Below are 56,315 nucleotides of genomic sequence, written 5' to 3' on the forward strand. Positions count from 1 at the left end.
ACGCGCAGCGGTCGGAGATCCAGCTGATGACGGACATGCTCGAGGAGCGGGGCGCCGCACCCCGGCCGTGAGGGGACGGCACCCACCGCGCCCACCGCGCCGACCGTGCCCACCGCGCGTACGGCGACCGGTTCCGGAACGGAACGGACCTCGCGGCCGGTCCTCGAATCACCGTTCGCAGAAGTTACTTGAGGCCTTCTTGGGCTTCGCATTCCCCTGACATGAACGGTTCAGGACCAGAGTGGCCGAGGCGAGTGATCCACTCGTGTCGAACCACCTACAGGGGGTCCTATGAGATCCAACCGTGCCGCGCTGCGCGCCGGGGTGAGCATGGCAGCGACACTGCCCATGATCGCCGGCGCGCTGGCGCTCGGCATACCCGCGGCGCACGCCGCGGACGGTCCGGCCCGCGACACGCTGGCCGGGACCAGGCCGGCGTGGGCCACGGCCGCGGCGGACAAGGGCGCGACCGCGCACGGCGCACGGGTCGACGCCCGGGTCTACCTCCGGGGACGGAACGCGGGCGGCCTCGCCGCGTACGCGAAGGCGGTCTCCGACCCGGCGTCTCCCGCGTATGGCGCGTACCTCTCCGCGCAGCAGGCGCGGGCCCGCTTCGGCGCGACCGCGGCGCAGGTGGCGGCGGTCAAGGCGTGGCTGACGGCGGCCGGTCTGAAGATCACCGGCACGAGCGAGCACTACGTCTCCGTCAGCGGTGACGTGGCCGCCGCGGAACGGGCGTTCGGCACCCGGCTGCACAACTACGCCAAGGGCGGCAGGACGTACCGCGCCCCGGCGAGGACGGCCTCCGCGCCCGCGGGCCTGGACGGCGCCGTCCTGACCGTGACCGGCCTGGACAACGCGCCCCACAAGGCCGCCTCCAAGGACCGACTCCCGCCGCCGGACGCGGTGTTCAAGAATGCCGGACCGTTCTCCTCGTACTACGGCTCGACGCTCGCGAGCACCCTCCCGTCCGCGTACGGCAAGAAGGTCCCGTACGCCGTGCAGGGGTACACCGGCAAGCAGTTGCGCGCGGCCTACGGCGCCGGGACGCGCACGGGCAAGGGGGTGCGCATCGCCATCACCGACGCGTACGCCTCGCCGACGATCGCCTACGACGCGGCCACGTACGCGAAGGCGCACGGCGACAAGGCATGGAGGACGGGCCAGCTGACCCAGGTCCTCCCCGCGGACTACACCAGGACCGAGGAGTGCGGGGCGGCCGGCTGGTACGGCGAGGAGACCCTCGACGTCGAGGCCGTGCACGCGGTCGCGCCGGCCGCGAACGTCACGTACGTGGGCGCCGCGTCCTGCTACGACGACGATCTGCTCGACTCGCTCAGCAAGATCGTCGACAACCATCTGGCCGACATCGTCTCCAACTCCTGGGGCGACATCGAGGCCAACCAGACGCCGGATCTCGCGGCCGCCTACGACCAGGTCTTCCAGTTCGGCGCGGTCGAGGGAATCGGCTTCTACTTCTCCTCCGGCGACAACGGCGACGAGGTCGCGAACACCGGGACCAAGCAGGTCGACACCCCGGCCAACTCGGCCTGGGTGACGGCGGTCGGCGGCACCTCGCTGGCGGTCGGCAAGAACGACACGTACCTGTTCGAGACCGGCTGGGGCACGGAGAAGGCCTCGCTGTCCGACGACGGCAGGAGCTGGACCGGCTTCCCCGGCGCGTTCACCTCCGGTGCGGGCGGCGGCACCAGCCGGACGGTCGCCGAGCCGTACTACCAGAAGGGCGTCGTCCCGAACGCCCTGGCCACGGCCAACAGCGCGGCCGGCAACCGGGTCGTCCCGGACATCGCGGCGATCGCCGACCCGAACACGGGCTTCCGCGTCGGCCAGACCCAGACCTTCCCGGACGGGTCCCAGCAGTACAGCGAGTACCGCATCGGCGGCACCTCGCTGGCCGCGCCGGTCATCGCGGCCGTCCAGGCGCTGGCGCAGGAGGCCCGTGGCGGCCGGGCGATCGGTTTCGCCAACCCGTCCCTCTACGCGAAGTCCGGCTCGCGGGTCTACCACGACGTCACGGACAGCCCGACGGGCTCCGGTCTCGCGGTCGCGCGCGTCGACTTCGCCGACGGCCACGACGCCTCCGAGGGCCTGCTGACCTCCGTCCGCAGCCTCGGCAAGGACAGCTCGCTGTCCGCGGTGAGGGGGTACGACGACGTCACCGGCGTGGGAACGCCGGCAGCCGGCTACGTCGACTCGTACCGCAAGCGCTGAATCCTGCCGTCCGACGAGGTGGCGTGAGGTGGACGACACCCCACGCCACCCATCGCGTCGCTCTGACGATTACAATGGCCGCGTGCCTCCGTTGAACTTCTGGTCGCTCTATCAGCACGGCTTCGCACGCGTCGCCGCCTGCACGGGCCACACCGTCATCGCCGATCCGCCCGCCAACGCCGAAGCGGTCCTGCGCCAGGCACGCCGGTGCGCCGAGGAGGGGGTGGCCGTCGCCGTCTTCCCGGAGTTGGGGCTGTGCGGCTACTCCATCGAGGACCTGCTGCTCCAGGACGCGCTCCTCGACCAGGTCGAGGAAGCGCTCCGGCAGGTGGTGGCCGGCTCGGCGGACCTGCTGCCGGTCCTGGTCGTCGGTGCCCCGCTGCGCCACCGGAACCGGATCTACAACTGCGCGGTGGTCGTGCACCGCGGCCGGGTCCTCGGGGTCGTGCCCAAGTCGTACCCGCCGAACTACCGGGAGTTCTACGAGCGCCGGCAGATCGGCGACGGCGCCGACGAGCGCGGCGGGTCGATCCGCGTCGGCGGTGCGTCCGTACCGTTCGGGGTGGACCTGCTGTTCACGGCGGAGGACGTGCCCTCTCTCGTGCTGCACGCCGAGATCTGCGAGGACATGTGGGTGCCGGTGCCGCCCAGCGCGGAGGCGGCCCTCGCCGGCGCGACCGTCCTCGTCAACCTCTCGGGCAGCCCGATCACGGTCGGGCGGGCCGAGGACCGCAAGCTGCTGTGCCGTTCGGCCTCCTCCCGCTGCATCGCCGCGTACGTCTACGCGGCGGCCGGGCTGGGCGAGTCCACCACCGACCTGTCCTGGGACGGCCAGGCCATGGTCTACGAGAACGGCGCGCTGCTCGCGGAGACCGAGCGTTTCCCGCTGGGCGACGAGTACGCGGTGGCCGACGTGGACCTCGACCTGCTCCGGCAGGAACGGATGCGGACGGGCACGTTCGACGACAACCGCCGTACGCACCACGCACGGACCGCCGACTTCCGGACGGTCGGCTTCCAACTCGACCCGCCGCACACCGATCTGGGACTGCGCCGTCGCCTGGAGCGCTTCCCGTTCGTGCCGGCCGACGCCGACCGTCTCGCCCAGGACTGCTTCGAGGCGTACAACATCCAGGTCGAGGGCCTCCAGCAGCGACTGGCGGCGATCGGCGGCCCCAAGGTGGTCATCGGGGTGTCCGGCGGCCTGGACTCCACGCACGCGCTGATCGTCGCCGCCCGGGCGATGGACCGCGCGGGCCGGCCGCGCAGCGACATCCTGGCGTGGACCCTGCCCGGCTTCGCCACCAGCGACCACACCAAGGACAACGCCCACAAGCTGATGAACTCGCTCGGTGTCACCGCGGCGGAACTGGACATCACACCGACCGCGCGGCTGATGCTGAAGGAGATGGGCCACCCGTTCGCCTCCGGCGAGCCGGAGTACGACGTCACCTTCGAGAACGTCCAGGCCGGACTGCGCACCGACTACCTGTTCCGGCTCGCCAACCAGCGCGGCGGCATCGTGCTCGGCACCGGTGACCTGTCGGAGCTGGCGCTCGGCTGGTCCACGTACGGCGTGGGCGACCAGATGAGTCACTACAACGTGAACTCGGGTGTACCCAAGACGCTGATCCAGCATCTGATCCGCTGGGTCATCAGCAGCGGGCAGTTCGGCGAGGAGACCGGTACGACGCTCGCGGCGATCCTCGACACCGAGATCAGCCCGGAGCTGGTGCCGGGCGAGGAGATGCAGTCGACCGAGTCGAAGATCGGCCCGTACGCGCTGCACGACTTCACGCTCTTCCATGTGCTGCGGTACGGGTTCCGGCCGTCGAAGATCGCGTTCCTGGCCTGGCACGCCTGGCACGACGCGAAGGGCGGCGCCTGGCCGCCGGGATTCCCCGAGGCCAAGCGGGTGGCGTACGAGCTGCCCGAGATCCGGCAGTGGCTGGAGGTCTTCTGCCGTCGCTTCTTCGCGTTCGCGCAGTTCAAGCGGTCGGCCATGCCGAACGGGCCGAAGGTCTCGGCGGGCGGGTCGCTCTCGCCGCGTGGGGACTGGCGTGCGCCGTCCGACAGTTCGGCGCGGGCGTGGTTGCGGGATTTGGCGCGTTTCGACGGCTGAGCGGGGGGGTTTTGGCCGCCCGCCCACCCGCCCGCCCGACTCGGTGGGCCGGGCGGTGGCCGCCACGGGGCTCCGCCCCGGACCCCGGTGGCCGGGGCTTCGCCCCGAGCCGCGGGGGCGGTGGGTGGGTGCGGGTCCGATGGGGCTGGTCGCGCAGTTCCCCGCGCCCCCAGAGGGCCGGGGCGGTGGACGGTTCAGTGGTGGGTCAGGGTTTGCGGCTGGTGGGGGATGTGGGTCGCGATGATGCGTTCGTGGGCGGTGGCGGCGCGGTGGCGGTCCACCGTGTAGGTGACGCCGGCCACCGCGAGGCCCAGGACCGCCAGGACCGCGCCCGCCGTCGCCGGTGATGTCACGCCGAAGCCCGCGGCCAGGGCCAGGCCGCCGATCCAGGCGCCGCCGGCGTTGGCGAGGTTGAAGGCGGCCTGGTTGGCGGAGGAGGCCAGGGAGGGGGCCGAGGACGCCTTCTCCATGACCATCAGGTTGAGCGGGGTGCCCGCGACGAAGGCCGCGACGCCGAGGAGGACGACGGCCAGGGCCCCGCTCCACTGGGCGCGCATCATCAGCGGGAAGAGGGCCAGGACGACCGCGAGGGACGTCAGGCCGCCGAACAGCGTGCGCCGCATCGCGTGGTCCGCCAGGCGTCCACCGAGCAGGTTGCCGATGGTCGCGCCGACACCGAACAGGGCGAGCAGCAGGGTCACGCTGGAGCCGGCGTACCCGGCGGCGTCGGTCAGCATCGGCGTGACGTAGCTGTACGCGGAGAACAGCGCGCCGAAGCCCGCGACCGTCGTGCCGAGCGCCAGCCAGACCGGGAGGGAGCGCAGCGCGGCCAGTTCGCCGCGCAGGCCGCCGGTGGGGGTGGCGCGGGTGTGGTCGGCCGGGATCAGCAGGGCCAGGGAGGCGATCGCCACCAGTCCGATCGCGCTCACCCCGAGGAAGGCGACGCGCCAGCCCAGGTGCTGGCCGACGAGGGTCGCGGCCGGCACGCCGGCGATGTTGGCGACGGTCAGGCCGAGGAACATCAGCGACACCGAGCGCGCCTTGCGCTCCGGCGGGACCATGGTCGTGGCGACCACCGCGCCGACGCCGAAGAAGGCGCCGTGCGGGAGGCCGCTGAGGAAGCGGGCGGCCAGGAGGGATTCGTTTCCCGGGGCGAACGCGGACAGCGCGTTGCCCACCACGAACAGGACCATGAGCGACATCAGGACCGTGCGGCGCGGCATGCGGGCCGTCAGCGCGGCCAGCAGCGGCGCGCCGATGACGACGCCGAGGGCGTACGCGGAGACCAGGTGTCCGGCCGTGGGGATCGAGATGTGGAGGTCGGCCGCCACGTCGGGCAGCAGGCCCATCATGACGAACTCGGTGGTGCCGATGCCGAAGGCGCCCACGGCGAGGGCGAGCAGGGCCAGGGGCATGAGAGGGCACAGCCTTTCGGGTCGAGGTTCCCACAGCATATGTTCACTGACGGAACAAACTCGCCCCGGTCCGCTATTCCAGGGGATGAAGACCCGGTTGAGAGGCCTTTTCAGGAATCGGTTGTGGCGACTTTCACACGCGCCGCGACCGGCAGATGGTCGCTGCTCGTCTGCGGGAGGGTCCACGAGGTGACCGGCTCCACGCCCTTCACCATGATCTGGTCGATCCGCGCCATCGGGGACGACGCCGGCCAGCTGAAACCGAAGCCGCTGCCCGCCGCGCCCTGCGTGGAACGCATCTGGGAGGTCACGGCGTTGAGCGAGCGGTCGTTCATGGTGCCGTTGAGGTCGCCGAGCAGCACCACCCGGGTCAGCTTCTCGTCGGCGATGGCCTCGCCCAGCGCGTCCGCGCTCTTGTCCCGCTGCCGGGCGGTGAACCCGGCCTGGAGCTTGACCCGCACGGAGGGCAGGTGGGCGACGTAGAAGGCGACGTCGCCGTCGGGCGTCGCCGCGGTGGCCCGCATCGCGCGCGTCCAGCCCAGCTTGATGTCGACGGGCTTCACCCCGCTCAGCGGGTACTTGCTCCACAGCCCGACGGTGCCCTGCACCGAGTGGTGGGCGTACGTCGCCGCCAGCGCCTTCTCGTACACCGGCACGGCCGACGCGGTCAGCTCCTCCAGCGCCACCACGTCCGCGCCGGACGCGGCGACGTCGTCGGCGGTGCCGGACGGGTCGGGGTTGTCGGCGTTGACGTTGTGGGTGGCGACCGTGAGGTCACCGCCGCTGCCGGTCTTGTCGGTGAGCAGCCCGCCGAAGAGGTTCAGCCAGACCACCGCCGGCAGGACGACCGCGATCAGCGCCGTCGCCGACCTGCGCACCAGCGCGAGCAGCAGGAGCAGCGGGATGAACAGCCCGATCCACGGCAGGAACGTCTCCGTCAGACTGCCGAGGTTGCCGAACCGGTTGGGGATGCGCGAGTGCACCAGCATCACGAGGGAGAAGAGCAGCGCCAGCGCGGCCAGGACCAGTCCGCGGCGCCAGACGCGCGGGTCGCCCCGCCAGCCCTGCGACAGCCGGCCGGCCAGGCGTCCCATCAGGCGCCGAAGCCGGGCTCCCCGACGCTCGGGTCCCGAGCCGCCGTTGTCGTCCGTCTCCGTCATGTACGCCTGCTGCGCCATACCGTCGCCTCACTGCCTGCCGTGCACACCGTACGTCTCCCCCGGGTACGACCCTAGGGGATGATCGGCTTGGTTCTCGCCGTCCTGTGACGGCCGTACGGAGACCAGGACGACCCGCGCGACGCCGGGGGTTCCGACCCCGGCCCGAGACAGGTGGTCTGTAACGAAACACGCACATTCGCACCGTACGAACCGCCCGGACGCCCCCGCGGGCGACCCGTCGGGAACCACCGTACGACGGCCCGGCCGGCCACTTGGCGCCAACCTGCCGTGCCCTGGACTAACTGACGGGCCGTAGGCCGTCGAGCAGGGTGTCGACGATGCGTTCCGCGAGGTCCTCGTCGGTGAGGTCGGCGTCGGGGCGCAGGACGGTGCGGACCAGCATGGGGCCGACGAAGATGTCGTTCACCAGCTCCAGGTCGAGACCGGGGCGGAGTTCGCCGTTCTCCTCGCCGCGGCGCAGGACCTCCAGGCCCATCCTGCGCCGGGGCGCTATCACCGAGCTGTGGTACGCCGCCCAGATCTTGGGGCTGCTCTTCATCTGGGCGTGCACGTTGTGCAGGATCGCCGAGGAGCGGTTGGCGAGGCCGCGCCGGCGCAGGGTGTCCAGCAGGACGACGAGGTCGTCGCGCATGGAGGTGCCGGGGAGTTCGGGGTCGTCGGGCTCGGCGGCGCGCAGGACGTCGACGAAGAGGGCCTCCTTGCCGCTCCAGCGCCGGTAGATGGTGGCCTTGCCGACGCCGGCGGTGCGGGCGATGCGCTCTATGGAGATCTCGGCGAGCGGGACGCCCTCCTCCAGCAGCTTCATCGTCCCCTCGATGATGGCCCGCTCCACGGCCTCGCTTCGGGGCCGCCCCCTGACGGGCTGCTCCGGAGCGGTTCCACGGTCGACGAGGCTCACGTCCATCGGTCCTTTCGTTGGCGGCGCGGCGTTGCCCGGTGGGGAGATTGTCGCCCGCGCCTACGACTCCACGCTCGCCAGCTCCTCCTCCCCCGCCTCCTTCCGGACGGCCTTCGGCTTGCCCGGCAGGAACAGGGCGACCACGACGGCGCCCGCCAGCGCCACCACGGCTCCGCCCGCGGCGGTGACGTGCATGGCGTGCAGGAACGCGTCGTTGGCGGGCGTGACGAGCGTCTTGCCCTGGTCGCCGAGTTTCGCCGCGACGCCCAGGGTCGCCTCGATGGACTCCCCTGCGGTGTCCCGCAGGCCCGCGGGCAGGGCGCCGAGCTTGTCCTCGATGCCGTTGCGGTACGCCGCCGACAGCACGGAGCCGAGGACGGCGATGCCGAGCGCGCCGCCGACCTGTCGGAAGGTGTTGCTGAGCGCGGAGGCGGAACCGGCCTTCTCGCGGGGCAGCGCCTGCATGATGACGACGCTGGTCGGGGTCATGACGTGGGCCATGCCGGCGCCCATGGCGAAGAAGACGACCTCCAGGATCCAGATCGGGGTGTCCGCGTCGAACGCGGCGAACGCCAGCAGGCTCGCGGCGAGGACGAGCATCGCGATCGTGGTCGTGGCCCGGATGCCGATCCGGTCGACGACCAGCCGGGCGCGCGGCGCGAAGATCATCTGGGCGGCGGCCAGCGGGAGCATCAGCAGACCCGTCTGGAGCGGCGAGTAGCCGCGCACGCTCTGGGTGTAGAAGACCGAGAAGAAGGTCACGCCCATCAGCGCGAAGAAGACCAGGGTGATGACGGCCATGGCGGCCGAGAACACCTTGTTCTTGAAGTAGGTGATGTCGATGGACGGATGGTCGCTGCGCTTCTCGAAGACGACGAACGCGGTGAGGACGACGAGTCCGGCGACGATGCTCGACAGCACGGCCGGATCGGTGAAGTCGGCCAGTTCGCCGCCCTTGATGATGCCGTAGACCAGCAGGACCAGGCCGACGACGGACAGGACGACACCGACGGGGTCGGTCCGGCCGGGGCTGGGGTCGCGGGAGTCGGGCACCAGCCAGATCATCAGCGCGAGCGCGAGCAGCACGATCGGGACGTTGACCAGGAAGACCGAGCCCCACCAGAAGTGGTCGAGGAGGAGACCGCCGGTGATCGGGCCGATCGCGATGGCGATGCCCACGCCGCCCGCCCAGACGCCGATCGCCTTGGGCTGCTCCTCGCGCTCGAAGACGTTCATCAGGACGGCGAGGGTGGCCGGCATCACGAACGCGGCGCCGACGGCCATCAGCGCGCGGAAGGCGATCAGCTGGGCCGGGGACCCGGACTCGGCGGCGAGCGCGGAGCCGATGCCGAAGACGACCAGGCCGCCGAGGAGCACCTTCTTGCGGCCGACGCGGTCGCCGAGCAGACCCGCGGAGAACAGCAGGCCGGCGAAGACGAGGGTGTAGGAGTTTATGGCCCACTCCAGCTCGCTCTGCGTGGCGCCGAGGCCGGTGGGGGCCGGGGTGGAGATCGTCTTGATGGCGACGTTCAGGATCGAGTTGTCCAGCACCACGATCAGCAGGCTCAGCATCAGCACGCCGAGGATGGCCCAGCGGCGCCGGTGCACCGCCTCGGGGATCCGGGGGACGGCAGGAGTAGTCATGGCCCGAGGGTAAGGCAATTCCAATACGGAACCGTCTCGTATCGGAATACTTTACGGAGACCTTACCCACAGGGGGCGGTCTGGTCCCGCGTGGCACGAGGTGCCACCATGGGAGGTGGTCCGGGGACGCCGTGAGGGCGCCTCGAGATGACGTAAGGAGCCGTTGCAATGACGCAGCTTTCGGCTGCCCAGACTGCATCGCAGATGCCCACCGACGGCAGCAAGGCGCTGTACGGGGGCAAGGGCACACGCCGTATCACCGTCCGCGACATCGCCCTCGCCAAGGAGCGCGGCGAGAAGTGGCCCATGCTCACCGCCTACGACGCGATGACCGCGTCCGTGTTCGACGAGTCCGGGATCCCCGTGATGCTCGTCGGCGACTCGGCGGGCAACTGCCACCTGGGGTACGAGAGCACCGTGCCCGTCACCCTCGACGAGATGACCGTGCTGTCGGCGGCCGTCGTACGGGGCACGAAGCGTGCCCTGATCGTCGGCGACCTGCCGTTCGGCTCGTACCAGGAGGGCCCGGTGCAGGCGCTGCGCTCGGCCACGCGCCTGGTGAAGGAGGCCGGGGTCGGCGCCGTGAAGCTGGAGGGCGGGGAGCGCTCGCACCGCCAGATCGAGCTGCTCGTCGAGTCCGGGATCCCGGTCATGGCCCACATCGGTCTGACCCCGCAGTCCGTCAACGCGATGGGCTACCGCGTGCAGGGGCGGGGCGAGGAGGCGGCCGCGCAGCTGCTGCGGGACGCCAAGGCCGTGCAGGACGCGGGCGCGTTCGCTGTGGTGCTGGAGCTGGTTCCGGCGGAGCTGGCGGCCGAGGTCACGCGGGTGCTGCACATCCCGACGGTCGGCATCGGGGCCGGGCCCGAGACGGACGCGCAGGTGCTGGTCTGGACGGACATGATGGGCCTGACCGGCGGGCGGGTGCCGAAGTTCGTCAAGCAGTACGCCGATCTGCGCGAGGTCATGGGCGGCGCGGCGAGGGCGTTCGCCGAGGACGTCGTCGGCGGAACGTTCCCGCGCGAGGAGCACTCCGTCCACTAGAGCCATCTCCGCGCACCAGCGGCAGCCCGCCGATCTTCCCCCAGTCGGCGGGCTGCCGCACATATCGGTGCCTGTCGGTGGCTGTCGGTGGCTGTCGGCGGGATGTCGGCGGTTTGTCGGTACGGGTCGGCATCGTTGACGGCATGACGCGAATCGACACGAAACCCAGTGGCGCCACGAGCGCCGTGACCGTTCGGGGGCTGGTCAAGCACTACGGCGAGACCAGGGCACTGGACGGTGTCGACCTCGACGTACGGGAGGGCACCGTGATGGGGGTGCTCGGCCCGAACGGGGCCGGCAAGACCACCCTGGTGCGGATCCTGTCCACCCTCCTCGCCCCCGACGCCGGCCGGGCGACCGTCGTCGGCTACGACGTCGTACGGCAGCCCCGGCAGCTGCGCAGGGTGATCGGGCTGACCGGGCAGTACGCCTCCGTGGACGAGAAGCTCCCCGGGTGGGAGAACCTGTACCTCATCGGGCGCCTCCTCGACCTGTCCCGCAAGGACGCGCGGGGACGGGCGGACGAGCTGCTGGAACGCTTCTCCCTCACCGAGGCCGGCAAGCGCCCGGCGGGCACGTACTCCGGCGGTATGCGGCGCCGGCTCGACCTCGCCGCGTCCATGATCGGCCGGCCCGCCGTGCTGTTCCTGGACGAGCCGACCACCGGCCTCGACCCGCGCACCCGCAACGAGGTGTGGGACGAGGTGAAGGCGATGGTCGGGGACGGGGTGACCGTCCTGCTGACCACCCAGTACATGGAGGAGGCCGAGCAGCTGGCCTCCGAGCTGACCGTCGTCGACCGCGGCAAGGTCATCGCGAACGGCGGCATCGAGGAGCTGAAGGCCAAGGTCGGCGGCCGGACGCTGCGGATCCGCCCCGCCGACCCGATCCATCTGCGCCCGCTGGCCCGCGCGCTCGACGGCCTCGGCATCACGGGCCTCGCCGCCACCGTCGTGGACACCGAGCGCGGCTCGGTCCTGGTGCCGGTGCTGAGCGACGAGCAGCTGACCGCCGTCGTCGCCGCGGTCACCGCGCGCGGCATCACGCTCTCCTCCCTCACCACCGAACTGCCCAGCCTGGACGAGGTGTTCCTGTCCCTCACCGGCCACCGTGCCAGTGCCCCGCAGGACACCGTCCCCACCGACACCCGCGAGGAGGTCGCCGTATGAGCGCCCGCCCGTCACCCACCACCACCCTGAACGAGGCGCTTCGCGCCACCCCTTCGGACACGATCACCCCCGCGACGGCCCCCGCGGTCACCGCCGCCGTCGGCGACGCCGACTCGCGCATCCCGCTGCGCAGCCATCTGCGTCACACCGGCGCGCTGATCCGCCGCAACCTGCTGTGGATCCGGCAGGACCCGGAGTCGATGTTCGACGCCATCCTCTTCCCGGTGATCTTCACCCTGCTCTTCGTGTACGTCTTCGGCGGCTCCATCGGGCAGTCGCTGGGCGGCGGCCAGGAGGCGTACGTGCAGTACGTCGTCCCCGGGCTGCTGGCCATGATGGGGATGAACATGGCCCAGGGCGTGGGCACCGGCTTCAACACGGACTTCAACTCCGGGGTCATGGACCGGTTCCGGTCGCTGCCGATCGGGCGCGGCTCGGTGCTGTTCGCCAAGATCGTGGTGGAACTCATGCGCATGCTGGTCGCCTGCGTGGTCCTCATGATCGTGGCCGTGCTGGTGGGCTTCGACATCACCCACTGGCCGGGGCTGTTCGCCGCCGTGGGCCTGGCCACCGTGTTCGGCTCGGCGCTGATGTGGGTGTTCCTCACCCTCGGCGTGACGATGAAGAGCGCGCAGTCGGTGCAGGCGATGGGCTTCCTGGTGCTGATGCCGCTCCAGTTCGGCTCGTCGATCTTCGCGCCGACCGCCTCGATGCCGGGCTGGCTCCAGAACTTCACCGAGTACAACCCGCTGTCCTCGCTCGCGGACGCGGCGCGCGGACTGATGGTGGGCGGCCCGGTCGCGCACGGACTGTGGGTGACCCTGGCCTGGTCGGTGGGGCTCACCGCGCTGATGGCGCCGGTCGCCATCCACAAGTTCCGCACCAAGGCCTGACCGGCACCGCGGGTCACACCAGGGCGGCGGCCTCCTCGTAGGAGAGGCCGCCGCCCTCGGCGTACGCGGCCTCGAACGCCTCGTCGCCCAGGGCGGCCCGGGCCTCGGTGAGGGCCAGGGTCCGGCACTCGCGCTCCAGCCGGATGGGGGCATGGCTGCCGGGCAGCAGGGCCTCGGCCGAGCCCAGGCAGCGGGCGGCGGCCCGGGCCCGCCGGCCGCCGTCGGCACCGGCCAGGGCGAGGGCGGCGATGCAGAGGTAGAAGGAACGCATGTGCGGGGCGATGTTCATGGAGAGCCGGTCGCCGCCCCGCTCCAGGGCCTTGCGGACCGTGACCAGGGCCTCTTCGTAGCGGCCGTCGATCGCGTCCAGCCAGGCCTCCGCACCGAGGATGAACGCGTCGAAGATCACGAAGTGGGCGATGCCGAACTCCTCGCGCAGCAGCCGCAGCTGCTCGCGGGCCTCACCGCGGCGGTCGGTGACGCCGAGCCAGCCGGCGAGGAACATCCTGGCGGCGGGCATCGCCTCGTTGGTGCTGCCGTCCCGGCTCTCGATCACCTCGCGCAGCAGGCGCTCGCCCCGCTCGCCCTCCCCCGCCTCCAGCAGTGCGCTGCCCAGCCGGGCGCCGAGCACCGCCTTCTGGTGGCGGGCGCCGAGGGCTTCGGCGTGCGCCATGGCCTCCTCGTAGTCGGCGGCGGCGGCCAGATGGTCGCCCAGCCGTTCGCGGGACTCGGCGCGGGCCGAGAGGGCCTCGGCCGCGCCCCAGGCGTCGCCCAGGCGGCGGAAGATCTCCAGGGACTCGTCGGCGTCCGCGCTCGCGTCGCCCGCCCAGTCGGACCGGTTGGCGAGCAGGTTGGCGCGCATCTCCAGGCAGGAGGCCAGCTCCCAGTCGAAGCCGGGGGTGGCACGGCAGGTCGCGACGTTGGCGTCGATGATGGTGCGGATGCGGTCCATCTCACCGGTCAGCATCACGGCGTAGAACCAGAGCATCCCGGGGGTGCGGCAGGTCTGCGGGAGGCCGGGGGTGTAGGTCTGGGCCACGGCCCGCAGCTTGGCCTGTGCCTGGGGGGTCTGCCAGGCGCCCAGCTCGGTGTCCATGCAGGCCAGATGGGCGAGATGGATGCCGCGCCGGGCCTCCGCGAGCACCTCGCCGGTCAGCGGCGGCGGGGAGCCGATGGCGGACTTCCACACGGGGGCGGCCGGGCGGAGGGGTTCGGCGAACGGGTCGGGGCCGAGGTCCATGACCGCGCGGCACCAGGTGCGGGCCTCGATCCTCAGGTCGCGCATCTGCCAGTACGCGACGAGGGAGAGGGCGAGGCTCAGCCCCTCCTGCTCGTCGCGGGCGGCCACGACCCGGCGCAGCGCGGTGCGCAGGTTCTCGTACTCCAGCTGGAAGCGTTCGATGGCGGCGCGCTGGCGCGAGCCGCGCAGCAACGGCTCGGTGGTGCGGGCGAGTTCGCGGTAGTACGTCAGGTGCGCGCGTTCGGCGTCGGGGCGGTGGCCGGACTCGTCGAGCCGTTCGGCGGCGTACTCGGCGACGGTCTCCAGGAGCCGGTAGCGCATCGCGCCGTCGGGGGCCGGGGCGGCGACGACCAGGGACTTGTCGACGAGGGAGGCGAGGCGGTCGAGCACGTCGAGGGAACCGAGCGGGCCGAGGGCGCTCCCGGCGCCGGGGGCGTCGGCCGGGCCGCCGGCATCCGGGCCGCCGGCGTCCGGGCCGCAGACCGCCTCGACGGCGGCGAGGTCGCAGCCGCGGGCGAAGACCGACAGCCGGGCCAGGACGTCGCGTTCGTCCTCGTCGAGGAGGTCCCAGGACCAGTCGACGACCGCGCGCAGGGTCTGCTGGCGGGGCAGGACGGTGCGGCTGCCGGAGGTGAGGAGGCGGAAGCGGTCGTCGAGCCGGTCGGCGATCTGCCGGGGGGTCAGCATCCGCAGCCGGGCGGCGGCCAGTTCGATGGCGAGGGGCAGGCCGTCGAGCCGCCGGCAGATCTCGGCGCACGCGTCCGGGTCGTCCTGCGTCCGAAAGCCCGGCCGGGCGGCCTCGCCCCGGTCGGCGAGCAGCCGCAGCGCGACGGGTTCCGGCAGCGGCTCCACGGGCCGCAGCAGCTCGCCGGGCACGCCGAGGGGTTCCCGGCTGGTGGCGAGGACGGTGAGGCCGGGGCACCGTTGCAGCAGCTCGGCGGCGAGCCGGGCGGCGGCGCCGACGACGTGCTCGCAGTTGTCGAGGACGATCAGCATCCGGCGGCGGGCGCAGTGCTCGACGAGCCGGTCCACGGGGTCGTCGTGCCGCTCGGCCGCGGCCCGCATCTCCTCGGCCCCGGCCCCGTACAGCACGGTCTCGCGCGCTCCCACGGCGGTCAGGACGGCCTGCGGCACGGCCTCGGGGTCGGCCACGGGAGCCAGCTCGACGAGCCACACCCCGTCCTTCAGGGAACCCCGTACGGACTCCCCGACCTCCTGCGACAGCCGGGTCTTCCCGGCCCCGCCGGGCCCGAACAGGGTGACCAGCCGCGCCCCCGCCAGATCCTGGCGGATCACCTCGATGTCGCTCTCCCGCCCGACGAACGAGGTGAGCCGGGCACGGAGGTTGCCGGGGGGCGGTTCGGCCGGGGAGCCGGGGCCCGACGGGCGGGCGACGCCGTCCGGGGGCGGGACGGGGCGGGCGGCGGCGGGCGGCAGGGAACGGCCGGACGACGTGCCCGGCGCCGCCCCGGGCCCGGCGGAACCGGCCGCGGGGCGACCGCCCGGCGCGAGGCCGGGGCCGGCCGCGGTCACCGCCCCGGTGGCCGGCGCGGCGGGGTTGAGCAGCTCGGTGTGCAGGGCCCTGAGCTGGGGTCCCGGGTCGGAGCCGAGGCGGTCGGCGAGGAGGCGGCGGACGTCGTCGTAGGCGGCGAGGGCCTCGGCGGGGCGGCCGGTGTCGCGCAGGGCGCGCAGGCGGAGGGTCTGGAGGGGTTCGTCCAGGGGGTGGAGGTCGCAGAGGGCGGTGAGTTCGGGGAGCGACTGCCCGGCGTGGCCGAGGGCGAGCGCCGCGGTGTGCCGGGCCCGTATCGCGTCGAGCCGGCGGGCCTCGCGGCGGGCCGCCTCCGCGGTGCGGTCGGGCAGGTCGGCGAGGGCCGGTCCCTGCCAGAGGGCGAGGGCGTCGTCGAGGAGGGGGGCCGCCTTGGCGGGGTCGCCGTCGGCGAGGGCGCGCAGCCCGTCGGCGGTGAGCCGTTCGAAGCGGTGCAGGTCGACCGCGTCGGTCGCGGCGGCGAGCCGGTAGCCGCCGGCCGCGGAGGCGATCGCGTCCGCGCCGAGGGCCCGTCGCAGCCGCCCGATCAGTGCCTGGAGCGCGCCCGTCGCGTCGGCGGGCGGGTCACCGGCCCACACCTCGTCCACCAGCGTGCCGGCGGGCACGCTCCGTCCGGCCCGCAGGGCCAGCACGGTCAGCAGGGCGCGCAGCCGTGCCCCGCCGACGGAGACGGGGGTGCCGTCCGGGCGGAGCGCCTGGGTGGTGCCGAGGATGCGGTAGCGCACGGGGTCCATTCTGTCCGGTGGCGTCGGGGCGGTCACGGGGATCGGCCCCGGTGGAGTCGTGTCCTGACGAGGGGATCATCAGCCTTCCATGGAACCCCCGGCCCACCGCGAGACGTTTTCCTCGTACGCCCGGTACGGTCGGGCCGTTCCGAGCGAGCGCACGAGTCCCCGGGGGAGCCCCATGACCACCGTCACCACCCGCCACAGCGAGCGGCGGATCAGTCCCGTCTTCCTCGGGATCCTGGCCGTCACGGCGGTCACCGGCTGGGCGACCTGGACCGGCTTCGCCGAGCGGCCCGGTGTCGCCGTGTTCCTGTTCGTGACGGCGGGCTGGATCGTGTCGCTGTGCCTGCACGAGTACGCGCACGCGCGCACCGCCCTGCACAGCGGGGACATCTCGGTCGGCGCGAAGGGGTACCTCACGCTGAATCCGCTGAAGTACACGCACGCGCTGCTGAGCATCGTCCTCCCCGTGGTCTTCGTGATCATGGGCGGGATCGGTCTGCCGGGCGGCGCGGTCTTCATCGAGCGCGGGCGGATCCGGGGCCGGTGGCGGCACAGTCTGGTCTCGGCGGCCGGCCCGCTGACCAACGTGCTGTTCGCGGCGGTGTGCACGGCCCCGTTCTGGCTGGACGCGCTGGACGGCGTGCCGCAGGACTTCCGGTACGCGCTCGCCTTCCTCGCCCTGTTGCAGGTGACGGCCGCGCTGCTGAACTTCCTGCCGGTGCCGGGGCTGGACGGCTACGGCGTGATCGAGCCCTGGCTGTCGTACAACGTGCGGCGCCAGGTGGAGCCGTTCGCGCCGTTCGGGCTGCTGTTCGTGTTCGCGCTGCTGATGGTGCCGGGGGTGAACCGGGAGTTCTTCCAGGCGATCTACTCGATCCTGGACGCGCTGGGCGTGGACGCGCTGCACCGCTACTGCGGCGAGAACCTCTACCGCTTCTGGGAGGGCACGAGCGAGTACTGCGCGGTCAGCCCGTGACGGACTTCCGGGCCTTGTCCCGCTTGATGTAGTACCAGGTCATGTTGGAGGTCAGGCCCGCGAGCAGCACCCACACGACCCCCAGGAAGCTGCCCCGCGCGAAGGAGATCACGGCTGCGGCCACCGCGAGGAGACAGACGACGAGGGTGAACACGGCGAGTCGCCGGGACCGGGCGGGCGGGGGCACGGGGGGCATGGGGGTGTTTCTCCTGTCGGTCCTGTCCGGGGGACACCGGCTTGTGCCGTCCAGTGTCCCCCATGCGCTCAGACGTCCGTGACGCGCAGCCCGGCGTGGGCCTTGTAGCGGCGGTTGACCGAGATCAGGTTGGCGACCAGGGACTCCACCTGGTGGGCGTTGCGCAGCCGCCCGGCGAAGACGCCCCGCATCCCGGCGATCCGGCCGGCCAGCGCCTGCACGATCTCGACGTCGGCGCGCTCCTCGCCCAGCACCATCACGTCGGTGTCGATCTCCTCGATCCGCGGGTCCTGGAGCAGGACCGCCGACAGGTGGTGGAAGGCGGCGGTGACCCGGGAGTCCGGCAGCAGGGCGGCGGCCTGCTGGGCGGCGCTGCCCTCCTCCGGCTTGAGGGCGTAGGCGCCCTGCTTGTCGAAGCCGAGCGGGTTGACGCAGTCGACGACGAGCTTGCCGGCCAGTTCCTCGCGCAGGGACTCCAGGGTCTTGCCGTGCCCGTCCCACGGGACGGCGACGATCACGATGTCGCTGCGGCGGGCGGTCTCGGCGTTGTCGGCGCCCTCGACGCCGTACCCGAGTTCCTCGGCGGCGGCCTGCGCGCGGTCGGCGGCGCGCGAGCCGATGATCACCTTCTGGCCGGCCTTGGCGAGGCGGTAGGCCAGACCCTTGCCCTGCGGGCCGGTGCCGCCGAGCACGCCGACGACCAGTCCGGAGACGTCGGGAAGGTCCCACGGGTCCTTGGCGGGGGCCTTCGCGGGGGCGTTCTGTGCACTGTCGGTAGAGGTCATGGGCCGACTTTACGTGGGGGTCCGGGAGGTCCTTTCGCCGTGCCGGGTGAAGGAACGGCGAACCGCCCGCCCCGGCCGGCCGGCTGGGGCAGGATGCGGGCCCATGGACGCCGTACGGGTCGCGCTGCTGCGCGAGGTGCTCGCCGGGACGGAGTGGCTGGGTGCCACCCGGAGGTTCGCCGCGGTGCTGCGCGGGTCGGTGGTGTCGCACGGGGGCGGGCTGCTGCTGGTGGGGACGGCGGAGTACGAGCCCTGGCATCTCGCGGCGCATCTGGTGGACGAGGCCGCCTGGTCGGGTACGCCGGAGCTGGCGCCGACGCTCGTACGGCATCACGCGCGCCCCTCGGACCCGGCGCACCTCGCGGTGGGCCTCGGCCGGATCGAGGCGGCCCGGCGGGGCGAGACGCTGCTGGTGGCGTCGCCGCAGGAGGACGCGGCGCGGGGCGCCGCTCTGCTGGAGCGGGTGGCGGACGCGCGCCGGGCGGGGGTGACGGTGCTGGCGCTCGGGCCCGGCGAGGGAGACCTCACGGCCCTGTCGCACGAGTCACTGACGGTGCCGGACGGCTCGGAGCTGGACCTGGACACCGTGCAGCACCTGGTGAGCGCGGCCGCCGGCGAGAACGCCCGCCCCGGCAGGACGCGCCGGAGTCTGCGCGACCGGCTGTCGAGGCTGGCGGAGTCGCTGACGGCGCCGCCCCCTCCCCCGTGGTGACGCCCCTTCCGGGTGGCTTCCGGGCGGAGTCCGGGTGGTGCGGCGTCCGGCGGGTGATCAGTCCTCGTCCGGGGTTCCGCCCGCCGGGGCGTCGTGCCACTTGGGGTCGTTCTCCCACTGGAGGTTGCGCTCGCGGGCGCTCTCCATGGCGTGTTCGGCCTCCTGGCGGGAGGCGTACGGGCCGAAGCGGTCCTTGCCGGGGCAGTCCGGCCCCTCCTCGACCTTCTTGTGCTCCAGGCAGTAGTACCACTCGCCCGGTTTTCCCGTGACGCGCCTCTTGAACAACGGCATGACCGGCTCCTCTCGCCACCCACATGTTCCCCCACGGCCGCTGGTTAGACTCGCTGCATGTCTGGCCAGTCGCTGCTCGTTCCAGGGGAGCTGTCCCCCACCCGTTCCGTTCCCGGAAACATCCGCCGGCCCGAGTACGTCGGCAGGCCCGCGCCGACGCCGTACTCCGGACCGGAGGTGCAGACGCCCGAGACCGTCGAGGCGATGCGCCGTGCCGGGCGGATCGCGGCGCAGGCGATGGCGGAGGCCGCGAAGCTGATCGCGCCGGGCGTCACCACCGACGAGCTGGACCGGGTCGCGCACGCGTACATGTGCGACCACGGCGCCTACCCCTCGACGCTCGGCTACCGCGGCTTCCCCAAGTCGCTGTGCACGAGCGTCAACGAAGTGATCTGCCACGGCATCCCGGACTCGACGGTGCTGCGCGACGGCGACATCGTCAACCTGGACGTGACCGCGTACATCGGCGGGGTGCACGGCGACAACAACGCGACCTACCTGGTGGGTGACGTCGACGACGAGAGCCGGCTGCTGGTCGAGCGGACCCGGGAGTCCCTGGAGCGCGCGATCAAGGCGGTCAGGCCCGGCCGGCAGGTCAACATCATCGGGCGGGTCATCGAGTCGTACGCGAAGCGGTTCGGGTACGGGGTGGTGCGGGACTTCACCGGGCACGGCATCAGCACGTCGTTCCACTCGGGGCTGATCATCCCGCACTACGACAGCCCGCACGCGACGACCGTCATGCGGCCCGGGATGACCTTCACGATCGAGCCGATGCTGACGCTCGGCACGCACGAGTACGACATGTGGGACGACGGCTGGACCGTGGTGACCAAGGACCGCCGCCGCACGGCCCAGTTCGAGCACACGCTGGTGGTGACGGAGACGGGCGCGGAGATCCTCACCCTGCCCTGACCTCGCGTCCGCCCGCCGCACGGCCCGCTCTCCCCGGAGGGCGGGCCTTTCGCATGACCGCCCGGCCTCCAGGTGAGCGCGGCGGGCTTTCCGGGTACGTTTTTACCGACAGGGAGTCGGCAAAAGCGTTGACTTAGGTAAGCCTAACCATAGAAAATCTGCCCCATGGACTCGTTCTCGACACTCATCCGTACGGCGTCCCACGAGCAGCACGTGGAGGCGGAGACCTCGACGTTCATGAGCGACCTGCTCGGCGGCAAACTCGGTGTCGACGCCTACGCGCGCTACACCGAGCAGCTGTGGTTCGTGTACGAGGCGCTGGAGGCCGACGCCGGACGGCTGGCGTCGGACCCGGTGGCGGGCCCCTTCGTCCGGCCCGAGCTGCACCGGCTGACCGCGCTGGAGCGGGACCTGGCACATCTGCGGGGCCCCGGCTGGCGGTCCGGGCTGACGGCCCTGCCGGCCACCCGGGCGTACGCCGACCGGGTGCGGGAGTGCGCGACGCGGTGGCCGGCCGGCTACATCGCCCACCACTACACGCGCTACCTCGGCGACCTCTCCGGCGGGCAGATCATCCGCGACCGGGCGGAGCGCACCTGGGGCTTCGAGAAGAAGGGCGACGGCGTCCGCTTCTACGTCTTCGAGGAGATCACCAACCCGGCCGCGTTCAAGCGGGGCTACCGCGAACTGCTGGACGGGGTGCGCGCGGACGATCTGGAGAAGCAGCGGATCGTGACCGAGTGCAAGCGCGCCTTCGCGCTGAACACGGCCGTCTTCCGGGCGCTGGGCGAGGAGTTCCCGCTCTCGGCCTGAGCACGGCCCCTCCCGGCGCGCGACCGGCCCCCTCCCCACGGCCGGAGGGGGCCCGGAACCGCGCGAGAGCCCGCGCACGGCCGGACGGTCAGCGCTCCAGCAACACCCGTCCGCCGATCTCCACCCATCCGTAGGGCTGCGGCGCGGTGAGGATCTGGGAGCCGGCGCCCTGGGTGATGTTCAGGGCGCGGCCCAGCTGTTCGGTGAGCAGCAGCGCCGCCGCGCCGGTCGCCTCGTCCTCCTCGATGCCGTCGTCGCGGCCGGGGAAGCCACGGGCGCGGATCCGGCCGGCCGGCTCGTCCTCCCAGGCCCAGGCGTAGATCCACTCCCCGGGCGGCGGCACGGGCAGCGCGTCGACCTCGGCGGCGGTGGGGTACTGCCGCAGGGTGCGCGGCGGGGCCCACTCCGCCCGCGCCTCGATCCAGCTGAACTCCCCGTCCAGACGGGCGCCGACGAGTCCCGCCGGGGTGACCAGCTCGGGCACGTCGAGCAGCCAGGCCGTGCCCACGCAGGGGTGGCCGGCGAAGGGCAGGCGCAGGGTGGGCGTGTAGATGTCGATGACGCCGCGCTCGGGGTCGTCGACGAACACCGTCTCGCTGAAGCCGAGCTTGGCCGCGAGGTCCTGGCGGTCCTTCCGGTCGGGCAGGACCGAGCCGTCGCGGACCACGCCCAGTTCGTTGCCGTAGCCGCCGTTCGGCGCGCAGAAGACGCGGAGCACGTCGTAATCAGTCACCCGGAAATTGAAGCATCGCCCGAGCCCGACCTTGATATAGGTAAGGCTAACCTAAGATTGCCCAATGACCGTCCTGGACAAGCAAGTCGAAGCCGCGGCTCCGGCAGCCGCGCCCCGCGGCGGACGCGGCACCGCCTGGCTGATCGGCGCCGGGCTGGTGGCGGCGCTGCTCGTGCTGGTGCCGGTGGCCGGGGCGCTGGGCGCGTACCCGATCCCGGTCGGCGACGTGTGGGCCTCGCTCCAGCACCGGGCCGGGCTCGGCGGGGCCGGGCTGGACCGGGTCGCCGAGTCGGTGCTGTGGAACGTGCGCTTCCCGCGGATCGTGCTCGCCCTGCTCGTGGGCGCCTCGCTGGGGTGCGCCGGAGCGCTGATGCAGGGGGTGTTCGGCAACCCGCTCGCCGAGCCCGGCGTCATCGGGATCTCCGCGGGCGCGGCGGTGGGCGCGGTGGCCTCGATCGCGTTCGGCATCACCTTCCTCGGCACCTGGACCGTGCCGGCGTTCGCGTTCCTCGCCGGGCTCGCCACGGTGCTGCTCGTCTACGCGCTGTCGCGTTCCGGCGGGCGCTCGGAGGTGGTCACGCTGATCCTCACCGGGATCGCCGTGAACGCCTTCGCGGGGGCGCTGATCGGGCTGTTCCTGTTCTTCGCGGACGCGGCGGCGATCCAGCAGATCACCTTCTGGCAGCTCGGGTCGCTCTCCCAGGCGACCTGGCCGAAGGTGCTCGCGGTGCTGCCGTGCGCGGTCGTCGGGCTGGGACTGGCGCCGCTGTACTCACGCCGCCTTGACCTGCTGGCGCTCGGCGAGCGGCCGGCCCGTCATCTGGGGGTGGAGGTGGAACGGCTGCGGATCGTGCTGATCCTGGTCATCGCGCTGCTGACCGCGGCGGCGGTGAGCGTGTCCGGGATCATCAGCTTCGTGGGGCTGGTCGTCCCGCACCTGCTGCGGATGGCGGCGGGGCCGGGGCACCGCTTCCTGGTTCCGGGAAGCGCGCTGCTCGGGGCGCTGGTGCTGCTGGCGGCGGATCTGGCCGCCCGCACGGTAGCCGTTCCGGCGGAGCTGCCGCTGGGTGTCCTGACCGCGCTTCTGGGCAGCCCCTTCTTCTTCTGGCTGCTGCGCAGGACGCGGCGCCGCCAGGGCGGTTGGGCGTGAGCCCGCCGAGCGCCGCCCCCACCCGCGCCCCCCTCTCCCCCACCCCTCCTCAAGGAGCCCGCGCATGAGACTCCTCCGGTCCCGTCCGACGCCCCCCGGGCCCGCCTCCCCGGGCGATGTGCTCGCCGCCGCCGACGGACTCCACGTACGGCTCGGGAGCCGGGACGTGCTGTGCGGGGTGGACGTCGACGTCCGGGCCGGGGAGGTGCTCGCGCTGGTCGGGCCCAACGGGGCCGGGAAGTCCACCCTGCTCGGCGCGCTCGCCGCGGATCTGCCGGCGGCGCGGGGCACCGTACGGATCCACGGCAGGCCCGCCGGCGAGTGGTCCGCCCCGGAACTGGCCCTGCGGCGGGCCGTGTTGCCGCAGGCCGCCGCACTGTCCTTCCCGTTCACCGTGGCGGAGGTGGTCCGGATGGGGCGGGCACCGCATGACTCCTCGCCCGCCGAGGACGACCTGACGATCGCCGAGGCGATGGCCGCGACCGAGGTGAGCGCCTTCGCCGGGCGGCCGTTCTCCGCCCTGAGCGGCGGCGAGCGGGCCCGGGTCGCACTCGCCCGGGTGCTCGCGCAGCGAGCCCCGCTGCTCCTGCTGGACGAGCCGACCGCCGCGCTCGACCTGAAACACCAGGAGTTGGTGCTGCGGGTGTGCCGGGAACGGGCGCGGGAGGGCGACGCGGTGGTCGTCGTCCTGCACGATCTGGGGCTCGCCGCCGCCTATGCGCACCGGGTCGCCGTGCTGCACGCGGGCCGGGTCGCCGCGGACGGGCCGCCGGGCGAGGTGTTCACCGAGCGGCTGCTGTCGGAGGTCTACGAGCAGCCCGTCGAGGTGGTGCCGCACCCCCGGACCGGGGCACTCCTGGTCACCCCCAAGCGGAATCTTTGAATCTCCTTTGACTGTTGCTTGGGGTCCGTTTTGAGTCACCGTGATCGAGTCGTGCTCTTACAGCGTCTATGAGAGGTGAATCACTGCACGGTGGGGTATTACGCAGGTAAGCCTTGGATAAGTTAGGCCAGCCTCACCAATCCGCGTGAGCCCTGTCACGTGATGTTTCAGCCACCGCCGGGAGCGCGCATGCGAGCCGCCAGACTGTCCGTCCTCACCGCCGTCACCGTGGTGTCGGCCCTCACCGCCGTCACCGGCTGCACCGAGAAGAGCGACGCGAAAAGCGGCGACCGGGTCATCAACGTGACCGCCACCGACTCGAAGTGCACCACCTCCGCGAAGCAGATCTCCGCCGGGCACATCGAACTGGCCATCGAGAACAAGGGATCGAAGGTCACCGAGGTCTACGTCCTCTTCCCGGACGACCGCGTGGTCACCGAGCGGGAGAACATCGGCCCCGGCACCAAGCAGCGGGTCACCGCCGAGGTGAAGGCCGGCGAGTACCAGATCGCCTGCAAGCCCGGTATGAAGGGCGACGGCATCCGCCAGGACCTCAAGGTCACCGGCGGCAAGGTCGCCGCGCGCGACCCGCGCCTGGACCAGGCCGTCGCCGCCTACCGCAGTTACGCGCAGGAGCAGGCCGACGCCACGCTGCCGCTGGCCAAGACCTTCGCCGCGGCCGTCGAGGCCGGTGACCTGGAGGCCGCCAAGAAGGCGTACGCCCCCTCCCGCATCGGCTGGGAGCGCACCGAGCCGGTCGCCGAGTCCTTCGGCGACATCGACCCCAAGGTCGACGTCCGCGAGGACGGCCTGGAGGAGGGCCAGGACCCGGCGAAGGACTGGACCGGCTGGCACCGGCTGGAGAAGTCCCTCTGGCAGGACAAGAAGATCACCGCCGCGGACAAGACCCTCGCCAAGCAGCTGATCACCGACCTGACCGACTGGCAGAACCGGGTCGGCAAGGCCGAGATCACCCCGACCTCCATGGCCAACGGCGCCAAGGAACTGCTCGACGAGGTCGCCACCGGCAAGGTCACCGGCGAGGAGGAGCGCTACTCGCACACCGACCTGGTCGACTTCAAGGCCAACGTCGAGGGCGCGCAGAAGTCCTACGAGCTGCTGAAGCCGGTCGCGAAGGAGAACGACGCGGCCCTGGTCACCGAGCTGGACAAGCAGTTCGCCGCGCTGGACGCGCTGCTGGACAAGTACCGCCCGAACACGTCGTCGTACGCGTTCACCTCGTACGACAAGGTCGGCAAGGCGGACCGCAAGGAGCTGTCGGACGCGGTCAACGCGCTCGCGGAGCCGCTGTCCAAGCTCGCCGCCGCCGTCGCGAAGTAGAACGGGGGACAGGGACATGACTCAGGACCGCAGCGGCATCCCCTCCCGGCGCGCGCTGATCGGCTGGGGCGGTGCCGGGCTCGCGCTCGGCGCCGCCGCGGCGGGCGGCGCGGTCGCGATGACCCGCACCGGCGAGGACGTCGACCCGGCGGCCGCCGAGACGGGCGCCGCCGTCGCCTTCCACGGACCGAACCAGGCCGGCATCGCCACCCCGGTCCAGGACCGGCTGCACTTCGCCGCGTTCGACGTGACCACCACGGACCGCGCCGAGTTCGTCCGGCTGCTGAAGGACTGGACGGAGGCCGCCCGGCGGATGACGGCCGGGAAGGCGGTCGGGGAGGGCGGGTACGGCGGTCTTCCCGAGGCGCCGCCGGACGACACCGGCGAGGCGCTGGGCCTCAAGCCGTCCCGGCTGACCCTGACCGTCGGCTTCGGACCGTCCCTGTTCGAGAAGTTCGAGCTCACGGACCGGCGGCCGGACGCGCTCATCGACCTGCCCAAGTTCGCCGGGGACGCGCTCGACGCGGCCCGCTCGGGCGGCGATCTGTGCGTCCAGGCCTGCGCGGACGACCCCCAGGTCGCCGTGCACGCCATCCGCAACCTGGCCCGGATCGGCATGGGCAAGGTCGTCATCCGCTGGTCGCAGCTCGGCTTCGGCAAGACCTCCTCCACGACGCCCGACGCGCAGACCCCACGCAACCTGATGGGCTTCAAGGACGGCACCCGCAACATCGCGGGCACCGAGACCGACCGGCTGGACAAGTTCGTGTGGGTCGGCGAGAAGGACGGGCCCGCCTGGATGACCGGCGGTTCCTACCTCGTCGCCCGGCGGATCCGGATGCACATCGAGACCTGGGACCGCACCTCGCTCCAGGAGCAGGAGGACATCTTCGGCCGCGACAAGGGCGAGGGCGCCCCGGTCGGCAAGGCCAAGGAGCGCGACGAGCCGTTCCTGAAGGCGATGCTGCCCGACGCGCACGTCCGCCTCGCCCACCCCGACTCCAACAACGGCTCGACGCTCCTGCGCCGCGGCTACTCCTTCACCGACGGCACCGACGGCCTCGGCCGCCTGGAGGCGGGCCTGTTCTTCCTCGCCTACCAGCGCGACGTGCGCGAAGGGTTCGTCCGCGTCCAGCGCAACCTCGCCACCGACGCGCTCAACGAATACATCCAGCACGTGGGTTCGGCCGTCTTCGCCGTCCCGCCGGGCGTCCGCGACAAGGACGACTGGTGGGGCCGGACGCTGTTCTCCGAGGAGGCGTAGCCCGTGTTCTCCAACTACCTGATCGGACTGCGGGAGGGCCTGGAGGCCTCGCTCGTCGTCTGCATCCTCATCGCCTACCTGGTCAAGACCGAACGCCGGGACGCCCTCAAGCCCGTCTGGGGCGGCATCGCCATCGCGGTGCTGATCTCGCTGGGCTTCGGCTGCGTCCTGGAGTTCGGCTCCCAGGAGCTGACGTTCGAGGCGCAGGAGGCGCTCGGCGGCTCCCTGTCGATCCTCGCGGTCGTGCTGGTGACGTGGATGGTGTTCTGGATGCGGCGCACCGCCCGGCACCTGAAGTCCGAACTCCACGGCAAGCTGGACGCGGCCCTCGCGATGGGCACCGGCGCGCTGGTGGCCACCGCGTTCCTCGCCGTCGGCCGGGAGGGCCTGGAGACCGCCCTGTTCGTCTGGGCGTCCGTGCACGCCGCCGGTGACGGCACCCCGCGCCCGCTGATCGGCGTGGCCCTCGGCCTGGCCACCGCCGTCCTCCTGGGCTGGCTGTTCTACCGCGGCGCGCTGAGGATCAACCTCGCGAAGTTCTTCACCTGGACCGGCGGCATGCTCGTCGTCGTCGCCGCGGGCGTGCTGGCGTACGGCATCCACGACCTCCAGGAAGCCGACTGGGTACCCGGCCTGACGGACAAGGCGTTCGACATCAGCGGCACCGTCCCGCCGGACAGCTGGTACGGCACCCTGCTCAAGGGCGTGTTCAACTTCCAGCCCGACCCGACCGTCCTCCAGGTCACGGTGTGGCTGCTGTACCTGGTCCCGACGCTCGCGCTGTTCCTCGCCCCGGTAGGGTTCGCCTCCGGGAAGGGGAAGGTGAAGGCACCTGATGACGCACCTGACGACCAGGGATCGCGGCCCTCGAAGGCTCCGCAGGCTTGACCGGAGCGCGCTGATAGCGGCCTCGGCGACCGTTCTGTCGTTGACGGCGAGCGGCTGCGTGGTGGTCCACGGGGAGCGCGAGGTGCTCCCCGCGGCCACCCGGGCGGAGGCCGCGAAGGCGCTGGAGCAGTTCACGACCGCGTACAACAAGGCGGACGCGGCGTACGACGCCTCTCTGGACGCCCCGTACACCACCGGCGCCCTCGGGGCGATCGACGCGGCGCGGCTGAAGGCCGGGCGGGCCAACAACCCCGGCGGCAACCCGCAGCACACCCCGCTGGCGCTGTCGGACGTGACGTACACGATCCCCAAGAAGGCGGGCTGGCCGCGCTGGTTCGTCGCGGACGCCAAGTCCAACAAGGGCGGCGACTCCCGCTGGGTGCTGGTGTTCACCCGCGGTGACCTGTCCGAGCCGTGGCAGGCGGCCTGTCTGACGCTGGTGGCGCCGGGCGCGCTGCCGGAGTTCACGAAGGACGAGGACGGCTGGGCGGAGGCCGTACCCGCCGACTCCGCCGGACTGACCGTCGCCCCGAAGGACTTGAGCCAGGACTACGCCACCTATCTGAAGTCCGGCGGCGACGCGTTCAAGGACGGGACCTACACCAGCGTGCTGCGGGCCACCCGCGCGAAGAACTCCTCGAAGCCGGGGCTGGTGCAGCAGTACATCGACGAGCCGCTGACGAACGACGACTTCGCGCCGCTGGCGCTGCGGACGGCGGACGGCGGCGCGCTGGTGTTCTTCAGCACGCACCACTACGTCAAGCAGACCGCCGCGGCGGGGGCGGCGGTGCCGACGCCCAACAAGAGCGTGGCGGCGCTGACGACGGGTGAGATCAAGCAGTCCCTGACGATGGAGTTCGTCGCGAACGAGATCGTGCTGGACCCGCCGCGAGGGGCGGGCGGGCAGCAGCTCTCCGTGCTCAGCCGGCTGGAGGGGCTGACCGCGGCGAAGGGCGAGTAGCCGCCGGCGCCCCCGGACGGGGGCACCGGCGCCGCGAGGCCAGCGCGACGGGCGCCGCTACCGCACGTCGACGTAGTCGGCGGAGGAGGTGGCGGGGCCCGTGGTGACCGTGCCGGCGAAGGACCAGCGCCAGTAACCGTCGGCGGTGGCCGCGACGGTGGCCTTCAGGGCTCCGTCGGTGCCCGCCTTGACGGTCTTGACGGTGGTGTAGGCAGTGGCCCCCTTCTTGCGGAACTGGAGCCTGACCGTCTGGTTCGTATTGCCCAGGTAGGTGCCCGTCTCCCAGTTGGCGCGGGTCAACCGGCCCTTGACCGTGAGGGACTTGCCCTTGTTCACCGGCTCCGGCGTCGCGTCGGCCGTGAGCCGGGCGGCGCGGACCACGGTGAAGACACCGGGCAGGAACCGCTGCGCGTTCGCGTTGCCCACCGCGTAGGCGGCGACGCCCCAGGCCCCGGCCTGCGCGTTCTTCTTGACCGTCTTGCGCGCGGTGAAGGTGAACTGCATCGAGCAGGTGTAGTCGGCGGCGTGGGCCCCGCACGTCTTGGCCGGGTCCACCCAGACGTCGGTCGCGTCGGGCCATCTTCCGTGGTACAGCGTCGCGCTCGCGCCGTGGCTGGCGCCGCCGGTCACGGACATGGTGACCGGCACCGTCACCGAACCGCTGACGCCGATCACCACCGGCTTGCCCTTGTTGACAACGATGTTCTTGACGTCCGTGGCGGCCGGCGCCGCGTCCGCCAGGGGGGCCGCGAGAGCGGACAGGGCCAGCGCTCCCGAGAGGGCTCCTACGGTGATGCGGGTGCGGGCGTGCATGAGGTGTCGCATGTCCATGAGTCCTTGGGTTCTTGGGTTCTTGGGTGCTTGGGTGCTTGGGGTTCTGGGTGCTTCGGGTTCTCGGGCTCTTGTGTGATGAGGGGATCGCGTCAGGCGAGCAGGGTGGCGGGCACGAGGCCCTCCCTGACCGCCGGGTTGACCGACACCGCCCTGAGGTGCTCCAGAGCCCGCCGGTGCGTCTCGGCGGAGAAGGCGACCCGTTCGGCCGCCGCCCGGATGTACGGGCTCTGCTTCTTCACGCCCTTGCGGACCAGGAACGTCACGGGGACGTAGAGGACGAGGAGGCCGGCCAGCGCGGTGATCGGGTCGAGCGCCGCGCTGCTGCCGGCGCACGCGGTGCCCGCCCACACGGCACCGGTGGCGGCACACCCGGCCATCGCCCAGGTCGGCTCGGGGAGTTCGAGCGCGAGCGACTTGGCGTCGTCCGCCATCTGGGTGCGCCGGTACGCGATCCAGCCGGCTCCGGCGGCCGCGCCCACCAGCAGGCCCATGACGAGAGACCCGGTCGGCGAGAACAGGAACGGCAGCATCAGCAGGACGGCCACGCCGATGCGCACCCAGGCCGCGGTGCGGCCGGACAGGACGCCCGGATGCGCCCGGTCGAGAAGCGCCTGGTCCTGACGGAGTTCATCGCCGGCGAAGGTCTCCCGCTCCGTCGCCGCGGCGAGCTGCCTGGCCTCGCGGACATTGGCCTGCCGCAGGGCTTCGCGGGGGTCCTCGCCCTGCGACTCCGCCTGACGCATGACGTGCGCCTCCCAAATGCCGCGCGCCTGGAGTTCGAGGCGTCGGCGTTCCATGTCCGCGCGCTCCTGCTCGGCCTTGCGCAGCAGCTGGGTCTCCTGCTCCAGACGCCGGTTGTGCTGCTCCATCACCTCGCGCTGGAGCCGGAGCTGGCTCTCCTGGATGCCCGCCAGCCGGTTGACGGCACTGGTCGTCTCCTCGGCGGAGCAGACGAAACAGTCGCCGTAGCGGCCGTGCGAGCAGCTGAAAAGGCTCATGGGTATCCCGTCCTACTGGTGCGGTGATGAAGAGGGCCGGCGGCACGGCACGGCCTGGTGACCGGCGCGCCGGCACATCGCCCGGCGGCGCTACTGCGCGGCTTCTCCTCGTAAGCGGGTCACGCCGTCCCCTCCCGGTCGCATCACAGAGCAGGGATGCGCCCGTGAGCTGGGGCGACACCACTTGCGAACAAGCTGTGAAGATCTTTAGCAGGGAAGGTGAACATTGATCAAGTACTGGCGGGAAATCTGCCGAGCGACCGATTACCCCGCCGGGCCGGAACAGGGGCGGGCGGGGATGGGATACGAACGGGTCATACCATCACATTTCGGGCACGTCACGACGCGCGGAAACGAGCACACCAGGGCGCAGGGTCGGCCGGGCGCGGAGAAGAGGGGTACCGGACCGGACCGGGCCGGAGGCGGTCAGTGGCGGGGAGGCCAGGCCGTGGTCGCGTGGCCCTCGCCCGCGTGGCGTGCGCACGCGTCCGTCAGGGCTTCCAGGATGCTCAGGGGGTCCGGGAGGGGGTGCTCCGGGCCGCGGAGCCAGTGGACCGACCGGCCGTCGTCGCCGGGGAGACGGGCGGGCGGCACGAGGACGTACGAGCCGCGGCAGTGCCAGCGCATACCGGGATGCTCGTCCACGGTCTCGGGGCGGCAGTCCAGCTCACAGGGCCACCATTCGTCCTCGTCCTCGGGGGTGCCCCGGGTGAGGGTGAAGAACAGCATGCGGCCGTCGTCGCTCTCGGCGACCGGGCCGACCTCGACACCGGAGCCGAGGAGCCGCTCCAGGGCTTCGGCGCCGGCCTCCAGCGGGACGTCGAGGACGTCGTGGGTCATGCCGGTCGCGGTGATGAAGTTGGCCCGCGGCTGGTGCCGGGCCCAGCGTTCGATCTGGGCCCGGTCGGTGGTGGACTGCGTCTGCCAGGCGAAGGACACCGGATGCCGGGCGGGGGTGGGACAGCCGACCCGGTCGCAGGAGCACCCGTAACCGGCGGCCGGGTGGGCGGCGGGCGCGAGCGGCAGTCCGGCCGCGGCGGCGGCGAGCAGCAGGGCCTCACGGCCGCCGTCGTCGGCGTCCTCCGCCGGGCCGCTTCCCCGCAGCCACTGGGTGAGCCTGGCCCGCAGGCCGCTCCGGGCGCCGAACTCCGCGCTCATCTATCCCTCGCCTCGCTGTGGTGCGGACAGCATGCCTCATGGTCCCACCATCCTGCGCATCGGGGGTCCGGTGCAGTCAAAAGGTGCAGGTGGGACGAGGGGTACGAGAGGTGTGAGAGGTACGGATGCGCCGGTAGGGGTCAGCGGGGTGCGAGACCGTACAGGGCGTACTCGACGAGGGTGTCGGTGTAGTCGTAGGAGATCGGGCCGGTGTACTGGAGCCAGCGCTGGGCGAGCGGGGAGATGAAGAACTCCAGGGCGATGCGCGGGTCGATCCCGGGGCGGACCTGGCCTGCCTCCTGGGCGGAGCGCAGCCGGTCGACGTACAGCTGGATGTTGGGTTCCATCAGGGCGCTGGTGAACCTCCGGCCGGCCTCCTCGTCGACCACGCCCTCGGCGGCCAGGGCGCGGGCGGGCGCCTCGAACCGGGGATCCTTCAGCTGGTCGACGGTGGCCCGCAGCACGGCCTTGATGTCGGCGGCGAGGTCTCCGGTGTCCGGGATGGCGTACGGCTCCTGGTCCGACGCGCCCGCCTCCCGCGCGGACTGCTCGCCGAGGTCGAGGAACGCCTCCAGCAGGACGTCGGCCTTGGAGCCCCACCAGCGGTAGATGGTCTGCTTGCCGACGCCGGCGCGGGCGGCGATCCCCTCGATGGTGGTCCTGGGGTAGCCGACCTCGCCGACGAGGGCGAGGGCGGCTTCGTAGATCGCGCGGCGGGACTTCTCGCTGCGGCGGGCGGTGTCGGGGGCGGCCTTGGCGGGCTTGGTGACCATGGGTCGACGGTACCAAGCCCATGAGACGGGGCGTCTCGCCAATGGGCCCGGCGGGCTCGGGCGGGCCCGTGGGCTCAGGCCGGCTCTCCCGGGTAGCGCACCCCGATCCGCTGCCGGGCCGTGTCCAGGGTGCGCATCACGGCGAGGGTGCCGTCGAGCGGGACGAGCGGGGACTCGGTCTCGCCGGCCCGCAGCGCGCGCATGACCTCGCGGGCCTCGTGCCGGAGGGTGGTGCGGGAGCCGTCGGCCGGGTCGGCGGTGAACTCCTCGGGGTCGCGGCCGGCGCGGTGCAGCACGAACCGGTCAGGGTGGAAGAAGCCGGACGGGATGTCGATCCGGCCGCGCGAGCCGGTGACCGAGGCGGTGGTCCCGGTGCCGCCGGTCACCGAGCAGTGCAGGGCGGCCAGCGCGCCGGAGTCCCAGGACAGGGCGAGCGCGGTCTGGAGGTCGACGCCCTCGGCGGAGAGCACGGCCTGCGCGGAGATCCCGGCCGGCTCGCCGAGCAGCAGGTGGGCGAAGGAGACCGGGTAGACGCCGAGGTCGAGCAGGGCGCCGCCGCCCTGCTCGGGGTCGCGCAGCCGGTGCGAGGGCGGAAAGGGGCCCTCCAGGCCGAAGTCGGCCTGGACGGTGCGGACGTCACCGATCGCGCCGTCGTCGACGAGGGCCTTCAGCCGGCGGACGACCGGGTTGCAGTACATCCACATGGCCTCCATCAGGAAGCGGCCCTCCTGCCGGGCCAGCGCGACGAGTTCCCCGGCCTCGCGCACGTTCAGCGTGAACGGCTTCTCGCACAGCACGGCCCGCCCTGCCTCCAGGCAGAGCCCCGCGGCGGCCCGGTGGGCGGAGTGCGGGGTGGCGACGTAGACGACATCGATGTCCGGGTCCCGGGCGAGCGCCTCCCAGTCGCCGTAGGCCCGGGGGATCCCGAACCGCTCGGCGAACGCCCGCGCGGAGGTCTCGGTGCGCGAGGCGACCGCCACGACCTCCGCGTCCGGCAGGTCGATCAGGTCCGCCGTGAACGCGGCGGCGATCCCGCCGGTCGCCAGGATTCCCCACCGCACCGTGTCCGTCGTCATGTCCCGCCCGTCCTCGCGCCCGTACCAGCAGTCTGTTCGAGCTGAGAGCATAGGTGCCGCAGATGTCGGAGAGGGAGGGGCTGCCTGATGCCCGAGGGCGGGGCGATACCCGAGGTGACGCAGGTGGCTGTGGTGCCGCCGTCGCGTGCGCGACGGCGGACGGGGCTGCTCGTCACCCTGGTCCTGGGCGGGCTGACCGCGACTCCCCCACTGTCGATGGACATGTACCTGCCGGCGCTGCCGGAGGTCACCCGCCAGTTGCACGCGCCCGCCGCGACCGTCCAGCTCACCCTGACCGCCTGTCTGGCCGGGATGGCGCTGGGGCAGCTGGTGGTGGGCCCGATGAGCGACCGGTGGGGCCGGCGGCGGCCGCTGCTCGCCGGGCTCGTGGTGTACGTCCTGGCGACCGCGCTGTGCGCGCTCGCCCCGACCGTGGAGCTGCTGGTCGCCTTCCGTCTGGTGCAGGGGCTCGCGGGCGCGGCCGGGATCGTGATCGCGCGGGCCGTCGTCCGCGACCTGTACGACGGCGTGGCGATGGCCCGGTTCTTCTCCACGCTCATGCTGATCTCCGGGGTCGCGCCGGTGGTGGCGCCGCTGATCGGCGCGCAGATCCTGCGGGCGACGGACTGGCGGGGTGTGTTCGTACTGCTCACGGCGGTGGGGCTGGCGCTGGCCGGGCTGGTGTGGGCGCGGCTGCCGGAGACGCTGGAGCCCGCCGACCGGCACGCGGGCGGGGTCGGGGAGGCGCTGCGCTCGATGCGCCGGCTCCTCGCCGACCGGCGTTTCACCGGCTACATGCTGACCGGCGGCTTCGCCTTCGCGGCGCTCTTCGCGTACATCTCGGCCTCGCCGTTCGTGGTGCAGGAGATCTACGGCGCCTCCCCGCAGACGTTCGGTCTGCTGTTCGGCGCGAACTCGGTGGGCCTGGTCGTGGTCGGGCAGATCAACGGCAAGGTGCTGGTGGGCCGGGTCCGGCTGGACCGGGTGCTGGCGGCCGGGCTGACGGTGATCGCGCTGGCCGCCGCCGCCCTGCTGCTGATGTCGGCCGGGGTGTTCGGCGAGATCGGGCTGGCCCCGGTGGCGGCCGCGCTGTTCGTGCTGATGTCCGCCATGGGCGTGACGCTGCCCAACGCGCAGACCCTCGCCCTGATGCGGGTCCGGCACTCGGCGGGGTCCGCCTCCGCGCTCCTCGGGACGTCGTCGTTCCTCATCGGCGCGATCGCCTCCCCGCTCGTCGGGATCGCCGGGGAGCGCACCGCCGTCCCGATGGCCGTCGTCCAACTGGCGGCGGCACTGGTGGCGCTGGCCTTCTTCGTGGGAATGTGCCGTCCCTGGACAACGGCGGGGGCGGAAGGAGCAGGGAACTGAGCGCACCGAGACTGCGCGTCGACACCCCGGAACGGGCCGGGCTCGACCCCGAGGAAACGCGCCTTCTGGTGCGCGATGTGGCGGACCTCACCGCAGGTGACCGGCCGTGGGCGCCGGGCGCCGTCGTGGTCGCCGGGCGCGGCCCGGTGATCGCCGTGCAGGAGGCGGTGGGCTGGGCGGTGCGGTACTCGGCCTACGACCCGAAGGCCGACGCCGGGGTGGAGCTGCCGGCGGCGCGGCGGGTCCCGACGACCGTCGACACACCCTTCGACCTGGCCTCCCTCACCAAACTGTTCACGTCCGTCGCGGCGGTGCAGCAGATCGAGCGCGGCACGCTCGGCATCGACGCGCGGGTCGGCGCGTATCTGCCGGACTTCCGTGCGGCCGCCGCCCACGACATCACCGTCCGCCAGCTGCTCACCCACACCTCCGGGCTGCGTCCCGAGCTGCCGCTGTACTCGTACGCGGACGACGCCGAGCGGCTGGACGTGCTGCGCGCGGAGGCGCCGGTGGCCGAGCCGGGCACCTACCGGTACTCCGACCTGAACATGCTGCTCCTCCAGCATCTCCTGGAGCGGCTCACCGGCCGCACCCTGGACGTCCTGGTGCACGGCGGGATCACCCGGCCGCTGGGCATGACGGCGACCGGCTTCGGGCCCTGCCCCGGCGCGGCGGCCACCGAGGACCAGCGGCGGCCGTGGGGCAAGGCGGACCGGGGGATGCTGCGGGGGGTGGTGCACGACGAGAACGCCTGGGCGCTGGGCGGCGTGGCCGGTCACGCGGGCCTGTTCTCCACCGGCCGCGATCTGGCGGTGTTCTGCCGCACGCTGCTGGCGGGCGGCTCCTACGGCCCCGCGCGCATCCTCGGACCGGACTTCGTGGAGCTGCTGCTGACCCCGCCCGGCCTGGGCTTCGCGGTGGACCAGCCGTGGTTCATGGGCGAACTGGCGGGTGAGGGCGCGGCCGGTCACACGGGCTTCACGGGGACCTCGCTGGTCCTGGACCCGGCGACGGACACGTTCGTGGTGCTGCTGGCGAACACGGTGCATCCCGTCCGCAGACAGCCGGACAGCGCGCCGCGGGCGCTGGTGGCGACGCGGATGGCCATGGCGGTGCGGTGACGGCGGTCCGCACGGCACCGGGCGCCTCGTAAAATCACCGGGTGAACGTCTCCGTATCCACCGCCGAGACCCTCCGCGCCGCCCTCGGAGAGCTCCTCGACGGCCTCCCGCCCCGCCAGGCCGCGCAGGCCGTGGAGCGGCTCATCGCCAACTACCGGGGGGCCACCCCCACCGACGCCCCGATCCTGCGCGACCGCGCCGACGTGGCCGCGTACGCCGCGTACCGGATGCCGGCGACCTTCGAGGCGGTGCGGTCGGCGCTGGAGGCGTTCGCGGACGCGGCGGCGGACTGGACGCCGGGCAGCCATGTGGACGTCGGCGGCGGCACGGGCGCGGCGACCTGGGCGGTCGGCGCGACCTGGGCGGGGACGCGCCCGGTGACCGTCCTCGACTGGTCGGAGCCGGCGCTGGCGCTGGGCCGTGAGGTCGCCGCCGCGAACCCGGCCCTGAGGGACGTGCGCTGGCAGCGCGCCCGGATCGGCTCGTCGCTGGAGCTGGAGAGCACCGACCTGGTCACCGTCTCGTACGTGCTGAACGAGCTGGCCGCCAGCGACCGCGCCGCTCTGGTGGACGCCGCCGCGGCGGCCGCGCGGGCCGTGGTGATCGTGGAACCGGGCACCCCGGACGGCTACGCCCGGATCATCGAGGCCCGCGGCCGGCTGGTCGCCGCCGGTTTCCGCATCGCCGCGCCCTGTCCGCACAGCGCGGCCTGTCCGATCGTGCCCGGCACGGACTGGTGCCACTTCTCCGCGCGGGTCAGCCGCTCCTCCCTGCACCGCCAGGTCAAGGGCGGCTCGCTGCCGTACGAGGACGAGAAGTTCTCCTACGTCGCCGCCGCCCGCTTCCCCGTCTCCCCCGCCCCCTCCCGGGTGGTGCGGCGGCCGCAGATCCGCAAGGGCCAGGTGCTCCTCGACCTGTGCGGGGCCGAGGAGCTGCTGGAGCGGACGACGGTGACGAAGAAACACGGCGACCTGTACAAGGCGGCCCGAAACGCCGACTGGGGCGACGCCTGGCCGCCGGAGGGTTCCTAGGCCGGCTCCAGCCCCTGGTCGCCGACCCTGGTCACGAAGGACGCGGCCGTGCCGATCGGGGCGCCCTGGGTGGTGACGTACGGGACGGTCTTGAAGTCGGCGCGGGCGAGGTCGCGGGCGAGGGCGACGGTGACGTAGCCGCGCTGCCCGTTGTAGAACCGCAGGTGCGGGTTGGCGGTCAGGTAGGTGTTCCAGTTCGCGGGCTTCTCCGCGCCGTTGCGGCCGCTGGCGATCGACGTGGCCACGATCTCGGTGCCGAGCGTGCGGGAGTCCGGGTCGTCGAAGTCGTCCTTGATGTCGAAGGCGTACCCGACGTGCACATCGCCGGTGAGGACCATCAGGTTGTCGACACCGGCCGCCCGCGCGCCGTCCAGGACGCGGCGGCGGGAGGCGCGGTAGCCGTCCCAGGCGTCCATGGACAGTTTGGCGACCGGGTTCAGGTCCAGCTTCCGCTGGGAGAAGGTGACCTGCTGCGGGACGACGTTCCACAGCGCCCGTGAGGCGCGCCAGCCGTCGAGGAGCCAGCGCTCCTGGCCGGCGCCGGTCATGGTGCGTGCCGGGTCGTCGATGTCGGGTCCTGGCAGCTGCGCGCCGTCGCCGTAGGCCTGGTCGGAGCGGTACTGGCGGGTGTCGAGGACGTCGAACTGGGCGAGGTCGCCCCAGTGGAGGCGGCGGTACAGGCGCATGTCGGGGCCGTCGGGAAGGTGCGGCCGGCGCAGCGGCTGGTTCTCCCAGTAGGCGCGGTAGGCCGCGGCGCGGCGCAGCAGGAACTCCTCCGGCGGGACGTCATTTTCGGGGGTGTCGTCGGCGTAGTTGTTCTCGGTCTCGTGGTCGTCCCAGGTGACGACGAAGGGATGCGCGGCGTGCGCGGCCATGAGGTCGGGGTCGGACTTGTAGAGGGCGTACCGCAGGCGGTAGTCCTCCAGGGTGACCGTCTCGCGGTTGAACACGTCGGGCAGGGTGCGGTCGGTGTAGTTGCGGTTGTTGCCGGTCGCGTTGATCGCGTACTCGTACAGGTAGTCGCCGAGGTGGAAGACCATGTCGACGTCGTCCTGGGCGAGGTGGGCGTAGGGCGTGTAGTAGCCGTCGGCGTAGGCCTGGCAGGAGACGGCGGCGAGGGTGAGGGCCGAGGTCCTGGCGTGCGGGGCGGGCGCGGTGCGGGTGCGGCCGGCGGGGCTGGTCCAGGCGCCGGTGCGGAAGCGGTAGTGGTAGACGCGGCCGGGGGCGAGGTGGCCGACCTCGACATGGACGGTGTGGTCGAACTCGGGGTGCGCGGTGGCCGTGCCGCGTCTGACGACCCGCCGGAAGTTCTCGTCGTGGGCCAGTTCCCAGTGGACGGCGACGCGTTCGGCGGGCAGTCCGCCGTCGGGCTGGTACGGGGCGGGGGCGAGGCGGGTCCAGAGCAATACGGAGCCGGGCAGGGGGTCGCCCGAGGCCACGCCGAGGGTGAAGGGGTCGTCGGTGATGCGGGCGGGGTCGAGTTCGGCGGCGGCCGCGGTGCCGGCGGCCGGCAGGTTGACGGCGAAGGCGAGTGCGGCGGCGGCGCCGGTGACGGTGAGGAAGCGGCGGCGGCTGGGGGCACCCCCTCTGGGGGACCGCCGGGCGGCTTCGCGGAGTTCGGGGGCGTGCGGGGACTGGCGTGCTGCGGGTGTCATTCCGGTCCTCCCCTGAGAAATGGATGCAGGAGGCATTGGAGTGGCCGGGAGCGACACGGGAGCGTCACTCGGTTGGCGCGTACACAACAGTCGGATGACGGACCGGCATGTTCCGCATGGCGGACAACGACTTCCGGCCTGCCGTACGCTGCGCACCCATGGACGCGTTGAGGAACACGAAGGTCGCGGTGGTCACGGGCGCGGGGTCGGGCATCGGCCGCGCGGTGGCGGTGGAACTGCTGCGCACGGGCTGGTCGGTGGCGCTGGCGGGGCGGCGGGCCGCGACCCTGGAGGGGACGGCCGCACTGGTGCCCGAGGGCGCGAGTCTCGCCGTACGGACGGACGTCTCGCGCCCGGAGGACGTCGCGGCGCTCTTCACCGCCGTACGCGACCGCTTCGGTCGGCTGGACCTGCTGTTCAACAACGCCGGGACGTTCGGGCCCGGCGGCGTGCCGTTCGAGGAACTCCCCTACGACGCCTGGCGGCACGTGGTCGACACCAACCTCAACGGGGCGTTCCTGTGCGCGCAGGAGGCGTTCCGGCAGATGAAGGAGCAGGAGCCGCGCGGCGGACGCATCATCAACAACGGCTCGATCTCGGCCCACGCGCCCCGCCCGCTGTCGGCGCCCTACACGGCGACCAAGCACGCCCTGACCGGGCTGACGAAGTCCCTCTCCCTGGACGGGCGGGCGTACGGCATCGCGGTCGGGCAGATCGACATCGGCAACGCGGCCACCGACATGACGGCCCGGATGCAGACGGGCGCGCTCCAGGCCAACGGCGAGATCGCGCCGGAACCGGTGATGGACGTCGCCGACGTGGCGCGCACGGTGCGGCACATGGCGGAACTGCCGCTGGAGGCGAACGTGCAGTTCGCGACGGTCCTGGCGACGGCGATGCCGTACATCGGGCGCGGCTGAGGCGGACCCCGGATCGTCAACCCCTCAACCTACACAACCGGAATTTGGCCATCCGCACCATTGCGGCCGGTAGCGGACTTATGCTCAACTCTCCTCCACAAGAACTTCACACTTGGGGCGTGAGCACTCCGCTCCCTGGGCCACACCGAGGGGGGAGGGCAGCCGTCCCACAGCACCGGGTGGGGGTGGACCTCGCATGGGACCGCGAGGTACGCACCGGGGCCGTGGGACGGCTGCCGCACCATCAGTCCGCCGACGGACCGCGCCCCGCACGGCGCCGGCGCAGGGCGTACGCCCCGGCCGCCAGCAGCGCCGCCGCTCCCCCGGCGCCCGCCGCCCCGCCCCAGCCACCGCCGTGCTGCGTCGTCACCGTCGCCGCCTCCACCGGGCCCGCCGACGGTGACGCGCTCGCCTCGCGCTCACTCAACGGCTCCACCAGCGCCCCCACCCCCTGTGCCGAACTCCCCTCGCCGAAGCCCCAGTCGAGCAGCGCCGCCGTCTCCTCGTAGACCGCGTTGTGGCCGCTGGCCGGATGCAGCACGGTGACCAGCAGGGTCCGCCCGCCACGGGTGGCGGCACCGGTGAACGTGTTGCCGGCATGGCTGGTGTAGCCGTTCTTCACCCCGATCACGCCCTTGTACGGCGTCACCCCGTACGTCCCCGAAAGCAGCCGGTCGGTGTTCTCGATCCGGAAGGTCCTGCCGCCCCCGGCCGGGAAGTCGGCGGCCCTGGTGCCGCAGTAGGCGCGGAAGTCGGCGTCCCTCAGGCCGTGCCGGGCGAACAGGGTGAGGTCGTAGGCGGAGGACAGCTGGCCGGTGTGGTCGTAGCCGTCGGGGCTGACCACCCGCGTGTCGAGGGCCTGGAGGTCGGCCGCCTTCGCCTGCATCTCGGCGACGGTCCGCGCGACCCCGCCGTTCATCAGGGCGAGGACGTGCACGGCGTCGTTGCCTGAGCGCAGGAACACGCCCTGCCACAGCTGCTCGACGGTGTAGGTGAGGCCGGGCCTGACGCCGACGAGGCTGGAGCCGGCGGGGATGTCGGCGAGGTCGGCGGCGGTGACGGTGTAGCGCTCGGTGCGCTCGAACTTGGCCAGCAGGGTGTCCGCGAACAGCATCTTCAGGGTGGAGGCGGGCGCGAGCCGCCGGTGCGCGCGGTAGGAGGCGAGCACCGTGCCGCTGTCGTGGTCGGCGAGCAGCCAGGCGCGGGCGGTGAGCTTCTTCGGCAGGCCGGAGGGAAGAGCCGCCTGGACGCCGTCACGGGCGAGCCGGGCGCCACCGATCACCGTGCCCGTCGTGGCGGCCGCGGGAGCGGCAAGGGCCAAGGGCGCGAGCGCGGTGAAGGACAGCAGGGACCGCCGGGAAGGGCGTGAGAATGCGTGCACGGCGGGACCGTACAAGGGGATCCTGTGGGCTCCACACACCGAGATCCACGACCAGCCAACCCCTTTCACCTGGGAAAACCCCCTCGACAGCTTAGGAATGAGCTGTCTGACGGAATTCTGATCCAGGCGCCCGGAATCGCTCCTCATTCTCAGTCCTTACACATCTTTTACTCAGTCGGGCTCAAAGGTTTCTCCCTAGTTTTTGGGCACCGCGCCCACAGCGGGCGCCAAGAACCTTCGAGGAACGGGATGTTTGGCATCTATCTCAAGCGCGAGCTGGGCCGGCGCAAGAAGGCGGCCCTGGTCATCGCTCTGGGTCTGGCGCTCGGTATCGCGCTGGTCATCACCGTCAACTCGGTGTCGGCCGGTATGACGCAGGCGCAGGACAAGGTCCTGCAGTCGCTGTACGGCCTCGGCACCGACATGACGGTCACCAAGGCACGCACGGCGCCCACCGGCAACAGCTCCGGTCAGCCGAGATTCGAGTTCGACGCCAAGTCGAACGACGACGACACCGAGCAGAGCTCGGACCGGGTGATGACACAGGGAGGTCAGGCCCTGAAGTCCTCGCTGGTGACGAAGGTCGCCGACCAGAAGGGTGTGGCGGCCGCGGTCGGCGCGCTCACCCTGAACGTCACCAAGGTCGACGGCTCCTTCACCCAGGGCAAGGCGCAGTCCTCCACCGGCGGGAGCGGCAGCGACCAGGGCGGCCCCGGCGGCGGCCAGGGCAGCGGCTCCACCGCGGCCCCGCAGGTACAGGGCGGCGGCGCCTCCTTCGACGTGAACTCCTACTCCGTGGCCGGTGTCGACGTCACGAACCAGGACCTCGGCCCGCTGGCCGGCTCGAAGATCACGTCGGGCAAGACGTTCACCTCGGCGCAGACCAACGCGAAGGTCGCGGTCGTCAGCAAGTCGTACGCCAAGGAGAACTCGTACAAGGTCGGCAAGACCTTCAAGGTCTCCGGCACCAAGTACAAGATCATCGGTATCGCGACGCCGGAGAGCAGCGAGTCCACCACCGACGTCTACCTGCCGCTGAAGCAGGCGCAGACCCTCGCCGACGCCAAGAACCAGGTCACCACGATCTACGTCAAGGCGACCGACTCGAAGCAGATCGACAGCGTCAAGGCGACCATCCAGAAGAACATCTCCGGTACGACGGTGACGACCTCCGCCGACCTGGCCGAGACCGTCTCCGGCTCGCTCTCCACCGCCTCGAACCTCGCCACCAGCGTCGGCAAGTGGCTGTCGATCGCCGTGCTCGCCGCCGCGTTCCTGGTGGCCGCGCTGCTCACCTCCTCGGCGGTGTCCCGCCGGGTGCGTGAGTTCGGCACCCTGAAGGCGCTGGGCTGGCCGAGCCGCCGGGTGACCCGGCAGGTCGTCGGCGAGTCCATGGTCAACGGCCTGCTCGGCGGCGCCCTCGGTATCGCGCTCGGCCTGGCGGCCGCCTACACGGTGACCGCGATCAGCCCCACCCTCACGGCCGAGATGGGCAGCACCGGCGGTGGCGGCGGCATGGGCGGCGGCCCCGGCGGGGGCGGCGGCCCGGGCCAGCAGTCGGCGTCCAACACGATGGAGATCGCCCTCTCCGCCCCCGTCTCCGTCACCACCATCGCCCTCGCGGTGGGCCTGGCGGTGGCCGGCGGCCTGATCGCCGGTGCGATGGGCGGCTGGCGGGCGTCCCGGATGCGTCCGGCGGACGCGCTGCGCAGCGTGTCGTAACCCCCCTCCAGCAGGGGCGCCGCCTCCACTCCCCCCGGAGGCGGCGCCCCGCCCCTCTTCTTCACTCCACACGGCTACGGAGCTACCCATGTACAGACTGACCGGCGTCACCAAGCGCTACACACGGGGCAAGGAGACCGTCGAGGCGCTGCGCGGCATCGACCTCACCATCGAGGACGGCGACCAGCTCGCCATCCAGGGCCCCACCGGCGGCGGCAAGTCGACGCTGCTCCAGATGATCGGCGGCCTGGACCGCCCGTCCGAGGGCAGCGTCGAACTGGACGGCGTCGACCTCGCCCGCATCAGCGAGGCGAAGCTGACCCGGATGCGCGCGGAGAAGATCGGCATCATCTTCCAGTCGTTCAACCTCATCCCGACGCTCACCGCGCAGGAGAACGTCGAGACCGCCCTCGTCCCGCTCGGCGTGAAGCCGGCGGAACGCCGCGAACGCGCGGCGGAGGCGCTGCGTTCGGTGGGCCTGGGCGAGCGGCTGAGCCACGCGCCGTCGGAGCTGTCGGGCGGTCAGCAGCAGCGCGTCGCGATCGCCCGCGCGCTGGTCAAGAAGCCGAAGGTGCTGCTCGCCGACGAGCCGACCGGCAACCTCGACGAGGGCACCCGCGACGACATCATGGGCCTGCTGGAAGGCCTGTGGCACGAGTACGGGCTGACCTTCATCATGGTCACCCACGACTCGTCGATCGCGAAGAAGGCCCCTCGTCTGGCCACCATCAAGGCGGGCCTGATCACGCTGACCGAACAGGGCGCCGGGCAGGCGTACCCCCGGCAGCGGCAACAGCAGCCGTACGCCGAGCAGGGCACACAGGGTTACGGCGACCAGGGCTACGGCGTCCAGGGGTACTGAGCCCACGGGCACGCGGGCACACCCGCTCGGGAGAACGTCGGGCACGCGGGCACGCGGGCCCTCGGGCACGCCGCACAGGGGCCGCTCACCGGGGACGACGGTGAGCGGCCCCTGTGCGCGCTACGCCTGGCCGGTCTCGAACCGCGCGATGTGACCGTCGTCCGTGACGTCGAAGTGCCACCGGGTGCGCATCTCGCCCCAGGTGTCGTTGCGGTAGTCGACGACGAGGTCACGGCCGCCGTTGGACTCCTTGACGACCTCCATGTGGCCCCGGGAGGCGAAGATCTCCTGGTCGATCCACTGGTCGAGGTCACGGTCGGAACCGTCGTCCGACATGGTCGCGTCCGAGGCGAGCAGGCTCTTGAAGCCGCCCTCGTCATGGGCGTTGACGGCGATGACGAAGGCTCGGACGGCCGGGTCGGTGAGTTTTCCGGTCTGGATCGTCATACGGGCCAGCCTCACACCGCCTCCCGGCCCCCGCCACCCGAACGGCGCCCAGGAGGGGCTGGTCCGGCGGGGAAGGTGCGACGGTGGAGACACGTGGGGTGTCCCCTTCCGTCCTCCGCCCGTCCTCCGCCTGTCCTCTGCCCATGGAGTCACCGTGACCTGTTACGACCGACGTGATATCGGCCTGCTGCTGCTCCGGCTCGGCGCCGGCGGAGTGCTCGTCGCGCACGGCACACAGAAGCTGTTCGGCTGGTTCGGTGGCCACGGCCTGGAAGGGACCGGCCAGTTCATGGAGTCCATCGGCTACGCCCCCGGCAAGGCCAGCGCCACCGCGGCGGGCCTGGCGGAGGCCGGCGGCGGCACCCTGCTCGCGCTGGGCCTGGCCACCCCGGCGGCGGGCTCGGCGGCGGCCGGCGCGATGGCAGGCGCGTCCGCCGTCCACGCCCCCAACGGCTTCTTCAACGCGGAGGGCGGCTACGAGTACGCGGCCACCCTGGGCCTGACCGCCGCCGGCCTCGCCATCACCGGCCCCGGCCGCCTCTCCCTGGACCACGCCCTGGGCCACACCGTCGACCAGCGCTGGATGGTCCCCACCGCCCTCGGCGTGACGGCGGCGGTCACGGCGGTGGTGGTCGGGATGCGGAACCGCCGCCTGCGGAAGCGGGAGGAGGGGGAGCAGGAGGCGTTGTTCGACTGAGGGGTGGGGTGGGGTGGTTGTCCGGGCGGGGGGCTTGTCCGGACGGGTGGCATGTGGGACGGGTGGCGTCCGGGACCGTTGGCATCCGGGACCGGTGGTGAGGCGGTCGTCGGGGCCGGGATCGACGCAGGATCACCCGATCGGGCGAGGAATCAAGGATTCCACCGACTCCGCCAACCTCAGGCCATAGCCTCCTGGACCATCGGGTCCTTCGGGGGGTTGCGTGATCGAGAAGATCGTGGTCGGTGTCGCCGTGACGCTGCTCGGATACATCGGCCGGATCGTTCTGCGGAACCGCCGTCAGCTGTCCCTGCTGAGACTGCTCCTCACGCCCCGCCGTCGGATGCGGGTGTCGGTGGCCGTGCTCCTGCGCCTGCACGACGAGGACCACTACGTCCTCTTCGACTCCCCCACCCGGCCGAGCGGGTTCGGACCGCCCGGCGGAGTCGTGAAGTACCACGACACGGACCGGGCCCGCCTCGAGAAACTCGGCTTCGAACCCGAGAGCCGTACCCACGACACGATGAAGCACGACCTGAGGGGCTTCCTCAGAGCCGCGTCGATTCCCGGCTTCGCCCGCTGGCTGCACCACGGCGCGGGCCGGGAGCCTTCGACGGAGTGCCTGCGCCGCGAGATCGTCGAGGAACTCGGCGAGGTCGGCCACCCCGAACTGGCCCCGCTCGCCGGGGCCGTGAGCTTCTCGCTGCTGCGCAGAGTGGTCGACGGCCCGTTCAAGGTCGTCCCCGGTGAGGACTACCGGCAGATCCGGTTCATCGAGGTGTACGACCTGCTGCTCGACCGCCCCGAGGCGACCGAACTGCGCACGGCGCTGCTCGCCCTGGCCGGGACGCCGGAGAGCGCCCATGTGATCGGTGCGACCCGGCAGGACATCGTCCGCGGCCGGTCCGGCCTCCATCAGGTCCTTCCCCAGTCCGCCTTCCTCATCGGGGACCGCCGCGAGAACGGCGACATCCAGCCCGTGCGCTGACCGCGCCGCGACCGGCCCCTCCCGCAACGTACAGAGGCAACATCCCCTTGAACGCTGACCCGTTGGCCCTTCTCCACGCCGAGGCCACCGGCCTCAACATCGATCTCACACCGGACCTGCTCGGCCGGGCCATGGCCCCCCTGGACGAGGGACTCCTCGCCCGGCTCCTGGACCCGCGGACCTCGGCCACCACGGTCGCCGAGGTCTGGAACGCCGCCTACAACAACACCGCCCTCGCCCCGGACAGCGCGGTCGTCGTCTGCCTCGCGGTGCGCCACGCGCTCAGGCCCGGCGCCGCCGTGCTCCAGCGGCACCTGGGCACCCTGCGCTGGAAGGCGACCTGGTGCCACGTGCACCTGTTCCTGGCGGGCTCGCTCTACCAGCACGCCAAGGAACTGATGGGCCGGGGGCGGGGAGACCTCGTCCGCCCGATGCTCATGGAGGCCCTGCGCTGCTGGGACGTCGTCGAGCCGAACGACGGCCATCTGGCGGGCGGCCGGCCGGGCTGCATCTGGCGGGGGATGCGCGGGGTCACCCGTCTCGTCCTCGCCCGTCAGGACCCGGACCCCTTCCCGCTGCTGCGAGGTGCGCGGGTCGACCTCCGGCTCGCCGAGGAACGCGGGGACACCAGCCCGGAACACTTCGCGTTCCTGCTGGAGGTGCTCTACCGGCTGGCCCCCGACCCCGCGGAGACCGGCGGCACGTGGGACGAGGCCGACCGGCTCGTCGAACGCGCACGGGCCCATGTCGACGACAACTTCGCCTGGCTGTGCGCGCTCGGCGAACTGCACCTGCGCAAGGCCCAGTCGGTGACGCACGGCGAGGACGGGCCGCCGCCCGGCGAGAGCGCCGCGCTCGCACCGGGCACCGAGCCCGCGACCGAGCCCGAGCCCGCCGACCCGGACCCGGTGCTCGCCCGCCGAACCGCCGCGTTGGGGGCGTACGAGCACGCCCTCGACCACTTCCGTCACGCGCGGGAACAGGCCACCGGACAGGAGCACCCCGCCCGCCTCGTCATGCTGCGCCACAACCACGGAGTCGCCCGCGCGGGCATCGCCCGCAGCCTCCAGGCGCTCAAGCGGACCGACGAAGCCCGCGAGCACTACGCGTCCGCACTCGACGACCTGCGCTGGAGCGCCACCCACCACAACCCGGTCCAAGGCTCCGCCTTCCCCTCCGCGCTCCTCGACTTCGGCCTGTACCTGTACCGCGCCCGGGACTTCGCCGCGGCGCACGCGCACGCCGAGGAGGCGCACGGCGTCTGCGCGGCCACCCCTGGCGTGCTCCCCGAGGAGCGGCACCGCCTGGCCGGCGAACTGTGGCGGGCCGCCGCCCTGCGCGGGCTCTGGCCGTGGACGGAGACATCGTCCGAGGAGATCCCGGAACCGGACGACGCGTCCGCCCCCGACCCGGCCGAGGTGCGGACGAGACTCGACGCCCTGCTGGCCGCGGAGCCGGCCGATCTGCTGTCGGCCGTGCCCCTCGTGCAGTCGGCCCGGCTGCTCATCGCGCTGGGCGAGGCGGCCGAGGACCTCACGCGGATCCGTGCCGCGCTGGCCACCCTGCACGACCTGCGGGAGACGGCGCACCGGGACAACCGGTCCTGGCTGTCCACCCGACTGGGCATGCTGTACGGCCAGTTGGACCGCCTGTGCCGGTCGGCGGACGTGCCCGAGGCCGCACCGGAGAACCTGCTCGCCCGGGCCTACGCCTGCTTCGGCGATGCCGTCGTCGAGGCGACCGAGCGCCGCCGGAGCATCGAGTTCGGTCTCGGCAGGGCGGCACTGCACCACGCCAAGGCCCTGCTCGCCGACGAAGGGGCGTCGGAGGCCGCCGCCCTGCTCCTGCACGAGGCGCGGGACGTCCTGCTGGTGTGCCTCGACGAGCCGGCCGCGACCGATCCCGTGGCCGCCGGGACCGACGTACCGCCGGCCTCCGGGGAAACGGCGCCCGCACCCGGCGAACGGCCGCTGGTCCGTGGGCGCGTGGCCAGCCATCTCGGCGAGACCTGTCTGCGCCTGCACGCGCTGACCCGCGACGACACGCATCTGCGGGAAGCCGTCGGCTGGTTCGAGACGGCCCTCGCGGACGGCGACGCCGCGGGCAACGTCCAGGGCATGCTGGGTGACGCGTATCTGCGCCTGGCCCGCGCCGGTGGCGAGCACGACCTGCGCACCGCGCTCGCGCTCAAGGCGGGGGCCCGCGAGGCGGGTGACCGGTCCCGGGAGAACCTCAGCGTCTCGGCGGCCGGCCACCACAGGCTCTGGCGATCGACCCGGGCACCCGAGGAGTTCACCACGGCGGTCGGTCTGGCGCTCCAGGCCTGCGTCCTGTCCCCGGACTGGCCCTGGCCGCTGCTGCAACTCGCCGACATGGCGGGCGCGCCGGCCGCCGTCCGGTCGACGGCGAAGCCGCCGTGGGAGACGGACGGGGCGACGGTGTCCGAGGTCACGGCCGCGGACGCGGAACACCTCCACGAGGCCGTGCGCGCCGGTGACCAGGGCCGGCTCCACGAGCGGGCGGCCCGGACGGCCGTCCACTCCCGGGCCTTCCGGCAGGCGGTCCTCGGCGGGCGGTCGAAGACCTTCGTGCTCGACGACCCGCACCGGCTCCTGTCCACGACCCTGGTACTGAAGCCGACCTACCGGTCCGAGGCGGAGACCGAACAGGACCGTCTGGGATCCCTGCGGCGGTACCTGCGAGACACCGGCGCTCCCCACTGGATGCGGCTGCCCGAGGTGCTGGCCCTGGTGGACCTGCCGGCCGGGTGGTCCAGCGAGCGGCAACCGCCCCCGGACACGGCACTCGCCTCCCGCCGCGCCGTGGGCCGGAGCCTCGCCGGCGTCATCGCCGACGCGTACGAGGGCCGAGGCCGGTCCCCGTTCGACAGGGTGACGTACGCGCTGCGGTACCTCGCCCGTATCCATGTGTGGTCGAGCGGGATCACGGACCCGGGCCCCGGCGGGCCGGCGGTCCTGGCACCGGTCGTCGCCGAGCTCGCGAAGCGGGCCGGCCGCCTCCACGTCCCCGACGCCACCGGCCTGGCGCAGCAGTGGGCCGCCGCGACCCCCAGGTGCACACAGGCCCTGCCCGGCAGGGACGCGCACGCCGAGAACTGGCTGATCACGGACACCGGCGACGTGGTCGCCCTGGACCTCGAACCGCACGGCCGTCTGCCGCTGCTCTACGAGGTGGCGCAGCTGATCGAGGACCACGCGGCGCTGAACCTGAAGGACAGCGACTGGCCGGACCGCGAGGCCCTGTGCCGGGTGTACCTGGACGAACTCACGGCCCTGGGCCACCCGGCCACGGTCGCCCCCGCCGACGTACTCCCCGCGTACCAGGCGTTCGCCCTGGTCAGGGCGGTCTTCCTGACGGAGCACCTGACGGCCGGGCCCACGGACGCCACCTCGAATCCGGCGTCGACGGGTTCCCGCCGCTGGTCCGGGCGCCGCCTCACCCACGCCCAGACCCTCCTGCGGCACTGCGCCGACACGGCGACCGAGAAGGAACTACGGGACATCGCCGCACGGCTGGACGGCCTGCTGCCCGGGTGACCGGGGGACGGAAAAGAGCTCCGGCCGGGCCCAGGGGCCGGGTCGGAGCTCTGAGGGCAGACGAGTCGGGCTGTACGCCGGGTTCTGTCGCCCGGTCGCCTCGCGGCGGCCGGGGAGACGGCCATCCATCTAGGGCCGGTGTTGCCACCGGCCTCGTGCGGTCTACCCGCGGACTCGGGCGGGCAGCCCTCGAACGTCCGCGCAGAGCGCTTTTCACGGCGCTCCTTTTGACCTTGCTCCAGGTGGGGTTTACCTAGCTGCCCAGGTCACCCTGGGCACTGGTGGTCTCTTACACCACCGTTTCACCCTTACCGAGGACCGAGGTCCCCGGCGGTCTGCTTTCTGTGGCACTGTCCCGCGGGTCACCCCGGGTGGCCGTTAGCCACCACCCTGCCCTGTGGAGCCCGGACGTTCCTCGGGAAGCCCCCTAAGGGGACTCCACGCGGCCGTCCGCCCGGCTCGTCTGCCGTGTCGACCATGGTACCGGGCGTGCGCCCTTCTTCCGGACCGCGGCCGTTCAGACCGCGGCCGTTCAGAGAGCCCGGCCCTCGGTCCGGCCCTCGGTTCGGTCGTCGGTTCGGTCGTCCGTGCTGTCCGCCGGCCCGCCCGTGGTCCGGCCCTCGGACTCGCCGGCGGCCCGGCGGCCCCCGGGCCGCCTCCCGCCCGCGCCGCCCGCCGTCGCCAGGACCGAGCCCGCCAGGATGAGGGCGAAGGCGGCCAGGATGCCCGCCGTGAGGGGCTCGTCCAGGAACAGGGCGCCCGCTGCCACCGCGACCGCCGGGTTGACGTAGGTGATGACCGTGGAGCGGGTGGGGCCGATCTCCTTGATCAGTTCCAGGAAGGCGACGAAGGCCACCGCCGTGCAGACGGCGCCCAGGGCGGCGAGGGCGGCCAGGACGGAGGGGGCGGGCGTCTGCGCCGGCCAGGTCGCCGCCGCCGCGGGGGCGTAGACCAGGGCCGCCAGGGTCAGGCAGGGGACGATGAGCTGGAGGGTGGGGACGTCCTTGAGCCGGCGGGCGGCTATCAGGGGGGCCGTGGCGTAGCCGACGACCGTGAGCAGCACCTCGCCCAGCGACTTCACGTCCCCTCCCGTCAGGTGCGGGACGGTGAGGACGCCGACGCCGGCCAGCCCCAGGGCGAGGCCGGTGATCCGGCGTGCGCCCAGGACCTCCGCGTCGCCGAGGAAGCGGGCCGCCAGGACGCCGACGATCGGGACGCCCGCGATCAGCAGGCCCGCCGTGGAGCTGGACAGGTGGCGTTCGGCGTCGGTCAGGGTGAACCAGGGGCCGATGATCTCGATGCACGCGAAGGCCAGCATGGGCGCCCAGTGCGCCCGCACGGTCCGGACCAGGCCGCCCTGGCGGATCGCGAAGGGGAGCAGGAGCAGGGCGCCCAGCGCACAGCGCGTGAACACCACCATGGACGGGGAGAGGTCCTCCACCGCCACCTTGATCAGCAGATAGGGGATGCCCCAGACCACTCCCATCAGGGAGAACAGAAACCAGCCGCGTGCAGTCATACGGCGAGTGTCGGTCCCGTCAGTGCCGGGTGTCTTGAACGCTGTTGCGGTAGGCCGCCGGGGTCACGCCGAGCACGCGGCGGAACCAGCGGGTCAGATGGGCCTGGTCGGCGAAGCCCACCAGGGGTGCCACCTCCGCCGGGCGCAGTCCGGCCTCCAGCAGGCCCCGGGCGCGGGTGACCCGGTGCTGGGCGAGCCAGGCGTACGGGGGGATCCCCACCGTCGCACGGAAGGCGCGCAGGAGCTGGTAGCGGGAGAGGCCCAGGTCGGCGGCGAGGTCGGCGAGGCCGGGGGGTGCGAGGAGTTCGTCGGCGAGGCGGTCGCGGACCGTGCGGGCGATGCGGTGGGCGCCGGGCACCCGGTCGTCGGCGGGGCGGGCGGTGGAGTGGCGGCGGGCCAGGGCGGTGAGCAGCCAGGGCAGCCGGGACTCGGCCTCCAGCGGGTCGGGGCAGGTGCTGAGGTCGGTGTGGGCGGCGCGCAGCGCGGCGGCGAGTTCGGGGTCGTCGATCAGCGGTTCGCGGAAGTGCGGCAGGCCGCCGAGGGTGCCCTCGGCGAGCAGGGCGGGGCCGGCGTACAGGGCGCGGTACGCGTAGCCCTCGGTGTCGGTGGCGGGCCCGCCGGTGTGCATCTCGCCCGGGGCGAGGACGACGATGGCGCCGGGGCCGTTGCGGATGTGGCCGCCCCGGTAGTCGATGATCTCGGAGCCGCCGACGCAGACGCCGACCGTGTACTCGTCATGGGCGTGCGGGGCGTAGACGTGCCGGTCGAAGCGGGCGGTCAGCAGGTCGAGGGGCGGACCGCAGCGGCCCAGCCGGGCTCTCGTCCACAACGCCTGTTCACGGCCCACGCCGCTCATCCCGCACCCCCTGCTGTGTTCCTCAGGGTGGAACGCCTACGGGCCCGATTCCATGCCCCGATCCGCGGGTCGTGCATCCCCCGGCCCCGGAAGGGCCGCAGCCATGGGCGGGCTGCGGACCTCGTCGTACGGTCAGCGGCCCGGATCGTCTCGGGCGTGCTGTCCGGCATCGCCCCGCGGTGGCTGTCGGGCGGCTTCCAGCGCCCGCGCCAGCTGCTCGCGGGCACGGCGCTGGATGCCCTCGCTGTCGTGCAGCAGTTCCTCGGTCTCCTCGGGTGTGAGCGGCGAGGGCGGTGGGCCCCCGTCGGTCAGCTCGGCGTAGAGGCTGCGGCAGGCCTGGTCCTCGTCAGGGAATCGCTCCAGCACCGTGCGCATGCCCCGCTGCTGAACGCCCATCACCCACTCACCCGCCTGTTTCTCCAGGTAGAGGCGGTCCTCCGGCCTGGGGCAGCCGGGGGATCCGGGGCAGTCGGCGATCTCGTACAGCCCCGCCGGGACCCCGGCCGCGCTCAGCGCCTCGCACAGCTGGTGACGGTCCATGTCCCGATCCTGCCCTGTCCCCCAGCGCTCAGTTCACCCGCTCCAGATTGCCGCTGCGCACCAGAGTGTTCACTGTCGCGCCGGGCACATCCAGGGCGGGGGGCTGCACATTCGGGCAGTACGGTGTCTTGTACGCGACCGAGGTCACGTACTGCACGCCCTGGCCAGGTTGCTCGAATGCCGGTGCGGTAGGCCCGGCACACACGACGGTGTCCTTCTTCACCCGGTACAGGTGGTAGTTGTAGGGGTACCGCGCGTCCTCGGTGTTGAGACCGGACGGCGGAATCGAGCGTTCCCCGTACTTGGCGCCGGCCGGCGAGAGGAACTTGCCGAACTCATTGCCGAAGCGGTCCAGCAGCTGGCCGGGGTGGAGGGTGACCTCAGCCGCGAGGACATTCCCGCTGTTGTCATGGGCGAAGCCGTTGTCCGGAACCAGGCTGTACTTCCAGTCGCCCTGGCCGAAGTCCCCAGTCGGGTTCCACCACTTGTTGAGGAACTCCACCGGGGTGAGGGGGCCGAACCGGTTGTAGCCGCTCAGGATGCCGCCCAGGACCCCGGTGCGCGGCAGCCTCGCCGGGCCGAACCGCCAGTCGTTGCACACGAATTCCGTGTGTGCGTAGGGGTAGGGCGACGGCACCAGCCCGAGGCAGCGCGTCTTCTCGCCGTCCGCCCCGGGCCGGCGGTTCTGCTGCCCCTGCTTGCCCCCGTCGGCCGCCCGGTCGGACGCCGGCGGCGGGGCGGCGACCGCCGGTGTCAGGGAGCGATCGGCGGGGGACGTCCGCATGTCCACGGCAGCGGACGCGGGAGCGCTGAGCAGAAGGGAACCGGCAAGGCCGGCCGTCGCGGCCACGCTCGCACACCATCGACGGATTGCCACTGATGCCTCCGAAAGATCGAGTCCACGGGGCGTCAGGAGCACCCTGATCCATCACAGAAGTCCCGCCGGGGCGCAGCAACACGGGCGGGCCGAACGGGCTCGCCCGCCACTCGTTCGCCAGAGGCGGCTGCGGCCCTCCCGCCCCGGGCCCGACCGCCCCCGGGCCTGCCCCCGGCACAGGTCCACGTCCGCGTCGCCGGCCCGCGCTTGACCCTGCCGCGACGTCAGGCTTTCTACTGGAGACATGCGGATCGGAGAACTCGCCGAGGCCGTCGGCGTGACCACGCGGACCGTCCGGCACTACCACCACCTGGGGCTGCTGCCCGAGCCCGAGCGGCGCGCCAACGGCTATCGCGACTACTCGCTGCGGCACGCCGTCACCCTCGCCCGGATCCGGCGGCTGACCGAGCTGGGTCTGGGCCTGGCGGAGGTGCGGGACGTGCTCGCGGACGACGCCGGGAAGGACCTCGTCGAGGTGCTGACCGAGCTGGACGAGGATCTGGCCCGGCAGGAGAGGGCGATCCGGGAGCGCCGGGCCCGGCTGCGGGAGCTGCTGGACGTGGAGGAGCTGCCCGCCGAGGGCCCGGTCTCGCCCGAGCTGGCCGCCCTGTTCGCGCGGACGGCGGCCGAGCTGAGCGACTCCCCGATGGCGGCCCGGGACCGTGAGGTGCTCGCGCTGATCGAGACGGCCGCGAGCCCCGAGGAGCGGGAGCGGCTGCTGACGGTGGTGGGCGCGGTCGTGGCCTCGCCGGAGGCGGTGGCCCACGCCAACGAGGCGTACGCGCTGCTCGACGCGCTCGCCGACGCCGGCCCGGACGACCCCCGGGTGGAGACGGCCGCTCGCCGGCTCGCCGAGTGCACCCCGCGCGAGCTGCTCCCCGAGGCGGGGGTCGTCGATGACGACAACAGCTTCCTGCGGGCGCTGTACGCGGACTTCGCCCCGGCGCAGGCGGAGGCGATCCGCCGGACGCTGCGCATCCTCGCGGAGGGGACATGAGAACGGCGGCGGCCCTCGTCCGGCACGAGCTGCGGCTGTTCGCGAGCCTGCTGCGGTGGGCGGCCCGGCGGCCGCACGGGGTCGGGGACGGGCGGGCGTTCGGGTACGCGCGGGGGCAGGGCGCGGTGATGGCCGGGTTCGGGTTCGTGTGCGCCGTCGAGACGTTCACGATGTCCGTGCTGCTGCGCCAGTGGCCCGCCGCGCACCGGGTGGTGCTGGTCCTGGACCTCTACACGCTGTTCGTCGTGGCCGGCCTGTACGCGGCGTCGGCGGTCCGCCCGCACGTCCTGTACGACGACGTCCTGCGCGTCCGCCGGGCCGTCCATGTCGATCTACGGGTCCCGCTGGACCGGATCGCGGCCGTCCGCCGGGAGACGCGCACCACGCACGAGCGCGCCGCCGGTGAGCTGAACCTGCCGGTCGGCTCGCAGACCACCGTCACGCTCGAACTCACCGGGCCGGTCACCCAGGTCACGTTCCTCGGCCGCCGCCGGGAGATCACCCTGATCCGGCTGCACGCCGACGACGCCCGCGCGCTGGCCGGTGCCGTCACGCGGGCACGAACCGGACCGTCGGTCCCGCGGGATCGGCCTCGGTGAGGCGGACGCGCAGCCGCTCGCCGAGGGGCAGGGGGTCGCCGTCGATGCGGCCGATGACGGCCGGGGACTCCAGCTGGACGGTGCCGACGGTGGGCCGGCGCTCGTCCACGTCGACGACGCAGCCGTCGAACTCCTCCCCCACCCGGCCCCCGAGCAGGGCGGCCTCCACGGTGTCGACGCAGGCCCGCTCGACGGCGGCCGCGCGCCGCCCGCCCTCCGCCATCTCCTTCGGCAGCGCGTCCAGCGCGGCCGGCACCCAGTCGGGCGGGGCCTCGCCGGCGACGGCGGCGAGGCACAGGGCGGTGGTGTAGCGGTCGACGAGCCGGCGCAGCGGGGCCGTGCAGTGGGTGTAGGGCGCGGCGACGGCGGAGTGGGTGGTGATCTCGGGGAGCCGCCCGTCGCGGAAGACCGTGTAGCCGGCGCCGCGCAGCAGGGTGGTGCACTCCTGGAGGAAGGCCGCGTGACGGGGTTCGTGCGGGTCGAGGGAGCGGATGAGCCTCGCGTACGAGACGTGGTGCGGCCAGTCGATGCGCAGTGCGTGCGCGGTGTGCCGCAGCCGGCCGACGGCGCCGTCGGGGGCGGTGGGCAGGGTGCGCAGGACGCCCGTGCCGGAGGCGAGCATCAGGTCGGCGGCGGCCATCCCGGTGAGCAGGGAGAGCTGGGCGTTCCAGCCCTCGGCGGGCAGCGGGGCGCGGTAGGTCAGTGCGTAGGCCCGGTCGTGTTCGACGATCTCCTGCTCGGGCACGTTCAGCGAGATCCCGCCGCGCTCCTCCTCCAGCCGCTCCCGCAGCCGCCCCACGGTGGCCAGCAGCCGCAGCGGCTCCTCCGCGGTCCCCGCGTCGATCCGCCGCTGTACGTCGGGGTAGTCGAGTCTGGCCCGGCTGCGGACGAGGGCGCGGTGGACGTCGACGGCGACGGTACGGCCGTCCGCGTCGAGGTCGAGGGTCCACAGCGCGGCGGGCCGGTCGTGGCCGGGGAGCAGGCTGGCGGCGCCCTCGCTGAGGACGGCCGGGTGCAGCGGGATCTTGCCGTCGGGGAAGTAGAGGGTGGTCACCCGGCGGTGCGCCTCGACGTCCACCGGTCCGCCGGGTACGACGAAGGCGGCGACGTCGGCGATGGCGTACCGGAGGCGGTAGCCGGTGCCGTGCCGGGCCAGGTGCAGCGCCTGGTCGAGGTCGTCGGCGCCGGGCGGGTCCACGGTGACGAAGGGGATGTCGGTCGCGTCGTGGTCCGGGAGCGCCGGCGCCTTGGCCGCCCGTTCCGCCTCGGCCAGCACACCGAGCGGGAAGGCGAGCGGCACACCGAGTTCGGTGCGCAGCGAGGCGAGGGCGGCCCGGAGGGGCGCTTCGGGGGCACCGGTCACGCGGAGGGGGCGGCGGGGCATACCAGCGAGCGTAGGACGCGGGCGGGGAGGCGGCACGCCGTACGCTGTCCAGTGCCCTGACCGGCCGTCGTTGAGCGTTGTCCGAAGGAGATTCCGCGTGCTCGTCCTGCTGCCCCCGTCCGAAGGCAAGGCCGCTTCCGGTCGTGGCGCCCCGCTGAAGCCCGAGGCCCTGTCCCTGCCGGGGCTGGCCGCCGCCCGTGACGCGGTCCTCGGCGAGCTGGTCGAGCTGTGCGCGGGCGACGAGGAGAAGGCGCGCGAGGTGCTCGGGCTGAGCGAGGGGCTGCGCGGCGAGGTCGGGAAGAACACGGAGCTGCGCACGGCGGGCGCGCGTCCGGCCGGGGAGATCTACACGGGTGTCCTGTACGACGCCCTGGGTCTGGCCTCCCTGGACGCGGCCGCGAAGAAGCGGGCCGCCCGTTCCCTGCTGGTGTTCTCGGGGCTGTGGGGCGCCGTCCGGGTGACCGACCGCATCCCGTCGTACCGCTGCTCGATGGGGGTGAAGCTGCCCGGTCTGGGGGCGCTGGGCGCGCACTGGCGTACGCCGATGGCGGCCGTGCTGCCCGAGGCGGCCGGGGACGGGCTGGTCCTGGATCTGCGGTCGGCGGCGTACGCGGCCGCGTGGCGGCCGAAGGGCGAGGTGGCCGGGCGGACGGCGACCGTGCGTGTGCTGCACGCGCCGACGCGGAAGGTCGTCAGCCACTTCAACAAGGCGACGAAGGGGCGGATCGTCCGGGGGCTGCTGACGGCGGGGATCGCGCCCGAGGGGCCGGCGGAGCTGGTGGAGGCGCTGCGGGACCTGGGGTACGTGGTGGAGGTGGGGACGCCGGCGCGGGCGGGGTCCCCGTGGACGCTGGACGTGCTGGTGGACGAGGTGCACTGACCCGGTCCCCCGCGGCGGCCGCACCACAGGGTGACGACACCGAGCGCATTGC

At 72.7% G+C, this 56,315-nt stretch carries 50 protein-coding genes and 1 other RNA gene (1 of these 51 cut by a window edge); 28 read left to right on the plus strand and 23 right to left on the minus strand.

All coding sequences use genetic code 11. The annotated features are described in order from the left end of the window. From IE275_RS28695 to IE275_RS28705, 3 genes are all read left to right on the plus strand, one after another. On the plus strand, positions 1-71 hold the 3' end of the coding sequence (locus tag IE275_RS28695; protein ID WP_189714344.1) for a DUF305 domain-containing protein. 550 nt of this gene lie to the left of the window's left edge; only the last 71 of its 621 coding nucleotides appear in the window; the start codon falls outside the window, past its left edge; it ends in the stop codon at positions 69-71. A gap of 220 nt (positions 72-291) precedes the next feature. Beyond that, positions 292-2,232, plus strand: coding sequence for a S53 family peptidase (locus IE275_RS28700; protein ID WP_189714345.1), 1,941 nt, complete (start codon positions 292-294; stop codon positions 2,230-2,232). Between the two features lie 82 nt (positions 2,233-2,314). After that, positions 2,315-4,354 (plus strand): NAD(+) synthase, encoded by a 2,040-nt coding sequence (locus IE275_RS28705; RefSeq protein ID WP_229870664.1) that lies wholly within the window; start codon positions 2,315-2,317, stop codon positions 4,352-4,354. 194 nt (positions 4,355-4,548) lie between these two features. On the opposite strand, the gene IE275_RS28710 is transcribed toward IE275_RS28705, so the two are convergent. From IE275_RS28710 to IE275_RS28725, 4 genes are all read right to left on the minus strand, one after another. Beyond that, on the minus strand, positions 4,549-5,769 hold the full coding sequence (locus IE275_RS28710) for an MFS transporter (protein WP_189714346.1): 1,221 nt from the start codon (positions 5,767-5,769) through the stop codon (positions 4,549-4,551). A 110-nt stretch (positions 5,770-5,879) separates the two neighbouring features. Next, positions 5,880-6,863: an endonuclease/exonuclease/phosphatase family protein gene (locus IE275_RS28715; protein ID WP_373299302.1), complete on the minus strand. Its 984-nt coding sequence runs from the start codon at positions 6,861-6,863 to the stop codon at positions 5,880-5,882. Positions 6,864-7,227: 364 nt separating this feature from the next. Further along, positions 7,228-7,854, minus strand: a complete 627-nt coding sequence (locus IE275_RS28720; protein ID WP_189714348.1) for a TetR/AcrR family transcriptional regulator — start codon at positions 7,852-7,854, stop codon at positions 7,228-7,230. 54 nt (positions 7,855-7,908) lie between these two features. Beyond that, positions 7,909-9,492 (minus strand): MFS transporter, encoded by a 1,584-nt coding sequence (locus IE275_RS28725; RefSeq protein ID WP_189714349.1) that lies wholly within the window; start codon positions 9,490-9,492, stop codon positions 7,909-7,911. A 168-nt stretch (positions 9,493-9,660) separates the two neighbouring features. Between IE275_RS28725 and panB the strand changes: the two genes are divergently transcribed. From panB to IE275_RS28740, 3 genes are all read left to right on the plus strand, one after another. Further along, positions 9,661-10,536 carry a 3-methyl-2-oxobutanoate hydroxymethyltransferase gene (gene panB / locus IE275_RS28730; protein ID WP_189714350.1) on the plus strand — a complete coding sequence of 292 codons (876 nt, stop codon included), beginning with the start codon at positions 9,661-9,663 and terminating at the stop codon, positions 10,534-10,536. 143 nt (positions 10,537-10,679) lie between these two features. Next, positions 10,680-11,705, plus strand: coding sequence for an ATP-binding cassette domain-containing protein (locus IE275_RS28735; RefSeq protein ID WP_189714351.1), 1,026 nt, complete (start codon positions 10,680-10,682; stop codon positions 11,703-11,705). Beyond that, positions 11,702-12,598: an ABC transporter permease gene (locus tag IE275_RS28740; protein WP_229870668.1), complete on the plus strand. Its 897-nt coding sequence runs from the start codon at positions 11,702-11,704 to the stop codon at positions 12,596-12,598. Before IE275_RS28735 ends, IE275_RS28740 begins: the two co-directional genes overlap by 4 nt. Positions 12,599-12,611: 13 nt before the next feature. Here IE275_RS28740 and IE275_RS28745 read toward each other — a convergent pair whose 3' ends face one another. Continuing rightward, the gene (locus IE275_RS28745) at positions 12,612-16,118 is read right to left on the minus strand and encodes an AfsR/SARP family transcriptional regulator (RefSeq protein ID WP_189714352.1); all 3,507 of its coding nucleotides are present in this window, start codon (positions 16,116-16,118) and stop codon (positions 12,612-12,614) included. Positions 16,119-16,290: 172 nt separating this feature from the next. Between IE275_RS28745 and IE275_RS28750 the strand changes: the two genes are divergently transcribed. After that, on the plus strand, positions 16,291-17,091 hold the full coding sequence (locus IE275_RS28750) for a site-2 protease family protein (protein ID WP_189714353.1): 801 nt from the start codon (positions 16,291-16,293) through the stop codon (positions 17,089-17,091). Here the strand turns inward: IE275_RS28750 and IE275_RS28755 are convergent. Together IE275_RS28755 and npdG are read right to left on the minus strand one after the other, a co-directional pair. Further along, positions 17,081-17,287, minus strand: coding sequence for a hypothetical protein (locus IE275_RS28755; protein ID WP_189714354.1), 207 nt, complete (start codon positions 17,285-17,287; stop codon positions 17,081-17,083). The two genes, IE275_RS28750 and IE275_RS28755, sit on opposite strands and share 11 nt — an antisense overlap. Positions 17,288-17,355: 68 nt before the next feature. Then, entirely contained in the window at positions 17,356-18,072 is a 717-nt protein-coding gene (gene npdG / locus IE275_RS28760) for an NADPH-dependent F420 reductase (RefSeq protein WP_189714356.1), read from the minus strand. A gap of 103 nt (positions 18,073-18,175) precedes the next feature. Here npdG and IE275_RS28765 point away from each other — a divergent pair, with 103 nt between their 5' ends. Then, positions 18,176-18,784, plus strand: a complete 609-nt coding sequence (locus tag IE275_RS28765; protein ID WP_189714359.1) for a hypothetical protein — start codon at positions 18,176-18,178, stop codon at positions 18,782-18,784. Positions 18,785-18,841: 57 nt separating this feature from the next. On the opposite strand, the gene IE275_RS28770 is transcribed toward IE275_RS28765, so the two are convergent. Beyond that, positions 18,842-19,075, minus strand: coding sequence for a hypothetical protein (locus IE275_RS28770; protein ID WP_189714361.1), 234 nt, complete (start codon positions 19,073-19,075; stop codon positions 18,842-18,844). A 57-nt stretch (positions 19,076-19,132) separates the two neighbouring features. On the opposite strand from IE275_RS28770, the gene map reads away from it, so the two are divergent. Together map and IE275_RS28780 are read left to right on the plus strand one after the other, a co-directional pair. Further along, on the plus strand, positions 19,133-19,990 hold the full coding sequence (gene map, locus IE275_RS28775; protein ID WP_189714363.1) for a type I methionyl aminopeptidase: 858 nt from the start codon (positions 19,133-19,135) through the stop codon (positions 19,988-19,990). A gap of 165 nt (positions 19,991-20,155) precedes the next feature. Continuing rightward, a complete protein-coding gene (locus IE275_RS28780; protein ID WP_189714368.1) occupies positions 20,156-20,803 on the plus strand; it encodes a biliverdin-producing heme oxygenase in 648 nt (215 codons plus the stop codon). An 88-nt stretch (positions 20,804-20,891) separates the two neighbouring features. Here IE275_RS28780 and IE275_RS28785 read toward each other — a convergent pair whose 3' ends face one another. Beyond that, positions 20,892-21,536 carry a PhzF family phenazine biosynthesis protein gene (locus IE275_RS28785; protein WP_189714370.1) on the minus strand — a complete coding sequence of 215 codons (645 nt, stop codon included), beginning with the start codon at positions 21,534-21,536 and terminating at the stop codon, positions 20,892-20,894. Between the two features lie 64 nt (positions 21,537-21,600). Between IE275_RS28785 and IE275_RS28790 the strand changes: the two genes are divergently transcribed. The 6 genes from IE275_RS28790 (at position 21,601) to IE275_RS28815 (ending at position 28,023) form a co-directional block, all read left to right on the plus strand. Next, complete coding sequence (locus tag IE275_RS28790) at positions 21,601-22,686, plus strand: FecCD family ABC transporter permease (RefSeq protein ID WP_189714372.1); 1,086 nt, start codon at positions 21,601-21,603, stop codon at positions 22,684-22,686. Between the two features lie 64 nt (positions 22,687-22,750). Continuing rightward, entirely contained in the window at positions 22,751-23,569 is an 819-nt protein-coding gene (locus IE275_RS28795; RefSeq protein ID WP_189714374.1) for a heme ABC transporter ATP-binding protein, read from the plus strand. 189 nt (positions 23,570-23,758) lie between these two features. Next, on the plus strand, positions 23,759-24,910 hold the full coding sequence (gene efeO / locus IE275_RS28800) for an iron uptake system protein EfeO (RefSeq protein ID WP_189714376.1): 1,152 nt from the start codon (positions 23,759-23,761) through the stop codon (positions 24,908-24,910). Between the two features lie 16 nt (positions 24,911-24,926). Beyond that, positions 24,927-26,174, plus strand: coding sequence for an iron uptake transporter deferrochelatase/peroxidase subunit (gene efeB / locus IE275_RS28805; RefSeq protein WP_189714378.1), 1,248 nt, complete (start codon positions 24,927-24,929; stop codon positions 26,172-26,174). Positions 26,175-26,177: 3 nt separating this feature from the next. Continuing rightward, on the plus strand, positions 26,178-27,062 hold the full coding sequence (gene efeU, locus IE275_RS28810) for an iron uptake transporter permease EfeU (protein WP_189714380.1): 885 nt from the start codon (positions 26,178-26,180) through the stop codon (positions 27,060-27,062). Further along, positions 27,010-28,023: an SCO2278 family lipoprotein gene (locus IE275_RS28815; RefSeq protein ID WP_189714383.1), complete on the plus strand. Its 1,014-nt coding sequence runs from the start codon at positions 27,010-27,012 to the stop codon at positions 28,021-28,023. Before efeU ends, IE275_RS28815 begins: the two co-directional genes overlap by 53 nt. 57 nt (positions 28,024-28,080) lie before the next feature. Here the strand turns inward: IE275_RS28815 and IE275_RS28820 are convergent, their stop codons facing one another. From IE275_RS28820 to IE275_RS28840, 5 genes are all read right to left on the minus strand, one after another. Beyond that, on the minus strand, positions 28,081-28,848 hold the full coding sequence (locus IE275_RS28820) for a calcium-binding protein (protein WP_229870670.1): 768 nt from the start codon (positions 28,846-28,848) through the stop codon (positions 28,081-28,083). Between the two features lie 98 nt (positions 28,849-28,946). Further along, positions 28,947-29,855: a hypothetical protein gene (locus IE275_RS28825; protein WP_189714394.1), complete on the minus strand. Its 909-nt coding sequence runs from the start codon at positions 29,853-29,855 to the stop codon at positions 28,947-28,949. A 426-nt stretch (positions 29,856-30,281) separates the two neighbouring features. Continuing rightward, positions 30,282-31,013: a bifunctional DNA primase/polymerase gene (locus IE275_RS28830; protein WP_189714396.1), complete on the minus strand. Its 732-nt coding sequence runs from the start codon at positions 31,011-31,013 to the stop codon at positions 30,282-30,284. 140 nt (positions 31,014-31,153) lie between these two features. Then, positions 31,154-31,786: a TetR/AcrR family transcriptional regulator gene (locus IE275_RS28835; RefSeq protein ID WP_189714398.1), complete on the minus strand. Its 633-nt coding sequence runs from the start codon at positions 31,784-31,786 to the stop codon at positions 31,154-31,156. Between the two features lie 74 nt (positions 31,787-31,860). Beyond that, the gene (locus IE275_RS28840; RefSeq protein WP_189714400.1) at positions 31,861-32,862 is read right to left on the minus strand and encodes a Gfo/Idh/MocA family protein; all 1,002 of its coding nucleotides are present in this window, start codon (positions 32,860-32,862) and stop codon (positions 31,861-31,863) included. Between the two features lie 87 nt (positions 32,863-32,949). Here IE275_RS28840 and IE275_RS28845 point away from each other — a divergent pair, with 87 nt between their 5' ends. From IE275_RS28845 to IE275_RS28855, 3 genes are read left to right on the plus strand one after another with little or no spacing between them, the layout of a single operon-like run. Next, positions 32,950-34,230, plus strand: coding sequence for a multidrug effflux MFS transporter (locus IE275_RS28845; protein WP_189714402.1), 1,281 nt, complete (start codon positions 32,950-32,952; stop codon positions 34,228-34,230). Further along, positions 34,185-35,351: a serine hydrolase domain-containing protein gene (locus tag IE275_RS28850; RefSeq protein ID WP_189714404.1), complete on the plus strand. Its 1,167-nt coding sequence runs from the start codon at positions 34,185-34,187 to the stop codon at positions 35,349-35,351. The genes IE275_RS28845 and IE275_RS28850 overlap by 46 nt, the downstream gene beginning before the upstream one ends. A gap of 41 nt (positions 35,352-35,392) precedes the next feature. Continuing rightward, positions 35,393-36,382: a small ribosomal subunit Rsm22 family protein gene (locus IE275_RS28855; protein WP_189714406.1), complete on the plus strand. Its 990-nt coding sequence runs from the start codon at positions 35,393-35,395 to the stop codon at positions 36,380-36,382. Here the strand turns inward: IE275_RS28855 and IE275_RS28860 are convergent. Beyond that, entirely contained in the window at positions 36,379-38,037 is a 1,659-nt protein-coding gene (locus IE275_RS28860; protein ID WP_189714408.1) for an alkaline phosphatase D family protein, read from the minus strand. The two genes, IE275_RS28855 and IE275_RS28860, sit on opposite strands and share 4 nt — an antisense overlap. 158 nt (positions 38,038-38,195) lie before the next feature. Between IE275_RS28860 and IE275_RS28865 the strand changes: the two genes are divergently transcribed. Beyond that, entirely contained in the window at positions 38,196-38,957 is a 762-nt protein-coding gene (locus IE275_RS28865; RefSeq protein WP_189714410.1) for an SDR family oxidoreductase, read from the plus strand. Positions 38,958-39,201: 244 nt separating this feature from the next. Here the strand turns inward: IE275_RS28865 and IE275_RS28870 are convergent, their stop codons facing one another. Then, positions 39,202-40,338, minus strand: coding sequence for a D-alanyl-D-alanine carboxypeptidase family protein (locus IE275_RS28870; RefSeq protein ID WP_229870672.1), 1,137 nt, complete (start codon positions 40,336-40,338; stop codon positions 39,202-39,204). Between the two features lie 249 nt (positions 40,339-40,587). Here IE275_RS28870 and IE275_RS28875 point away from each other — a divergent pair, with 249 nt between their 5' ends. Together IE275_RS28875 and IE275_RS28880 are read left to right on the plus strand one after the other, a co-directional pair. Then, complete coding sequence (locus IE275_RS28875) at positions 40,588-42,060, plus strand: ABC transporter permease (RefSeq protein ID WP_189714414.1); 1,473 nt, start codon at positions 40,588-40,590, stop codon at positions 42,058-42,060. Positions 42,061-42,148: 88 nt separating this feature from the next. Beyond that, positions 42,149-42,922, plus strand: coding sequence for an ABC transporter ATP-binding protein (locus IE275_RS28880; RefSeq protein WP_189714417.1), 774 nt, complete (start codon positions 42,149-42,151; stop codon positions 42,920-42,922). A gap of 120 nt (positions 42,923-43,042) precedes the next feature. On the opposite strand, the gene IE275_RS28885 is transcribed toward IE275_RS28880, so the two are convergent. Then, complete coding sequence (locus IE275_RS28885; protein ID WP_189714419.1) at positions 43,043-43,369, minus strand: nuclear transport factor 2 family protein; 327 nt, start codon at positions 43,367-43,369, stop codon at positions 43,043-43,045. 154 nt (positions 43,370-43,523) lie between these two features. Between IE275_RS28885 and IE275_RS28890 the strand changes: the two genes are divergently transcribed. The 3 genes from IE275_RS28890 (at position 43,524) to IE275_RS28900 (ending at position 48,611) form a co-directional block, all read left to right on the plus strand. After that, positions 43,524-44,066, plus strand: a complete 543-nt coding sequence (locus IE275_RS28890) for a DoxX family protein (RefSeq protein WP_189714421.1) — start codon at positions 43,524-43,526, stop codon at positions 44,064-44,066. 223 nt (positions 44,067-44,289) lie between these two features. Then, positions 44,290-45,054 carry an SMODS-associated NUDIX domain-containing protein gene (locus tag IE275_RS28895; RefSeq protein WP_189714423.1) on the plus strand — a complete coding sequence of 255 codons (765 nt, stop codon included), beginning with the start codon at positions 44,290-44,292 and terminating at the stop codon, positions 45,052-45,054. 62 nt (positions 45,055-45,116) lie between these two features. Continuing rightward, entirely contained in the window at positions 45,117-48,611 is a 3,495-nt protein-coding gene (locus IE275_RS28900) for a hypothetical protein (RefSeq protein WP_189714425.1), read from the plus strand. A 57-nt stretch (positions 48,612-48,668) separates the two neighbouring features. Here the strand turns inward: IE275_RS28900 and rnpB are convergent. The 5 genes from rnpB to IE275_RS28925 all read right to left on the minus strand — a co-directional run bounded on the left by rnpB (position 48,669) and on the right by IE275_RS28925 (position 52,376). Further along, positions 48,669-49,073, minus strand: an RNA gene (rnpB, locus tag IE275_RS28905) — RNase P RNA component class A. Positions 49,074-49,143: 70 nt separating this feature from the next. Next, positions 49,144-50,130: a DMT family transporter gene (locus IE275_RS28910; protein ID WP_189714427.1), complete on the minus strand. Its 987-nt coding sequence runs from the start codon at positions 50,128-50,130 to the stop codon at positions 49,144-49,146. 19 nt (positions 50,131-50,149) lie between these two features. Further along, positions 50,150-50,986: an AraC family transcriptional regulator gene (locus tag IE275_RS28915; RefSeq protein ID WP_189714429.1), complete on the minus strand. Its 837-nt coding sequence runs from the start codon at positions 50,984-50,986 to the stop codon at positions 50,150-50,152. Between the two features lie 132 nt (positions 50,987-51,118). Continuing rightward, entirely contained in the window at positions 51,119-51,526 is a 408-nt protein-coding gene (locus tag IE275_RS28920; RefSeq protein WP_189714431.1) for a hypothetical protein, read from the minus strand. Between the two features lie 28 nt (positions 51,527-51,554). Next, positions 51,555-52,376, minus strand: coding sequence for a TNT domain-containing protein (locus IE275_RS28925; RefSeq protein WP_189714433.1), 822 nt, complete (start codon positions 52,374-52,376; stop codon positions 51,555-51,557). Between the two features lie 271 nt (positions 52,377-52,647). Between IE275_RS28925 and IE275_RS28930 the strand changes: the two genes are divergently transcribed. Together IE275_RS28930 and IE275_RS28935 are read left to right on the plus strand one after the other, a co-directional pair. Then, the gene (locus IE275_RS28930) at positions 52,648-53,400 is read left to right on the plus strand and encodes a MerR family transcriptional regulator (protein ID WP_189714435.1); all 753 of its coding nucleotides are present in this window, start codon (positions 52,648-52,650) and stop codon (positions 53,398-53,400) included. Further along, positions 53,397-53,999, plus strand: a complete 603-nt coding sequence (locus IE275_RS28935) for a hypothetical protein (RefSeq protein ID WP_189714438.1) — start codon at positions 53,397-53,399, stop codon at positions 53,997-53,999. The genes IE275_RS28930 and IE275_RS28935 overlap by 4 nt, the downstream gene beginning before the upstream one ends. Here IE275_RS28935 and IE275_RS28940 read toward each other — a convergent pair. Beyond that, positions 53,950-55,383 (minus strand): RNB domain-containing ribonuclease, encoded by a 1,434-nt coding sequence (locus IE275_RS28940; protein ID WP_189714440.1) that lies wholly within the window; start codon positions 55,381-55,383, stop codon positions 53,950-53,952. The genes IE275_RS28935 and IE275_RS28940 overlap by 50 nt on opposite strands. Positions 55,384-55,480: 97 nt before the next feature. Here IE275_RS28940 and yaaA point away from each other — a divergent pair, with 97 nt between their 5' ends. Then, positions 55,481-56,263: a peroxide stress protein YaaA gene (gene yaaA, locus IE275_RS28945; RefSeq protein WP_189714442.1), complete on the plus strand. Its 783-nt coding sequence runs from the start codon at positions 55,481-55,483 to the stop codon at positions 56,261-56,263. Positions 56,264-56,315 lie beyond the last annotated feature (52 nt).

It is taken from the genome of Streptomyces phaeofaciens (genome assembly GCF_014648915.1).
GTDB classification, from domain to species: Bacteria; Actinomycetota; Actinomycetes; order Streptomycetales; family Streptomycetaceae; genus Streptomyces; species Streptomyces phaeofaciens.

Coding starts and splice junctions, on each gene's coding strand:
- IE275_RS28825 (WP_189714394.1), bottom strand. CDS start 29,855: ATGAGCCTTTTCAGCTGCTCGCACGGCCGCTACGGCGACTGTTTCGTC.
- IE275_RS28765 (WP_189714359.1), top strand. CDS start 18,176: ATGGACGCCGTACGGGTCGCGCTGCTGCGCGAGGTGCTCGCCGGGACG.
- IE275_RS28915 (WP_189714429.1), bottom strand. CDS start 50,986: ATGAGCGGCGTGGGCCGTGAACAGGCGTTGTGGACGAGAGCCCGGCTG.
- efeB (WP_189714378.1), top strand. CDS start 24,927: ATGACTCAGGACCGCAGCGGCATCCCCTCCCGGCGCGCGCTGATCGGC.
- IE275_RS28740 (WP_229870668.1), top strand. CDS start 11,702: ATGAGCGCCCGCCCGTCACCCACCACCACCCTGAACGAGGCGCTTCGC.
- IE275_RS28930 (WP_189714435.1), top strand. CDS start 52,648: ATGCGGATCGGAGAACTCGCCGAGGCCGTCGGCGTGACCACGCGGACC.
- IE275_RS28755 (WP_189714354.1), bottom strand. CDS start 17,287: ATGCCCCCCGTGCCCCCGCCCGCCCGGTCCCGGCGACTCGCCGTGTTC.
- IE275_RS28920 (WP_189714431.1), bottom strand. CDS start 51,526: ATGGACCGTCACCAGCTGTGCGAGGCGCTGAGCGCGGCCGGGGTCCCG.
- IE275_RS28750 (WP_189714353.1), top strand. CDS start 16,291: ATGACCACCGTCACCACCCGCCACAGCGAGCGGCGGATCAGTCCCGTC.
- IE275_RS28720 (WP_189714348.1), bottom strand. CDS start 7,854: ATGGACGTGAGCCTCGTCGACCGTGGAACCGCTCCGGAGCAGCCCGTC.
- IE275_RS28735 (WP_189714351.1), top strand. CDS start 10,680: ATGACGCGAATCGACACGAAACCCAGTGGCGCCACGAGCGCCGTGACC.
- IE275_RS28790 (WP_189714372.1), top strand. CDS start 21,601: ATGACCGTCCTGGACAAGCAAGTCGAAGCCGCGGCTCCGGCAGCCGCG.
- IE275_RS28780 (WP_189714368.1), top strand. CDS start 20,156: ATGGACTCGTTCTCGACACTCATCCGTACGGCGTCCCACGAGCAGCAC.
- IE275_RS28860 (WP_189714408.1), bottom strand. CDS start 38,037: ATGACACCCGCAGCACGCCAGTCCCCGCACGCCCCCGAACTCCGCGAA.
- IE275_RS28840 (WP_189714400.1), bottom strand. CDS start 32,862: ATGACGACGGACACGGTGCGGTGGGGAATCCTGGCGACCGGCGGGATC.
- IE275_RS28830 (WP_189714396.1), bottom strand. CDS start 31,013: ATGAGCGCGGAGTTCGGCGCCCGGAGCGGCCTGCGGGCCAGGCTCACC.
- IE275_RS28715 (WP_373299302.1), bottom strand. CDS start 6,863: ATGGGACGCCTGGCCGGCCGGCTGTCGCAGGGCTGGCGGGGCGACCCG.
- IE275_RS28885 (WP_189714419.1), bottom strand. CDS start 43,369: ATGACGATCCAGACCGGAAAACTCACCGACCCGGCCGTCCGAGCCTTC.
- panB (WP_189714350.1), top strand. CDS start 9,661: ATGACGCAGCTTTCGGCTGCCCAGACTGCATCGCAGATGCCCACCGAC.
- map (WP_189714363.1), top strand. CDS start 19,133: ATGTCTGGCCAGTCGCTGCTCGTTCCAGGGGAGCTGTCCCCCACCCGT.
- IE275_RS28875 (WP_189714414.1), top strand. CDS start 40,588: ATGTTTGGCATCTATCTCAAGCGCGAGCTGGGCCGGCGCAAGAAGGCG.
- IE275_RS28820 (WP_229870670.1), bottom strand. CDS start 28,848: ATGCGACACCTCATGCACGCCCGCACCCGCATCACCGTAGGAGCCCTC.
- IE275_RS28710 (WP_189714346.1), bottom strand. CDS start 5,769: ATGCCCCTGGCCCTGCTCGCCCTCGCCGTGGGCGCCTTCGGCATCGGC.
- IE275_RS28835 (WP_189714398.1), bottom strand. CDS start 31,786: ATGGTCACCAAGCCCGCCAAGGCCGCCCCCGACACCGCCCGCCGCAGC.
- IE275_RS28795 (WP_189714374.1), top strand. CDS start 22,751: ATGAGACTCCTCCGGTCCCGTCCGACGCCCCCCGGGCCCGCCTCCCCG.
- IE275_RS28880 (WP_189714417.1), top strand. CDS start 42,149: ATGTACAGACTGACCGGCGTCACCAAGCGCTACACACGGGGCAAGGAG.
- IE275_RS28725 (WP_189714349.1), bottom strand. CDS start 9,492: ATGACTACTCCTGCCGTCCCCCGGATCCCCGAGGCGGTGCACCGGCGC.
- IE275_RS28845 (WP_189714402.1), top strand. CDS start 32,950: ATGCCCGAGGGCGGGGCGATACCCGAGGTGACGCAGGTGGCTGTGGTG.
- IE275_RS28935 (WP_189714438.1), top strand. CDS start 53,397: ATGAGAACGGCGGCGGCCCTCGTCCGGCACGAGCTGCGGCTGTTCGCG.
- IE275_RS28940 (WP_189714440.1), bottom strand. CDS start 55,383: ATGCCCCGCCGCCCCCTCCGCGTGACCGGTGCCCCCGAAGCGCCCCTC.
- IE275_RS28865 (WP_189714410.1), top strand. CDS start 38,196: ATGGACGCGTTGAGGAACACGAAGGTCGCGGTGGTCACGGGCGCGGGG.
- IE275_RS28700 (WP_189714345.1), top strand. CDS start 292: ATGAGATCCAACCGTGCCGCGCTGCGCGCCGGGGTGAGCATGGCAGCG.
- npdG (WP_189714356.1), bottom strand. CDS start 18,072: ATGACCTCTACCGACAGTGCACAGAACGCCCCCGCGAAGGCCCCCGCC.
- IE275_RS28815 (WP_189714383.1), top strand. CDS start 27,010: ATGACGCACCTGACGACCAGGGATCGCGGCCCTCGAAGGCTCCGCAGG.
- IE275_RS28770 (WP_189714361.1), bottom strand. CDS start 19,075: ATGCCGTTGTTCAAGAGGCGCGTCACGGGAAAACCGGGCGAGTGGTAC.
- efeO (WP_189714376.1), top strand. CDS start 23,759: ATGCGAGCCGCCAGACTGTCCGTCCTCACCGCCGTCACCGTGGTGTCG.
- IE275_RS28910 (WP_189714427.1), bottom strand. CDS start 50,130: ATGACTGCACGCGGCTGGTTTCTGTTCTCCCTGATGGGAGTGGTCTGG.
- IE275_RS28745 (WP_189714352.1), bottom strand. CDS start 16,118: ATGGACCCCGTGCGCTACCGCATCCTCGGCACCACCCAGGCGCTCCGC.